Annotated in this window: 53 protein-coding genes and 1 pseudogene (1 of these 54 running past the window's edge); 37 read left to right on the top strand and 17 right to left on the bottom strand. The window is 39.3% G+C overall.

Going from position 1 to position 57,671, the window contains the following annotated elements; translation table 11 throughout:
• Positions 1–217, top strand: partial view of a Tex family protein gene (locus H4J69_RS11090; protein ID WP_182214524.1) — the end only. Its footprint begins 2,132 nt before the window's first position; the window shows 217 of its 2,349 coding nt (coding positions 2,133–2,349); its start codon lies beyond the left edge, outside the window; its stop codon occupies positions 215–217.
• Between the two features lie 933 nt (positions 218–1,150).
• Here H4J69_RS11090 and H4J69_RS11085 read toward each other — a convergent pair.
• Entirely contained in the window at positions 1,151–2,197 is a 1,047-nt protein-coding gene (locus H4J69_RS11085; RefSeq protein ID WP_070375439.1) for a DcaP family trimeric outer membrane transporter, read from the bottom strand.
• A gap of 300 nt (positions 2,198–2,497) precedes the next feature.
• Here H4J69_RS11085 and H4J69_RS11080 point away from each other — a divergent pair, with 300 nt between their 5' ends.
• From H4J69_RS11080 to H4J69_RS11065, 4 genes are all read left to right on the top strand, one after another.
• Positions 2,498–4,786: a DPP IV N-terminal domain-containing protein gene (locus H4J69_RS11080; RefSeq protein ID WP_182230343.1), complete on the top strand. Its 2,289-nt coding sequence runs from the start codon at positions 2,498–2,500 to the stop codon at positions 4,784–4,786.
• Positions 4,787–4,961: 175 nt separating this feature from the next.
• Positions 4,962–5,276: a TraR/DksA C4-type zinc finger protein gene (locus H4J69_RS11075; protein ID WP_182214528.1), complete on the top strand. Its 315-nt coding sequence runs from the start codon at positions 4,962–4,964 to the stop codon at positions 5,274–5,276.
• Positions 5,277–5,286: 10 nt separating this feature from the next.
• Positions 5,287–5,538 (top strand): YdcH family protein, encoded by a 252-nt coding sequence (locus tag H4J69_RS11070; RefSeq protein WP_070375436.1) that lies wholly within the window; start codon positions 5,287–5,289, stop codon positions 5,536–5,538.
• 209 nt (positions 5,539–5,747) lie between these two features.
• A complete protein-coding gene (locus tag H4J69_RS11065) occupies positions 5,748–6,047 on the top strand; it encodes a hypothetical protein (RefSeq protein WP_070375435.1) in 300 nt (99 codons plus the stop codon).
• 143 nt (positions 6,048–6,190) lie between these two features.
• Here the strand turns inward: H4J69_RS11065 and H4J69_RS11060 are convergent, their stop codons facing one another.
• Complete coding sequence (locus tag H4J69_RS11060) at positions 6,191–6,895, bottom strand: exonuclease domain-containing protein (RefSeq protein WP_182214529.1); 705 nt, start codon at positions 6,893–6,895, stop codon at positions 6,191–6,193.
• 8 nt (positions 6,896–6,903) lie between these two features.
• Positions 6,904–8,781 carry a putative nucleotidyltransferase substrate binding domain-containing protein gene (locus H4J69_RS11055; protein ID WP_182214531.1) on the bottom strand — a complete coding sequence of 626 codons (1,878 nt, stop codon included), beginning with the start codon at positions 8,779–8,781 and terminating at the stop codon, positions 6,904–6,906.
• A gap of 314 nt (positions 8,782–9,095) precedes the next feature.
• On the opposite strand from H4J69_RS11055, the gene H4J69_RS11050 reads away from it, so the two are divergent.
• The 4 genes from H4J69_RS11050 to H4J69_RS11035 all read left to right on the top strand — a co-directional run bounded on the left by H4J69_RS11050 (position 9,096) and on the right by H4J69_RS11035 (position 12,647).
• Positions 9,096–9,347: a DUF4212 domain-containing protein gene (locus H4J69_RS11050; protein ID WP_070375432.1), complete on the top strand. Its 252-nt coding sequence runs from the start codon at positions 9,096–9,098 to the stop codon at positions 9,345–9,347.
• Complete coding sequence (locus H4J69_RS11045) at positions 9,347–11,086, top strand: sodium:solute symporter family protein (protein WP_070375431.1); 1,740 nt, start codon at positions 9,347–9,349, stop codon at positions 11,084–11,086. The genes H4J69_RS11050 and H4J69_RS11045 overlap by 1 nt, the downstream gene beginning before the upstream one ends.
• 299 nt (positions 11,087–11,385) lie before the next feature.
• Entirely contained in the window at positions 11,386–11,826 is a 441-nt protein-coding gene (locus H4J69_RS11040) for a hypothetical protein (protein WP_182221346.1), read from the top strand.
• Positions 11,827–12,224: 398 nt separating this feature from the next.
• Positions 12,225–12,647 carry a VOC family protein gene (locus H4J69_RS11035; protein ID WP_182230342.1) on the top strand — a complete coding sequence of 141 codons (423 nt, stop codon included), beginning with the start codon at positions 12,225–12,227 and terminating at the stop codon, positions 12,645–12,647.
• 92 nt (positions 12,648–12,739) lie between these two features.
• Here H4J69_RS11035 and H4J69_RS11030 read toward each other — a convergent pair whose 3' ends face one another.
• From H4J69_RS11030 to H4J69_RS11020, 3 genes are read right to left on the bottom strand one after another with little or no spacing between them, the layout of a single operon-like run.
• Positions 12,740–15,844 carry an efflux RND transporter permease subunit gene (locus H4J69_RS11030; protein ID WP_182230359.1) on the bottom strand — a complete coding sequence of 1,035 codons (3,105 nt, stop codon included), beginning with the start codon at positions 15,842–15,844 and terminating at the stop codon, positions 12,740–12,742.
• Between the two features lie 9 nt (positions 15,845–15,853).
• Complete coding sequence (locus tag H4J69_RS11025) at positions 15,854–16,951, bottom strand: efflux RND transporter periplasmic adaptor subunit (RefSeq protein WP_182244385.1); 1,098 nt, start codon at positions 16,949–16,951, stop codon at positions 15,854–15,856.
• Positions 16,952–16,979: 28 nt separating this feature from the next.
• On the bottom strand, positions 16,980–17,702 hold the full coding sequence (locus H4J69_RS11020; RefSeq protein ID WP_182221348.1) for a TetR/AcrR family transcriptional regulator: 723 nt from the start codon (positions 17,700–17,702) through the stop codon (positions 16,980–16,982).
• 184 nt (positions 17,703–17,886) lie between these two features.
• Between H4J69_RS11020 and H4J69_RS11015 the strand changes: the two genes are divergently transcribed.
• The gene (locus H4J69_RS11015; RefSeq protein ID WP_182244384.1) at positions 17,887–21,324 is read left to right on the top strand and encodes a PAS-domain containing protein; all 3,438 of its coding nucleotides are present in this window, start codon (positions 17,887–17,889) and stop codon (positions 21,322–21,324) included.
• A gap of 139 nt (positions 21,325–21,463) precedes the next feature.
• Here the strand turns inward: H4J69_RS11015 and H4J69_RS11010 are convergent, their stop codons facing one another.
• The 4 genes from H4J69_RS11010 to coaBC form a co-directional block, all read right to left on the bottom strand.
• Positions 21,464–22,123, bottom strand: a complete 660-nt coding sequence (locus H4J69_RS11010; RefSeq protein WP_404842394.1) for a response regulator — start codon at positions 22,121–22,123, stop codon at positions 21,464–21,466.
• Positions 22,124–22,286: 163 nt separating this feature from the next.
• Complete coding sequence (locus H4J69_RS11005; protein ID WP_182244383.1) at positions 22,287–23,759, bottom strand: aminoacyl-histidine dipeptidase; 1,473 nt, start codon at positions 23,757–23,759, stop codon at positions 22,287–22,289.
• Positions 23,760–23,854: 95 nt separating this feature from the next.
• Positions 23,855–24,439 (bottom strand): nucleoid occlusion factor SlmA, encoded by a 585-nt coding sequence (gene slmA / locus H4J69_RS11000; RefSeq protein WP_070375422.1) that lies wholly within the window; start codon positions 24,437–24,439, stop codon positions 23,855–23,857.
• Positions 24,440–24,450: 11 nt separating this feature from the next.
• Positions 24,451–25,671 carry a bifunctional phosphopantothenoylcysteine decarboxylase/phosphopantothenate--cysteine ligase CoaBC gene (gene coaBC, locus H4J69_RS10995; protein WP_182230337.1) on the bottom strand — a complete coding sequence of 407 codons (1,221 nt, stop codon included), beginning with the start codon at positions 25,669–25,671 and terminating at the stop codon, positions 24,451–24,453.
• An 81-nt stretch (positions 25,672–25,752) separates the two neighbouring features.
• On the opposite strand from coaBC, the gene radC reads away from it, so the two are divergent.
• The 9 genes from radC (at position 25,753) to mutM (ending at position 30,910) form a co-directional block, all read left to right on the top strand.
• Complete coding sequence (radC, locus tag H4J69_RS10990; protein WP_070375420.1) at positions 25,753–26,427, top strand: DNA repair protein RadC; 675 nt, start codon at positions 25,753–25,755, stop codon at positions 26,425–26,427.
• 26 nt (positions 26,428–26,453) lie between these two features.
• A complete protein-coding gene (locus H4J69_RS10985; RefSeq protein WP_182242136.1) occupies positions 26,454–26,780 on the top strand; it encodes a PilZ domain-containing protein in 327 nt (108 codons plus the stop codon).
• Between the two features lie 80 nt (positions 26,781–26,860).
• Positions 26,861–27,529, top strand: coding sequence for an AAA family ATPase (locus H4J69_RS10980; RefSeq protein WP_070375418.1), 669 nt, complete (start codon positions 26,861–26,863; stop codon positions 27,527–27,529).
• The gene (locus H4J69_RS10975; RefSeq protein WP_070375417.1) at positions 27,516–27,896 is read left to right on the top strand and encodes a hypothetical protein; all 381 of its coding nucleotides are present in this window, start codon (positions 27,516–27,518) and stop codon (positions 27,894–27,896) included. The genes H4J69_RS10980 and H4J69_RS10975 overlap by 14 nt, the downstream gene beginning before the upstream one ends.
• A 233-nt stretch (positions 27,897–28,129) precedes the next feature.
• On the top strand, positions 28,130–28,366 hold the full coding sequence (gene rpmB, locus H4J69_RS10970; RefSeq protein WP_070375416.1) for a 50S ribosomal protein L28: 237 nt from the start codon (positions 28,130–28,132) through the stop codon (positions 28,364–28,366).
• Positions 28,367–28,390: 24 nt separating this feature from the next.
• Entirely contained in the window at positions 28,391–28,546 is a 156-nt protein-coding gene (gene rpmG, locus H4J69_RS10965; protein WP_070375415.1) for a 50S ribosomal protein L33, read from the top strand.
• A gap of 96 nt (positions 28,547–28,642) precedes the next feature.
• Entirely contained in the window at positions 28,643–29,128 is a 486-nt protein-coding gene (locus H4J69_RS10960; protein ID WP_182214549.1) for a hypothetical protein, read from the top strand.
• Positions 29,129–29,160: 32 nt separating this feature from the next.
• Entirely contained in the window at positions 29,161–30,066 is a 906-nt protein-coding gene (locus H4J69_RS10955) for a RimK family alpha-L-glutamate ligase (protein WP_259367745.1), read from the top strand.
• Between the two features lie 28 nt (positions 30,067–30,094).
• Positions 30,095–30,910, top strand: coding sequence for a bifunctional DNA-formamidopyrimidine glycosylase/DNA-(apurinic or apyrimidinic site) lyase (gene mutM / locus H4J69_RS10950; protein WP_070375413.1), 816 nt, complete (start codon positions 30,095–30,097; stop codon positions 30,908–30,910).
• Here the strand turns inward: mutM and coaD are convergent.
• A complete protein-coding gene (coaD, locus tag H4J69_RS10945; protein WP_070375412.1) occupies positions 30,907–31,380 on the bottom strand; it encodes a pantetheine-phosphate adenylyltransferase in 474 nt (157 codons plus the stop codon). The two genes, mutM and coaD, sit on opposite strands and share 4 nt — an antisense overlap.
• A 144-nt stretch (positions 31,381–31,524) precedes the next feature.
• Here coaD and H4J69_RS10940 point away from each other — a divergent pair, with 144 nt between their 5' ends.
• Entirely contained in the window at positions 31,525–32,205 is a 681-nt protein-coding gene (locus tag H4J69_RS10940) for a TetR/AcrR family transcriptional regulator (protein ID WP_231907340.1), read from the top strand.
• A gap of 70 nt (positions 32,206–32,275) precedes the next feature.
• Here H4J69_RS10940 and H4J69_RS10935 read toward each other — a convergent pair whose 3' ends face one another.
• Positions 32,276–33,049, bottom strand: coding sequence for a 3-deoxy-D-manno-octulosonic acid kinase (locus H4J69_RS10935; protein ID WP_220465224.1), 774 nt, complete (start codon positions 33,047–33,049; stop codon positions 32,276–32,278).
• Positions 33,050–33,101: 52 nt separating this feature from the next.
• On the opposite strand from H4J69_RS10935, the gene H4J69_RS10930 reads away from it, so the two are divergent.
• The 5 genes from H4J69_RS10930 (at position 33,102) to H4J69_RS10910 (ending at position 38,595) form a co-directional block, all read left to right on the top strand.
• Complete coding sequence (locus H4J69_RS10930) at positions 33,102–34,175, top strand: glycosyltransferase family 9 protein (protein WP_182244382.1); 1,074 nt, start codon at positions 33,102–33,104, stop codon at positions 34,173–34,175.
• 232 nt (positions 34,176–34,407) lie between these two features.
• Positions 34,408–36,501 (top strand): TonB-dependent siderophore receptor, encoded by a 2,094-nt coding sequence (locus H4J69_RS10925; protein WP_182244381.1) that lies wholly within the window; start codon positions 34,408–34,410, stop codon positions 36,499–36,501.
• Positions 36,502–36,573: 72 nt separating this feature from the next.
• Positions 36,574–37,164, top strand: coding sequence for a PepSY-associated TM helix domain-containing protein (locus H4J69_RS10920; RefSeq protein WP_182244380.1), 591 nt, complete (start codon positions 36,574–36,576; stop codon positions 37,162–37,164).
• A 53-nt stretch (positions 37,165–37,217) separates the two neighbouring features.
• A complete protein-coding gene (locus tag H4J69_RS10915; protein WP_182214554.1) occupies positions 37,218–37,736 on the top strand; it encodes a DUF2271 domain-containing protein in 519 nt (172 codons plus the stop codon).
• Positions 37,737–37,788: 52 nt separating this feature from the next.
• Entirely contained in the window at positions 37,789–38,595 is an 807-nt protein-coding gene (locus tag H4J69_RS10910) for a DUF4198 domain-containing protein (protein ID WP_182230333.1), read from the top strand.
• Between the two features lies 1 nt (position 38,596).
• Here the strand turns inward: H4J69_RS10910 and waaA are convergent, their stop codons facing one another.
• Positions 38,597–39,889 carry a lipid IV(A) 3-deoxy-D-manno-octulosonic acid transferase gene (waaA, locus tag H4J69_RS10905; protein ID WP_182244379.1) on the bottom strand — a complete coding sequence of 431 codons (1,293 nt, stop codon included), beginning with the start codon at positions 39,887–39,889 and terminating at the stop codon, positions 38,597–38,599.
• 173 nt (positions 39,890–40,062) lie between these two features.
• Between waaA and H4J69_RS10900 the strand changes: the two genes are divergently transcribed.
• On the top strand, positions 40,063–40,845 hold the full coding sequence (locus H4J69_RS10900; protein ID WP_182244378.1) for a serine aminopeptidase domain-containing protein: 783 nt from the start codon (positions 40,063–40,065) through the stop codon (positions 40,843–40,845).
• 14 nt (positions 40,846–40,859) lie between these two features.
• Here the strand turns inward: H4J69_RS10900 and H4J69_RS10895 are convergent, their stop codons facing one another.
• Positions 40,860–41,291, bottom strand: coding sequence for an Lrp/AsnC family transcriptional regulator (locus H4J69_RS10895; protein WP_404842490.1), 432 nt, complete (start codon positions 41,289–41,291; stop codon positions 40,860–40,862).
• A 175-nt stretch (positions 41,292–41,466) separates the two neighbouring features.
• Here H4J69_RS10895 and H4J69_RS10890 point away from each other — a divergent pair, with 175 nt between their 5' ends.
• The 8 genes from H4J69_RS10890 to recG all read left to right on the top strand — a co-directional run bounded on the left by H4J69_RS10890 (position 41,467) and on the right by recG (position 50,687).
• Positions 41,467–42,678 (top strand): glycine C-acetyltransferase, encoded by a 1,212-nt coding sequence (locus tag H4J69_RS10890; RefSeq protein WP_182214561.1) that lies wholly within the window; start codon positions 41,467–41,469, stop codon positions 42,676–42,678.
• 22 nt (positions 42,679–42,700) lie between these two features.
• Positions 42,701–43,729, top strand: a complete 1,029-nt coding sequence (gene tdh / locus H4J69_RS10885) for an L-threonine 3-dehydrogenase (RefSeq protein WP_070375404.1) — start codon at positions 42,701–42,703, stop codon at positions 43,727–43,729.
• A 175-nt stretch (positions 43,730–43,904) separates the two neighbouring features.
• Positions 43,905–44,531: a guanylate kinase gene (gene gmk / locus H4J69_RS10880; RefSeq protein WP_182175052.1), complete on the top strand. Its 627-nt coding sequence runs from the start codon at positions 43,905–43,907 to the stop codon at positions 44,529–44,531.
• Between the two features lie 105 nt (positions 44,532–44,636).
• Entirely contained in the window at positions 44,637–44,921 is a 285-nt protein-coding gene (gene rpoZ, locus H4J69_RS10875) for a DNA-directed RNA polymerase subunit omega (protein WP_070375402.1), read from the top strand.
• A gap of 170 nt (positions 44,922–45,091) precedes the next feature.
• Positions 45,092–47,209, top strand: a complete 2,118-nt coding sequence (spoT, locus tag H4J69_RS10870; RefSeq protein ID WP_070375401.1) for a bifunctional GTP diphosphokinase/guanosine-3',5'-bis pyrophosphate 3'-pyrophosphohydrolase — start codon at positions 45,092–45,094, stop codon at positions 47,207–47,209.
• A 38-nt stretch (positions 47,210–47,247) separates the two neighbouring features.
• Positions 47,248–47,637, top strand: coding sequence for a RidA family protein (locus H4J69_RS10865; protein ID WP_070375400.1), 390 nt, complete (start codon positions 47,248–47,250; stop codon positions 47,635–47,637).
• A gap of 165 nt (positions 47,638–47,802) precedes the next feature.
• Positions 47,803–48,510 carry a tRNA (guanosine(18)-2'-O)-methyltransferase TrmH gene (gene trmH / locus H4J69_RS10860; RefSeq protein WP_182221356.1) on the top strand — a complete coding sequence of 236 codons (708 nt, stop codon included), beginning with the start codon at positions 47,803–47,805 and terminating at the stop codon, positions 48,508–48,510.
• Positions 48,511–48,596: 86 nt separating this feature from the next.
• Complete coding sequence (recG, locus tag H4J69_RS10855; protein ID WP_182214574.1) at positions 48,597–50,687, top strand: ATP-dependent DNA helicase RecG; 2,091 nt, start codon at positions 48,597–48,599, stop codon at positions 50,685–50,687.
• A gap of 49 nt (positions 50,688–50,736) precedes the next feature.
• Here the strand turns inward: recG and H4J69_RS10850 are convergent, their stop codons facing one another.
• Positions 50,737–53,358: an immune inhibitor A domain-containing protein gene (locus tag H4J69_RS10850; RefSeq protein ID WP_182244377.1), complete on the bottom strand. Its 2,622-nt coding sequence runs from the start codon at positions 53,356–53,358 to the stop codon at positions 50,737–50,739.
• Positions 53,359–53,379: 21 nt separating this feature from the next.
• Positions 53,380–53,655 (bottom strand): hypothetical protein, encoded by a 276-nt coding sequence (locus H4J69_RS10845; protein ID WP_182244376.1) that lies wholly within the window; start codon positions 53,653–53,655, stop codon positions 53,380–53,382.
• A gap of 173 nt (positions 53,656–53,828) precedes the next feature.
• Between H4J69_RS10845 and ubiE the strand changes: the two genes are divergently transcribed.
• Genes ubiE through ubiB form a run of 3 tightly spaced genes read left to right on the top strand, consistent with a single transcriptional unit; the run spans position 53,829 to position 56,842 of the window.
• Entirely contained in the window at positions 53,829–54,620 is a 792-nt protein-coding gene (gene ubiE, locus H4J69_RS10840; RefSeq protein WP_070375394.1) for a bifunctional demethylmenaquinone methyltransferase/2-methoxy-6-polyprenyl-1,4-benzoquinol methylase UbiE, read from the top strand.
• A gap of 2 nt (positions 54,621–54,622) precedes the next feature.
• Complete coding sequence (locus H4J69_RS10835; RefSeq protein WP_182244375.1) at positions 54,623–55,261, top strand: SCP2 domain-containing protein; 639 nt, start codon at positions 54,623–54,625, stop codon at positions 55,259–55,261.
• Positions 55,262–55,276: 15 nt separating this feature from the next.
• Positions 55,277–56,842 (top strand): ubiquinone biosynthesis regulatory protein kinase UbiB, encoded by a 1,566-nt coding sequence (gene ubiB, locus H4J69_RS10830; protein ID WP_182244374.1) that lies wholly within the window; start codon positions 55,277–55,279, stop codon positions 56,840–56,842.
• 554 nt (positions 56,843–57,396) lie between these two features.
• Here ubiB and H4J69_RS10825 read toward each other — a convergent pair.
• Positions 57,397–57,671: pseudogene (locus tag H4J69_RS10825) on the bottom strand (transposase); the annotation flags it as partial.

The raw sequence follows: 57,671 nt of genomic DNA, 5'->3' as shown, positions 1-57,671 counted from the left end.
AAAACGCATTAGCTTATCTATGCGTTTAGATGAAACAGTGACCACCAAGCCAGAACAAAACCAACAGACGAATAAGCCTCAGCCTCGTTCACAAAATACCACACCCAAAACGGCTAAGCCAAACCCGCAACGTAATACAAAGCCACCCGCTAAAAAGAGTGAAAATGCCGCTATGGGTAACGCTTTTGCTGATGCCTTTGCTAAGTTTAAAAAGTAGTAGAGGGGTGATGTTGGTACTGAAGTTATCAGTATCAACGACTAGATCCTGAAATAAATTCAGGATGACGGTTTTTTATTTTAAAGACTTGGTTATGTTCAATTTATGCTAAAGACCTCGTCATACTGAATTTATTCTAAAGACTGCTTCATGCTGAATTTATGCTAAAGACTTCGTCATGCTGAACTTATGCTAAAGACCTCGTCATACTGAACTTGTTTCAGTATCTGTGCTTTTTGCTATATTGATAACACTAGATCCTGAAATAAATTCAGGATGACGGTTTTTTATTTTAAAGACTTGGTTATGTTCAATTTATGCTAAAGGCTTCGTCGTGCTGAATTTATGCTAAATACTTCGTCATGCTGAACTTGTTTCAGTATCTGTGCTTCTTTCCATATTCATAACACTAGATCCTGAAATAAATTCAGGATGACGGTCTTTTATTCTAAATAATTGGTTGTGTTGAATTTATGCTAAAGACCTCGTCATGCTGAATTTATTCTAAAGACTGCTTCATGTTGAGTTTATGCTAAAGACTCCGTCATGCTGAACTTGTTTCAGTATCTGTGCTTCTTTCCATATTCATAACACTAGATCCTGAAATAAATTCAGGATGACGGTTTTTTATTTTAAAGACTTGGTTATGTTAAATTTATGCTAAAGACTCCGTCATGCTGAACTTGTTTCAGTATCTGTGCTTCTTGCCATATTCATAACACTAGATCCTGAAATAAATTCAGGATGACGGTTTTTGGGACGGTTGTTTTTGTATTAGGATGACATATGCGTTCTTTGGCATCCATGCCACCTCGCTATACCGTACATCCTGTACATAAAAAAGGGGAAGCAAAAGCTTCCCCAAAAAACCTCAGAATAGGAGGTCAACTAACGCAAAACGTGTGAATTCTTTGCTTTTATGTAACGGTATACTTATAAAACGTATTTTGCTGAAAATTGTAAGTAGTCAGAATCAACATTTTTATCTGCCATTTCAAAATTACCCACTTCAACACCGAAGGATAATTGCTGAGTAACATTTTTAAATAAATTTACACCCCAATGTGTACGGTCATAATCTGCAACTTCTGTAGTGGTGTTACCATAAAAGGCCGTGCTTCGTAAATCTTCGGTCCAGAAATGGCGGTATGCAACGCTGATTGAGGTTGTTTCTTCAACTTCTTCGCCAATTAAATCTTTTGATGCGGTTACGCCAATATAGCGACCTACTTCACCACCATGAAATTGAAAACGAAAGTCATCTTTGCCAAAAGTATTAATGCGACCTGAAATACCATAACCTAGTGCTGATTCTTCATTACCACCAACGGTTTGTAATCGTTTGGCTACTGCGGCAATAGCGACATTACCCCAATCGCCTTTAAAATTATAACGAGCAATAACATCAGGCATAGAATCATTGCCACTGACACCACCATATGATTCTGGATTTTCAACAGAGACCTGAAAGTTACCCATAGTGTAACGAACTTGTCCTTGACGAATAAAAGCTGCTGATAACAATGGACCACCAAAATCAGCGGCTTCTGCAAGTGCACTGGTGTTAACAAAAGTTGACCAAGTGTCACCAATTAATAGATCTTTATATTTAATAAATGCATGACGAATACGTGGGTTTGACGAATTTGAGATAATTTCATTACCCCCTCCTCTAACAGCGTCTCCATAGAAATCCATTTCAATAAAACCGGTTAAATCACCATGCTTATATTTAGTATTAATGCGTGATTCATTTACCGCAATACCAAAATTAGAAATACTATTGTCTAGTGCCGTGCCACTACCATACCAATAATCAGTTGCTGCAACAGTACCATCGATGTAACGTGCGTCGGCTTTGATATAGCCACCAAAAGTAATACTATCGTCGTTGTCTAATTTAATTTCGTAAGCCGCATTTGCTGTGCCAGCCAGTGCGAATAATCCTGTTGCTAATAGAAGCTTTTTCTTGTTAAACATTTTGCTATCCCCGTTTGTTGTGTATTAGCCTCAGAAAAACTGCAGATACGATCTTTTGGCTACTTTTTATCGTTTTATTTTTATTTTATGGATATAACTTAAAACGTTAATCGCTATTTAGAAATTAGACATAAGTCTAAAGGGGATGTTTTTTGCCTGTTAATAACGATTCTTTCATCTTATAAAATTGTATATTTAACGATAATTACACTTGAAGCGGTTAGGAAATGTTAGGCTGATCATAGCTTTGCTTGTATTATCCTCGAGTGAATAACTAATAATGAAAAAAGGTAAATTTAGATGAGAAAATCTCTTATTCTTGCCAGTGGCGTTGCAATTATTTCTGCACTGACACCAACCCTGTTGTCGGCAAAACAACTAAGCGTTGACGACTATAAAAAAGCTGAACAACAATTATCAAGCTATACCAGTAAGTTAGTAACAGGTACTGTTGACTACCCGTTATGGTCAAGCAATGACACTTTGGTATACCGCAGCCATACTGAAGACGGCGATAAATTTTTTAAAGTTGATATTAATAGCCAGAAAAAATCTCTCGCATTCGATCATAAAAAATTAGCAGAATCACTTGCTCGCATTACTGATAGCGAAGTAAATCACGATAAGTTCCCTTTCACTCAAGTAGAGTTTATATCTGCAAACAACATCAAATTTTCAGTAAAGGCAAAGAGTTACCAATGTGATTTAACTCATTATTTATGCCAGCTTGATGAACTAAGCCAAAAAAGTGCGGAAAACTTATCACCTGATGGTAAACGTGCCGTCTTTATTCGCGATCATAATCTATGGTTACGTGATTTAATAACAGATAAAGAAAGCCAACTCACCACTGACGGTATTAAAGACTTTGGCTATGCAACCAATAATGCTGGCTGGGTTCGTCGTGATTCTCCCGTAGTGACTTGGGCGCCTGACTCAAAAAAATTAACCACCTTTAAGCATGATGGCCGCAACGTAGGTGACATGGGCATAGTGTCAACCGCAGTTGGCCATCCAACAATTGACGTTTGGAAGTATCCTTTACCGGGTGATGAACATATATTTGCTATTCATCGTGTCGTTATCGACGTTGAAAGTAAAAAGGTCACGCCACTTGATATGGCACCCGATGCTCACCGTTCAACAATCACTGACCATGTCGCTGGACGTAAAGGCGAACTATTAGACATAGATTGGGCTGACGATAGTAAAACATTTGCCTTTGTTTCTTCTACGCGCGATCACAAAACTGCCACGTTGAAAATTGCTGATGCTAAAACCGGTAAAGTTAAGCTTGTTATGTCAGAAACACAAAAAAGCTTTTTTGAATCAGGTGTCGATGGCATTAGTTGGCAGTATTTAGAAAAAAGTAATGAGGCTATTTGGTTTTCTCAGCGCAGTAACTGGGGACATTTATACCTAATAGATTTAGCAACGGGGAAAGTTAAACAACAAATTACCCAAGGTGACTGGACGGTTATCGAATTACTCCATGTTGATCAACAAACGGGTAAGCTTATTTTCACTGGCGCAGGCAAAGAAGGCAGTGACCCTTATTACCATTATCTTTACAGCGTTAACAAAGATGGCTCTGAGTTAACCTTATTAACACCTGAGAAAAAGCACCATCGCATTACGTTAAACAAAGCCGGCACACACTTTTTAGACCGCGCGGCAACACCAACAACCGCTGAAATAAGCCGAGTACGTGCCGTTAGTAATAACAAAGAATTGACCATAGAAACCATGGATATTAGCCAATTAAAAGCGTCTGGCTGGCAAGCACCGGTTGAATTTATTGTTAAAGACAGAAACGGTGAAAATGATATTTATGGTTTAATGTACAAGCCAACAAATTTTGACGCCAGCCAATCTTACCCTGTAGTTAATTATTTATATCCAGGTCCACAAGTAGGTAGTATTCGTGGCCGTCATTTTCGTAGCTCTCGTGGCGATAACCAAGCAATTGCTGAGTTAGGTTTTATTGTTATAGAAATTGATGCTTTGGGTACACCGGGTCGCTCAAAAGCTTTCCATGAATTTTATTATGGCAACATGGGCGACAGTGGTATTCCTGATCAAGTTTCTGCCATTGAACAGTTAGCTAAGCGTCATAATTGGATTGATGTAACACGCGTTGGTATTTGGGGTCATTCTGGCGGTGGTTTCGCATCAACTCGCGCGTTATTAACTTTTCCAAATTTCTACAAAGTAGCTGTATCACAGGCAGGTAATCATGATAACCGTAACTATGCTGATGAATGGGGCGAAAAATACCATGGTCTTGAAGTTATAGATGAAGAAGGCATTAGCAATTACGACAGCCAAGCAAACCAGTTATCGGTTGACAGTTTGCAAGGTAAATTATTGATCGCTCACGGTACAACCGATACCAATGTACCACCTTACAATACTTTGATTGTCGTTGAAGCTTTGATTAAGGCTAACAAAGATTTTGATATGTTGATGTTACCTAATCGCGGCCACGGTTTTGCGCGTGAACCTTACATGATGCGCAAACGTTGGGATTATTTTGTTGAACATTTAATGGGAGCAACGCCACCCAAAGAGTTTCAGTTTTCTAAATAAAACAGCTTTATAACCCAATAAAAAAGACGCTTACTGCGTCTTTTTTATTGGCATTACATTATTTTTATCAGCCCTAGCTTGCCAATTATTCGCTTACACTTGCGCTAGATCAAAACAATTAGCCAACGTTGCCATAAAATAAAGTCATAGCCCTTATCATTTAAAGGAAAATGACATGACTCATCAAGAAATATTAACCTCCTTAACAGAGAAAAAAGCTCAGCTAGAGCATCGCATAAGTGCTATTGAAGCTGATTTACATCAAGGTCGCTCACAGGACTTTGCTGAACAAGCGACCGAAACCGAAAATGATGAAGTGCTAGATGAAATTCATCACCAAGCAAAAGCTGAACTAAAGTATGTTATTGCCGCATTAAATCGTCTAAAAAATAAAAAATATGGCTTTTGTTCAAGCTGTAACACCCTAATAAACATCGAAAGATTACACGCTTTACCTTACACAACAACTTGTATTAATTGCGCAACATAAGGGATAAAAAATGATAATAGAAAAACATGATTTACACCACGAGTTTCCAGAATTTGCTGATGAAATACGCAGCCTAAAAATGAATGATGCTCATTTTGCTCGCTTATTCAAAAAATATCACGAGCTCGATCAAGAAGTACATCACATTGAACAAGGGGCTGAAAATACTTCGGATGAATATCTCGATCAACAAAAAAAGCAGCGTTTACATTTAAAAGATGAATTATTTACCATCATCAAAAAAGCGAAATTAACCACCTAAAATTTTATCGTCAAGTAAGAGCATGAAACTAAGGTTAGCTATAGGTTCAAGGCAAGATGATAACGTTAACACTACTGCAATCGTTTAATTACTAACGAATAACACTAGACAAAGTTTCAAATCTATTTATTGTAGAAGGGGCCATAGGTGTTTTGATTAATCGTGATAAACACCAATAGGCCCTTAATAACAATAAAATAGGTGGTTACATGGCTAGACTAAAACAAGCAAAAGTAGCATTACAAGAAGCGTACGATACCTTTAATCAAGCAGTTGAAAAACCACTCCCCGCATTAGCACTATCAAATACCGACTCTATCCAGAATTTACTTAACATCGTTATCCGCAGAGAATCACTTTCTGTCGCCAAAAAATGTAGCTTCCCTAACAAGCTCTCTGCTGATTTAAGAAAAAAATTAGCAGACGTTTTATTACTAATTGATAAAGTAGATATTGAAATAATCAAGGCCAATGCTAAGTCTACATCAACCTCCGTTGATAAAGCCTAAACGGTCACCATAAGCCATTTCAAATAAGAGCGGTAGTAAGTTGTCAGGGGTATTGTTCAAAAGTAATATTCAACTTGAAAATATTACGCTTGCCTTCAACAGATTTACTTGCCATTAGTTTTTATGGGTTCATTGAGCCGAAATTACAATAATAAATCGTGCAATTTAAGTGAGTTGTTATCAGACATTTCACTGACTTGTACCATCAACAGTTCTGCCGTAGCTATAGCGTCATTTAAAGCGTTATGGGCAAAATGATTTGGCAAGCCATGAGCGTGGCGCAAAGTTGACAATCTTAATTCTGAGGGGTCGTAAGCGACATCCTTTTTATCAAGTTGACGCTTTGCTATCATTAGGGTATCTATCATCGGAAAAGGTGGCGCTACGCCATAAAGTTCCAAACAAGCTTGTTGCAAGAATTGTCTTTCAATACGAGCAAAATGTACCAACATTACTTTTCCAGCCAAAGCTTTGAGTAAGGCTTCAACCACCTCTTTTAATGGCGCGCCTTGTTCTTTTTGCTGATCAGTTATTTGATGAATAATAACGTTATCTGCGCTAAGATCATCCTTCGTTTTGATGATTTGATGGTAGCTGTCTTTTAATGATATTTGCTGCTGTTTTATGCCAATAAAGCCAACACTTAGTAACTTATCGTTAATGGCATGAAGGCCAGTGGTTTCAAAATCAACCGACAAAATTTCAATATCATTTAATGGCGTATCAGGTTCAGGAAAACTAACAGCAAGAAAGTCTTTTAAGGCTCCTTCTGGCGCTCGTGCCCAAGCACGTTTTCGTTGAGCTTCATAACCGAGTAACCAATAAAACAAGGGTTGATTGCTGAGCATATTTAACCTTAGTACGTTGACTGTCTGCTATCTTGTAATGCTTTAATGACTTTAAAAGCATCCTTTAAATGTTCACGTTCGAGCTTAGACAATTTTTTCGGTGACAAGTAATTATTTGGCTCTTTACCTGCTTGAAGTAAATTGGCTTGGTGCTCTAAACGCAATATGCCTAAAAATTCATAAGCATCAATTAAGTTAGCCGCCGACTCTTTAGAAATAGAAGGGCTTCCAGCTGCTTTTCTAAGGCGCTCTATAGTGTTCACTGATGCGATCCCTTCGGCTAGCGCATAAATTCTTGCCAGATCAACAATCGGCGCTATACCATTGTGCTTAATATCTAGACTCGATTTATGCTCGCCATCAGAAATTAACACAAAATCCCGAAAAAACCCCAGTGGTGGCCTCAGCATCAAAGCATTTCTAGACAGGTGTGCGAGAAATAAGCTATTACCTTTGGTTTTTGCCAGCAGCTTGCTACGTACTTCGTTAAGTAAAGAATCGTCGCCATGTACTGTAGCAAAATCAAAGAAGACACTACCATTAAGTAACGCCTGTGGGCTTGGAGTATTCACCCATTGCTCAAAATATTGATGCCACATTTTTTGTGGTTGTCGCCATTTAGGGTTTGAAGCCATGATATCGCCAGGACACAAGATAAAACCGCAGGCAGCAAGACCATCACAAACAAACGAGGCGAGGTTTTCAAACCAAGCTTCATGCTCAGGTTGTACCTGATCAGAAATAATTAAAGCATTGTCTTGGTCAGAATGGGCAAGCTGCTCTTGTCTTGCTTGAGAACCACAAGCTACCCATGCATAGGGAACTGGCGCTTTACCATTGATTTTTTCTGACATTTCAATAATTCGAATCGTAAATGCCATCGTTATCGCGCTAATACTTTTACCAATATGATCAGCGCTGGTGCCGAGTTTAGCCATACGAATTTGTAATTTTGGTATTAATTTACTGATACGGATCAAATCGTTAATGGTCGCCGCTTTACGAATAATACTGGTGATATTGACGGCATTGTGGCCTTCATTATTCATTAAGTCCGTGATAGTTACCATCGCCACTAGTTCGCCATACTCTCCAGAATCACTAAAGCCAGTAATAGGGAGGTGGTGAATACGCTTGCTAGTCATCAACATAAGCGCATCATAAGCGCTACTTTGCTCGGGTAACGTTGCCATATCTGTGGTCATAATCTCGCTGACTGGCAGGGTAAAACTTAACCCTTCAGCGACACAACGTCGACGAATATCTTTATCGGTGACTATACCAACGGGTGCACCGACACCACTTTCTTTATCATCGATTACGACTAGGCAAGAAATATCTTTTTCAGTCATTTTTAGCGCCGCTTCTTGTATGCTTTGATGACTGTTAATGGTTAATACTGGTTGATGATAAAATTGACTAATGGGGTTATTAATCAGTGAAGAATTAATAATCGCGTCTTCATTAACCTTACTCATTTTTCCTTTTAAACGTTCTGCAGCAGTTTGCATGAAAAAAGCGTCTATTTGTGGGTAGTCTGCAACTAAAGACAGCAAAGTTTGATAATCAAGACTGTACAGTAAAGTGTCTTCTTCAGTATTTACCTCCACTTCATTGCGTTGTGCGGGTCGACAAAAAACACTGCAAATTTCACCTTCGGTATATTTTCCCACTAACTGGCCATTATGGTCGGTATAAACCAAAGCACCTTTGCGTAAGATGTAAAGACGCGCCTCCTCGATACCATTAGGTGGCAACGGTTGTTTGGCCCTTACGTAGCAAATATTTATTTCTTTGACTAATTGTAACGTCACCGATTCGGGTAGGGTATCGAATGGCGGAATCGCTTGAAGGAAAGCACTAATTTCGGCGAGTTCATGATCCATATTCTTTCAGCCTTTAACAAAACATACTTAGTAGATAGCTATTTTTAGTGTATTTAGCCCGCTTACGTCAACCCTAAAGTATAAAATCTAGACTAAAGTGTAATACCTCAATTCGAAAAACCTTGTTAGTGTCAATAATAGTTAAATTTCACTATGAATTTTGATTTTGGTTTTATCGCGATCCGAATTAATAGTAAACGTAACTACTGCCTTAATTGGTAAAACAGGTGATAAATCAAGCGTAAAAAAATAATAAACGCTTCACATAATAACTGGGCTAAAACCCAGATAAGTTAAGTTGCTAGGAGAGGATAATGGAAGAGAAACAGACATATTGGTCAGAAAATCTGCGCCTAATATTTATAAGTCTTGTTATCTGGTTCGTCGTTTCATTTGGGTTCGGTTTGCTATTAGTAGAACCTTTAAATGAAATACGTATCGGTGGCTACAAACTAGGTTTCTGGTTTGCACAGCAAGGTTCAATTTACACTTTTGTCGGTTTAGTTTTTTGGTACACCAAAAAAATGAACGATCTTGATAAAAAATATAACGTCGAGGAATCATAATGGATGAGTTAAAACTCTATACATACATTGCTGTGTTCGGTTCTTTCGCCGTTTACTTTGGTATTGCTTGGTGGGCTCGTGCCGGTTCAACTAGTGACTTTTACGTTGCTGGTGGTGGTGTTACCCCATTACAAAATGGTATGGCAATTGGTGCCGATTGGATGAGTGCCGCGTCATTTATTTCAATGGCAGGGATGATTTCTTTCCTTGGCTATGGTGGCTCAGTTTTCTTAATGGGTTGGACTGGTGGTTATGTACTACTGGCCATGCTACTTGCTCCTTACTTACGTAAGCACGGCAAGTTCACTGTACCTGAATTTATTTTTGACCGTTATTACTCAAAAACAGCACGTGTTGTTGCCGTTGTTTGTTTAATCATAGCGTCATTAACTTACATCATTGGTCAAATGAAAGGTGTGGGTGTTGCTTTCTCTCGCTTCCTAGAAGTTGATTACGATTTAGGTCTTTACATCGGTATGTTCGTTGTTTGGGTTTATGCCGTATTGGGTGGTATGAAAGGTATTACTTACACGCAAATTGCTCAGTACATAGTATTGATTTTTGCTTATACCATTCCTGCAGTCTTTATTTCACTACAGTTAACGGGTAACCCTATTCCACAGTTAGGCTTAGGCTCAACGTTGGCTGACGGTAGCGGTGTTTATTTACTTGATAAATTAGACTTAGTTGTTACTGAATTAGGCTTTAAAGAGTACACCACTGACAACATGGGCGGCTCAGTAAATATGTTCGCATATACTCTATCTCTGATGATAGGTACTGCCGGTTTACCTCACGTTATTATGCGCTTCTTTACCGTTCCTTCAGTTAAAGCTGCACGTCAATCTGCAGGTTACGCATTAGTCTTTATCGCCTTGTTATACACAGTTGCTCCGGCAGTTGGCGCAATGGCTCGTTTAAACCTAATGAACACTATTGAACCCGTAGCCGGTCAGAACCTTGAGTATGCTGAACGTCCACAATGGTTTAAAGATTGGGAAAAAACTGGTCTTTTACAATACGAAGACAAGAATGGCGATGGTAAAATACAATATACTGCTGATAAAGCGACCAATGAAATGGTTAAAGTTGACCGTGACATTATGGTACTTGCTAACCCAGCAATCGCAAACTTACCAAACTGGGTTATTGCTTTAGTTGCCGCCGGTGGTTTAGCTGCTGCGTTATCTACTGCCGCTGGTTTGTTATTAGCGATATCCTCCTCTATCTCCCACGATTTATTGAAAGGTATTTTAACACCTGACATGTCAGAGAAAGATGAGTTACTCGCAGGTCGAATTGTGATGACAATATCAGTGATGGTTGCTGGTTGGCTTGGTTTAAATCCGCCTGGCTTTGCCGCAGGAACGGTGGCGCTAGCCTTTGGTTTAGCCGCATCGTCAATATTCCCTGCACTAATGATGGGTATATTTGCTAAGAAGATGAGTGGTCCAGCAGCAGTTTGGGGCATGTGTTCGGGTATCGGTGTAACTATGTTATACGTGTTCCAACACAAAGGTTTTATGTTTATCCCAGGCACTTCTTTCCTAGGTGACATGGGTCCTAACTGGTTCTTTGGTATTTCTCCTAATGCCTTTGGTGCAGTCGGCGCTGCTGTTAACTTTGCAGTTGCTTTCGCTGTATTAAGAGTAACAGGTCCAGCACCCGCTCATATCCAACAAATGGTTGAAAACTTCCGTACACCGCACGGTGGTGTTTCAGCAGCACATGATCACTAATTAGTCTTACGACAACTTTTTGATTAATAATACTAAAGCCCTATTTAACTTGTATAAATAGGGCTTTATATTTACTTATTACGATATAATGAGTAAATTCTTCTGCTTAAGCAGACATAATACTTAACACCGAACGGGCTAAATGGCCGTTATGATTAAAACTAAACTGACTCAGTGGGCGGCAGAACTAAAACCTAACTAGCTAAGTCGGCGTCATCCTAAATTCATTTCAAGATCTCAAGTTAAACAACTGAAATAAATTCAGCATGACGAAGTAACATATACTCATAGGAAGCTTTATGAACAAACACACTAAAACAGCTATTATCGTTGCCCCTATCCTGACCATTTTAGGCTTTGCCTTAGCTGATTTATGGGAAGAGAATAGTGCTAGTCAAGCGCGCGCTTTTGAATTAGTTCCCTTTGGACATTGTGACGTTAGTCAGCAAAAATGTATTTTAAAATCAGGAGAATTTGAAGTAAATGTTATGGATGATAAGGGTATAACGACCGTTAATTCTACTTTTCCTATCGACACCGCGACTTTATTTCTCGTCGATAAAGAAAACCAAGCAACGTCCTTTCGACTCGGCATGAAAGACTCGCCTTATTACTGGAAGCGCGAAACACCACTTGGTCGTTTGGTTGCAGATAAAGGCCAAAGCTACAAATTACGTTTAATCCTTGAAATTAAGGGCGGTAAATATTTTTCTGAGTTTTATACGCAAACACTTAACTAAGACCACCGATAACCCCACAAGTAGCAGGTCGTTAATTTATCGTTGTCATGGTATTTATGACAACGATTCATTGATAAAAACAACCACTGATAACATGACTAACACCAAGCCAACTCATTATCTGAACAATCATTCGCCACGACATCTTATTACACCCCCAAATTAATCACGCTAAGCCACCATAGGAAGATTATTTTTTGATAAAAAGGTAACCTCGATACTTTTACACTCCAGCGCTTAGCAAGGTTGTCTATGATTAAATTCACTTCTTCAGTGTTCACCCTGTCCATTAGGACTTAATTGGCATAATATAATTTCAAGCTTATTAGAAATAACCTTTTACTTCAGCTTAAGCTGAGTTTTCATCGTTTTTTCACTGTTAGTAAACAAGGATACTTATGCTACACATTGAACACTTAAATTTAGTCGTTAACGACATTCCACAAACATTGACATTTTACCAAGCAGCCTTTCCTCATTGGAAAATAAGAGCTGAGGGCATTTCACAATGGTCTGGCGTAGATCGCAATTGGGTACACTTTGGTGACGACTATCAATACCTTACTTTCAACAATAACGGTATTGGAGAAAATCGAGATTTATTGGGACATCAAGTAGGTTTAGCCCATTTTGCTTTTGTGACTGATAATTTAACAGCAATAAAAAATAGACTAGTAAAGGCGGGCTTTGATGTGCATAAAGAAGGCGTTGAGCATACACACCGAGCTAATTTATATTTTCTTGACCCCAATGGCTTTGAAGTAGAGTTTGTCCAGTACTTTAGTGATATTCCTCAACAACGAAACAGTGGCGACGAGTGATCCCCTTAAAGTATTAACTGCGTTTGTTGCCTAAAAAAAGGGCGTTACTTGATAAAGTAACGCCCTTTTTTACTAAGCAACAACAGCCGTGACTAAGCTTCGCTTTTAGCGATAGCCATCTCGGGTCTATTTTCGACTGAAGCCTGTCGACGCTCGGCGAATAACAAATAGAAACTCGGTAAAACAAACAGCGTGAATAGTGTGCCAATAAACATACCCGCCACTAAAATAATACCGATACTGTTTCGCGCTTCTGCTCCAGCTCCCGTCACCAATACTAAAGGAAAATGTCCTAAAATAGTTGCCGCGGTCGTCATTAATATTGGTCGCAAACGTGTCGTTGCCGCCTCTGTAACCGCCGCTAATTTATCGGCGCCAGCTATTTGAGCATGATTCGCAAATTCGACAATAAGAATACCATTTTTAGCGATTAAACCAATTAAGGTGATCAAACCAATTTGTGAATAAATATTAATGGTGGTTAACTCAATATAAGGTAAAAGTAATGCTCCCGACAACGCTAAGGGTACACAACCTAAAAGCACCACAAGCGGGTCTCTAAAGCTATTAAATTGTACCGCTAAAACTAAAAATACAATCAATAATGAAACACCTAATACCATCACTAGGGTACTGCCTTCTTTGCGAAGCTGACGTGATTCTCCAGCATAGTCAATACTGTAACCTGTAGGTAGCATATTTCTCGCCGCATTTTCTAGTGTTGACAGCGCTTGTTCTTTATTAACGCCTGGCGCAACGCCACCATAAACTTTAAATGAAGCCTGCTGAGCAAAAGTTGATAGTTCACGCGGTACGGTTTTCCATGTTAAATCAGCAACAGCCGAAACGGGGATTAATTCTCCCGAAGGTATCTTAATATTTAACGCTAAGATCTCTTCAGTTTTACCCCGAATATTATTATCAACCATTGGAATAACACGATATGCCTTACCGTTAGCATCGAAACGGTTAACGAAGTTACTCGACAATAGAATGCCCATTTGTTGACTAATATCAGCAACATTAAGCCCCAAATCAGCAATTTTTTCGCGATCTAGTTGTAACTCAACTTGGGGTAAATCTATTTTTAAATCACTGTCTGCAAAAAGAAAATCACCGCTGGCAAACGCTGCTCCCACTAATTGATCAGCATAGTTTTTCATTTCAGCGTAGGATGCCGAAGATTTAACCACCATTTCAATTTCAAATTGTCCCGCGGTTGGCAATGAACCGGGTAATATAGGTAACATATTCAAACCGGGTATTTGCGCCAATTTGCCATACATTTCTGGAATAAGTTCTTGTGTAGAGTAATTACGATCGTCAGCACCGACCAACTCTAAGCCGCCAAAGCCACCAGAAGTAAAGAGTAATTGCCAAACTTTCAAACCACCTTCAATCTCTTGTAAGGTCTCCACCACAGGTCCCATTTGAGCAACGTTGTACGCTAATGAAGAGTCAGGTGGTGACATAACGACAAACATAACACTCGCTTGATCTTCAACAGGCGCTAGCTCTTTCTTTGATTGCAAATAAAAAGGCACTGAAAGCAAAGAAACCACAGCCGCAATTAAAAAAACCTGCCCTTGCCACTTAAAAATACGTTGCAGTAATTTGCCATAAGCCTGTTGAATATTATCAAAGAGTTTATTCACTTTTCGTGTTAACCACCCCTCTTCCCCACCTTTAGGCAAGATATGTGCGCTCATCACCGATGATAAAGTAATCGCGACAATCCCTGAAATAATGACCGCAATAGCCAAGGTAAAAGCAAATTCTTTAAATAAAACCCCGGTTAACCCTGATAAAAATCCAATAGGAGCATAGACCGCAGCTAACGTTAAGGTCATCGAAATAATGGGAACAAGTAGTTGACGTGAACTTTCTAAAGCAGCGTCAAATTTTGAATAACCTTTACGCATTAAACGGGCAACGTTTTCCACCACCACAATCGCATCATCAACCACCAAACCTACCGATAATACAATCGCTAACACGGTTAATAAGTTAAGCGAGAAACCCATAAATGACATCGCTGCTACCGCGCCAAGTATAGATATAGGTATAGTAATAAGTGGTACCATCGCACTTCTAAATGACCCCATTAATAAGACAACGACCAAGCCGACTAAAATAACAGTTTCCATTAAAGTAATGAAAATTTCACTTAACGCATCACGCATATAAAGTGTACCGTCGAAGGCAAAATCTATCGACATACCTAAAGGTAATGTTTTATTCAATTCGGCAATTTTACTATAAAGACTATCGCCAATATCAATTTCATTAGCGCCAGGTAAGGGCCAAATTGAGATATAAACCGTGTCACTATCATTTAGCCTTGCCGTAACGCTGGCATCTTCTGCCGCTATTTCAACACGAGCAATATCAATTAAATGAATGGTAGCACCGTCGATATTTGCCACCACTAATTGCTCAAACTCAGTCACTGACGTTAATTGACTGTTAGCAACAATATCAATGCGCTGTCGGCTATTTTCAGCATAGCCCATAGTTGCAATACTGTTATTGGTTGCTAATGCTTGGTAAACCTCTGTCGAACTTAAGTTAAACACTGCAAGCGCTTGGGTATTCAACCAGATGCGCATTGCTGGCGTTCTTGCCCCTTCAATACCAACACGTTGCACACCTTCTATGGCGTTTAAAACCGGATTAACTTGTCGGGTTAAGTAATCAGTGACTTTTGATAAGTCATTACCATTAGCATTAACATTCAGATAGAAGACAGCAAAAGGACGATCTGCACGACTCACTGAGACTATGGGGTCTTGCGCACCTGTGGGTAATTCATAGCGAATTTGGCTTAAACGTGCGGTTAACTCCGCTAATGCTAAGGTACTATTTTCATTTAAGTTGAGCCACGCGGTAACTTTACTGCTGCCTGAAGTCGTTTTAGACTCAACATACTCAACACCAGGCACCGTTGCGGCAGCTCGCTCTATCGGTTCAGTAACAAAACCTTGCACCACTTCAGCTGAAGCGCCAATGTAATACGTGTCAATAACTAACGAAGCACTCTCTATCTTTGGAAACTGCAACACGGGGATCTTACTGATTGACCAAAGTCCCGCTAAACAAATAATAATAGACAAAACTAACGCGACAACAGGACGGCGAACAAAAATATCCATTACCGATGCTTTACTGTGTGAAATTGGATTTGAAGTTTTTTTCATCATAACTCGCTATTTCTTATCAGCAGTGCTCGCTGACAAAGACTCAGCGAGGTAAACTTTCATTTGTGGGAATAATTTAAATGCACCTTTTGTAGCAATTAATTGTCCTTCATTGAGGCCTGACAACACCATTACTCGGTCATCATTGCGATCACCCAAAGTCACTTTAACTTTTTTAGCCCGATAAGCACCTTCACCCTCTGCTTCAAGTATAAAAACATAACTTCCTAGTGGATCTCGTGTTATGGCGATATCAGGTACTGATATTAGCGAAGCCTCGGCGGCAATGGGTGAATAAACACTGACTAAGGTATTAGGCTTCAATGCTAATAATGAAGACTTTATTTGTGCGCGATACTTCAAGCTACGTGAAGTCCGTTTTAATTGTGGATCAATGGCAATAATCATCGCTTCATATGACTTAAGCTGATTCATCGGTTGAACGTTAACAACAGATCCCACCCCGAGCTCTTGATAAACTTGTGGTAAGTAGAAATCAATCCAGGTAAATTCGTTAATACCAATCAAGGTCAATACTTGACTGTTTTTATCTAAATATTGTCCTATTTCAAGATTGTGAATGGCCACTTTTGCATCAAAAGGTGCGCTCAGTTTTTTCTTGGCGATCATCGTTTCTAATAAGGCTACATCAGACTTAGCCAATGCAACTTCAGCTTCAGCTTGATCAACAAGTTCTGCACTAATTTCATTGTTTTTCTTTAAGACAAGATAGCGACTATAGGTCTTTTTCGCTAAGGTAAGCTGTGCTTGAGCGGCAATTAACTTCGAGTCTTCATCTCGATGGTCAATTTCAATAAGTACCTGATCTTTTTTCACCAGGCGTCCTGACTGTGCATTTAACAAGGTAATTTGCCCAGCGAATTCATTATTTAATGATAATGATTTAAAGGCTTGCACTTCACCACTGACTTTAAGCATTTCTTGATAATCGACACGAACCGCTTCAGTCGAATTAACCGTTGCTGAAGGCTCAGGCATATTGACTCCCTGCGATGCTTGGGCTTGTAATGATGACTTATAAAAATACAAGCTACTGACCACTGCAGCTAAAATTAGAATAATCAGAATCCATTGACGGATTTTCATAGTATTTCCTTTATTATTTCTCATGTTGTTATCTAAGTTCTGACGTAGTTAGCTGTAGAGCTACTTTTTCAATATCGTCTTTACTGACTTTTTGTCGCCAATCAAAGGTGTTGATAAAGCGTTGTAAATTAAGAATGTGCACATTGTCTGTTGATAAAGAAGTGATACCCTCTTGAGCTTCACTATCTTGTTTGCTGTTTCTATTGTGATGTAATCTTACCGTTTGAAAATAACCTACATTTAAAGACCATGCGCCAATACTTATCTGCTCCATGTCATTAACGCCCGACTGAAGTTCATTAGTATCGACTGCCGTTTGCAACAATACTTTAAATGAATCCTCGCAGACACGACTACAATTAATCATATAATCAAGCCAGCGTTGCGAGCATCGCTTTATAATAGAGCGTGTATTAACAATACTTTCTAGTTGATCATCAAAACTAAACATTTGTACTTTAGAAAAATCGAGTAAGCTTAAAGCAATAATTCGTTCTGGCGTAGTTAGTGGCAGTGCAAGCACTTGACTTACAACCCGATACCTTTCTTGATACATTTTTGTTGCTAAGACAATCAGCAAGTCTTCTTTACATTGCACAAATTTATAGACCGACCCCATAGATAGGCCAGCAGACTTGGCGATTGATGACATTGAAAAATCTAATAAGTTACTTTTTTCTATTGCGGTAACCGCGGCAAACAGAATTAACTTCTCTTGTTCTTCAAGGCTAAATTTTGGTGCGGGTGCCATAGCAACCTCTTTAACTTATTCGTTCGAATGATATTCGAACGCGATTATATAGCAATGTTGTTGAAATGCAATGTCATGAAGTTAATGGCTAAAAAAACTTCGCTTAATTACCCACCAAGTTTTGTATAAATTAGCTTAAATGCTTGGTATTGTAGAAGTATAAAAATAAAAATTGAGATTTATTATGTTTCCTAATTGGCAATTGTCGGTATTGAGTATTGGTTATATTGGCCTGCTTTTTCTTATTGCCTATTTAGGAAACAAATACCGCCATAAAATTGTTCGTAAAAGTCAGGGTATTATTTATGCGCTAACACTAGGGGTTTACTGTACCTCGTGGAGCTTTTTAGGCACTACGGGCCAGGCCTCAACGAACTTTCTTTCTCATATTCCTATCTATTTAGGACCCATTTTATTATTTGTTTTTGCTTGGCCTTTTATCCAACGTATTGTGCGTGTTAGCTTAAAGTTAAACTTAACTTCTCTCGCTGATTTACTCGCCTCACGTTATGGCAAGTCACACAAGCTAGCGATTATGGTGACCATCGTCGCTTTAATCGGCACCATGCCCTATATCGCTCTACAATTAAAAGCTATTGTCTATTCTTTTCAACAACTTCAAGCTGAACAAACGTTAGTGACTTGGCGCTTTGGACTTATTTCAAGCTTAGTACTTGCTGGCTTCACCGTAATATTTGGTATTCGTCACATCGATGTTACCGAGCGCCACCCAGGTGTAATGCTTGCCATTGCTTTTGAATCGTTAGTCAAACTTTTTGCCTTTCTTGCTGTAGGTATCTTTGTGACTTTTTTTGTCTTCGACTCGCCCATGGACATTTGGTACAAGTCAGGAGCAAGTTTACAGCTAGAGCAGCAACTTAACTTTCCTAATATGATGTCGATGTTAGCGATGTTAGTTATTGTTATGGCGGCATTTTTATCCTTACCTCGACAATTTCAAGTCATGGTCGTTGAACTTAAAGACCCAAAAGATACTAAACTCAGTCGAAAAATATTTCCGCTTTATTTATTAGTTTTTGCGGTTTTCGCTGCGCCGCTGGGTATCGCGGGCCAAATGCTCTTGGGTGATAGTGTCCCTTCAGATGCTTATGTTTTATTTTTACCTTGGCATCAACAACAAACCTGGTTAACACTGTTTGCTTTTCTAGGTGCTATTTCTGCTGCCAGCTCTATGGTGATTATTTCTTCGATTGCACTGAGTACGATGTTGAGCAATGAAATAGTTTTCCCTTATATTTTTCGTGCTAGCAAAGCTAAAAACACCGATTTTGATGAATTTAGAATTCGCTTGCTTAACATTCGTAAAGCACTCGTTTTTTTAGTTATTTTACTGGGCTACGGGGTGTTTTTGATGACTTCACCCGATACGCTAAGCTCGTTAGGTGAAATTGCTTTTGGAGCTTTTGCACAATTGACCCCAGCACTTGTTGCGGCATTTTACTGGCGAAGAGCAAGCTTAACTGGAGTATATGCGGGTATTTTAATTGGTTTTTCAATGTGGTTATTACTTAATTTTATTCCACAATTTGGCTTATACGAGCAGCCTTTTACCGGCGGCTTATTATCGGCTAATACCACCGTTAGCCTACTTAGCTTAACGGTTAATATGTTTGTAATGTGGGCATTATCACAAGTCAGTCGCCAAAGTGTGCAAGAGCGGGTACAGGCATCGCTATTTTTAGAGTGGCAAGCACCTAAACTACTCAATTCACAGAAAAAACGTCATATTGATGAACGTGATTTAGAAGTGCTTGTCTCGCGCTTTGTTGGCGAGGGAAAAGCAAAAATTAGTTTTAAACACTTTAAGCAAGGTGTCGTGAAAAAAGAGGTTACTCATCAAGATTATAATCAACAGTTATTACTGCATACTGAAAACACACTGGCAAGTGTTATGGGGGCATCTTCAGCACGTTTAGTCTTATCTTCGGCTTTAGATGGACGCGATATTGCCCTAGACGAAATTGCAGTATTAGTTGAAGATGCTTCGAGCCAGCAGCGTAAATTCAGTCAAAATTTATTACAAAGCGCTATAGAAAACGCCAGTGATGGTATTTCTATTGTCGATAATGAGCTAAAACTAGTCGCTTGGAACAATAAATATATTGATTTATTTTCTTACCCTAAAGAGTTAATTTACAAAGGCTGCCCGATAAAGCACCTTATTCGTTACAACGCCACGCGAGGTCTTTGCGGCGAAGGTGAAATTAGTCGGCAAGTTGAAAAACGTTTAGAGTATTTACGAAACGGAAGCCCTCACAGCTCTGAACGTGAAAACCCTGACGGCCAAGTGATCAGAATTCAAGGTAACCCTTTACCCGGTGGTGGCTTTGTCATGTTGTTTTCTGACGTTACCGCCTATAAAAATGCTGAAAGAGTATTAAAAGATACCAATGTTGATTTAGAAGCCATTATTACCGAACGTACTAAAAAATTAGAAAAAACCAATGAAGATTTAGATGCTGCTCGTGAGAAGGCTGAACAAGCACATATTAAAAAAAGCCTCTATCTGAAAGCCTGCAGCCATGATTTAATGCAGCCATTGGAAGCTGCAAGATTATTTACCTCAGCCTTGAGTAGCCAAGGCAGTTTAAGCGAAAGCCAATTAAGACAAGTCAAAAACATCGATCATTCTTTAAAAGTTGCTAACGACTTACTGGCCGACTTAGCTGAAATAGCACGTATTGAAAGCGGTAATATCACCACCCACCTCACCACATTTTCAGTGAATGATTTATTTAAAGATTTGGCGCAAGAATTCTCAGCGACGGCGGCTGAATATCAAGTTGAATTTAAAGTGGTCTCTTGTAAAGCTTGGATTACTTCAGACCGTAATTTATTACGCCGTATTTTACAGAACTTAATTGGCAATGCCTTTCGCTACGCCAGTCCGGGGAAAATTTTATTAGGATCGCGAACTGTTGGTCAGCAAGTTATTCTGCAAGTATTGGACAACGGTCCAGGCATTCCGCTTGAAAAACAAAAAATTGTTTTCGAGCAATTTACTCAACTAGAAAACAATCCAAGTCATGCCAGCAGAGGTTTAGGATTGGGTCTGAATATTACCCAAAGCTTTGCACAATTATTAGGACACCCGCTGTCGTTAACATCAAAAGAGCAGCAAGGGTGTAAGTTCTCACTCGCTATCACCAAAGCACATCGACAATTTAATATTAAAATTGAGCAGCCAGTCACTAAAATAGGTCTAAAAGACGTCACGGTAATGTGTATTGATAACGACCCTGATGTACTTAATGGCATGACAGAACTGCTCAGTGCTTGGCAGTGTAACGTGTTATCGGCTGAGTCTTTTGAGCAGGCAATGGCAATATTTGCACAGCATCAAAATGAAGTTGAAATTTTATTAGTCGACTACCAGCTTAATAACAATCAAGACGGCTTAACCCTTATCAAAGCGCTACGTGCAAGCAGTAATCATTATATTCCGGCAATATTAATTACAGCGACTACCGATAGTGACATTGAAGAAAAAACCCATAAAGCCGATGTTGGCTTTATGAGAAAACTGGTTAAGCCAGCAGCGCTGCGCGCAATGATGAGTGCACTGCTAGCGAAGAAGTTACAAGATAATTATTCTGAGTAATCGTTATCACCAACGGTTGTTGATGATTGATTTTACAAACCGCTGTGAGTGATTAATTAGAGGGTTGGGCGCTAACAAGCAATTGGCAAGCAATAGCCCATTGCTATTACTGGTAATTGTTAATAGTTAATAGTTGCGGTTAGTGATTAATATTTGGCTCAGCAACATTCAGTGGCGCAATAGCAATAACGGCTTGCGTTCTGTTACGAACATTGAGTTTACGAAAGATAGCAGTAGCATGCGCCTTAATAGTCGCTTCTGAGACATTAAGGTCGTAAGCAATTTGTTTGTTTAATAAGCCTTGGGCAAACATCATTAAAATGCGGTATTGCTGCTGAGTTAAACTCGCCACACGTTCGGCAATATTACTTTCTCCATCACCTTTACTCGCTTGAGCAAAGCTTTCTGGCACCCATACTTCTCCCGCTAAGATTTGTTGAATCGCGTAAATAATAGTTTCAACGGGCGTCGATTTAGGTACAAAACCCGCTGCGCCATATTCCATCGCTTTACGAATAGTATCGTTATCTTCATGAGCCGAGATCATCACTACCGGTATTTGCGGAAAATGATTACGCACATGAATTAAAGTGTTAAAACCATGAGCGCCAGGAATATTTAAGTCTAACAAAACTAAATCACTGTCGGTATTATTAGCGAGTTGTTGTTCAAGTTGCTCGATTGTCTGTGCTTCTAACCACTGAGTTTTATTAAACTTAACATCGAGCGCAGCTAATAACGCTTGTCTAAATAAAGGGTGATCGTCAGCAACTATTATTTTTTCTGGCTGGAACATAATTTAATCCTTAAAACTTTCTTCTTCAAGTATACGGTTTTACCAGAAAAAGTTTATTAGACCTTAGCCTAACAACGCTTGTTTTGATTTAAATCACATTATGTTGAAATTATGCACCTTACTTGATTAAAAGTAAGGCAACATCTTCAGCATAACAACAGAAAAACTAAGCTTTTGCTGGAATATTCTTCAATACTTCAACCAGTAACTGCCAATAAAGCCCAACGGCTTCGACATTCACTTTTTCATCAGGTGAATGAGGAAATTTAATGGTGGGGCCAAACGAAACCATATCCCAGTTTGGATAAGCGTTTTTAAATAAACCACATTCTAAACCGGCATGGATAACCATAATCTCAGGCACTTTATTAAAAAGTGACTGGTAAGTATCACGGACAGTTTTCATAATTCTTGAATCTGTATTAGGCTTCCAGCCGGGATAAGCACCAGAAAACTCAACCTTTGCTCCTGCTAATGTAAAGACTGATTTCACCATAGACTCGGCCAGTAATCGGCCATCGTCATGTAAACTACGAATAAGAGACATAGCTACAAAATTACGCCCTTTACAGCGAACAACCCCTAAGTTAAGCGATGTTTCTACAATACCTTCAATATCGTCACTCATGCGAATAACACCATTGGGGCAAGCGTTAAGGGCGTTTAAAATTAACGACTGTGTTTTAAGACTCCAACACTGGTCGAAAACCTCTGGTGAAATAAGTAACATATCAATATCGGTTTCAATACTGCCTAATGTTGCGCGTAACCTGTCTAAATAATCGTCCAGGCTAAGTTTAAAAGCGCTCACATCTTTTGCTGCAATAACAAAACTGGCATCAGCTTCACGAGGAATAGCGTTACGCAAGCTCCCGCCATTTAAATCAACTAAACGCAAATCAAAATTTTGGCTTGCGTCGAGTAAAAATCGCACTAAAAGTTTATTTGCATTGGCACGACCCGTATCAATGTCTACCCCAGAATGTCCACCTTTTAAACCTGAAAGAGATAAGGTAAATGAAGTAAAATCTTGGGTAACATCTTCAAAAATCAATTTAAAGGTAGCTTCGGCGTCAATACCACCGGCGCACCCCATATAGATTTCACCTTCTTGTTCAGAATCGGTATTAATTAGAATATCACCCTCTAACCAGCCTGCCTCCAAGCCAAAAGCGCCGGTCATGCCAGCTTCTTCATCTATGGTTACTAAAACTTCTAAAGGACCATGAGCGATATCATCGCTTGCCAAAACGGCTAAAGCTGAGCATAAGCCAATACCATTATCAGCGCCTAAGGTGGTGCCTTCTGCTGTAACCCATTGTCCATCGGCTTCTTCAACCGTATAAGGTTTGATAGCATCGGTTAAAAAATCATGAACGGTATCAGCATTTTTTTGTGGAACCATGTCCATATGCGCTTGTAGAATGACGCCTTGGCAGTTTTCCATACCCGCTGTAGCTGGCTTCTTAATAAAGATATTACCAACGGCGTCTTCTTTTACCGATAAACCTTGCTCTTTTGCCCAAGCTTGGATCCAAGCTGATATTTTTTGCTCATGCTTTGAAGGGTGTGGAATACTGCATATTTTTTCAAATAACTGCCATAAATGCATGGGATGAAGCTGTGATAAATTACTCACATTTTTTCCTTAATTTTATTTTAATACTTATTAGTTTATCAACTTACTGAAATCTGTATTGCTAAGGGTTATGTCGTCGCATTTTTACCCGAAACTTACTTACCCGCCATTAAAAATTGCCATTGATCGTTAAAATCTTCGCTAGGCTTCTTGGTAAAACCTGAACGAACATATTGGCTAATTTTTCCTTCAACATAAGCGCCTAAGATATTTGCTAATGCTTGCTCTGAAATGCTAAAGCTCTTACCTTCACGTAATTTTCGCTCACGTAAGACTTGTTTAAATTGCGTTTCTAATTTTTCAAAATACTGATTAACACGTGTTCGTAATCTTTCATTTTCGCCCATTAACGCATCACCAGCCAAGATACGACACATGCCAGGATTACGCTCTGAAAAAACCAACAATACATGCAAAATATGATGACAACGCACCAAAGCTTCTTTGTGATCACTGAGGATTAAATTCACCCGTGAAAACGTTGATTCTTCAATAAAATCAATTAAACCTTCGAACATACGCGCTTTAGAAGGAAAATGGCGATAAAGCGCAGCTTCTGATACACCCACTTCAGCAGCAAGTTTGGCGGTCGTTATTCTCTGGCCAGGACAAGTTTCTAGCATTTTTGCTAAACACTCTAAAATTTGTTGTTTGCGATTAGGTTTTTGCGCTACGGTCATAAATCGTTCTCTTATTTTTTTTCAACATAATGTTGCGAAATTAGTTGTACTAATTGCTCGGCAAGTATTTTTTTTGATGCTAACGGTAGTTCCGTTTTATTTTTATTGGAGAAAACCGTTAAGGCATTATCATCACTATTAAAGCCTTGCCCTGACAGCGCAACATTGTTGGCAGCAATCATATCAAGATTTTTTCTTTTTAATTTATCAAGCGCATAATGTGCGACATCTTGTGTTTCAGCCGCAAAACCGACGGTAAAAGGTTTTACGGATAAAGCAGCAACATCGGCAACAATATCAGGATTTTTCACTAAAATAAGTTGCATTTCATCAGCTGACTTTTTAATTTTTTGCGTTGCTACATCACTGACTCGATAATCAGCAACCGCTGCACAGGCAACAAAAACATCGGCTTTTTTGGCAAGTTCAAGCGCTTGCTGGTGCATTTGCAATGCACTTTCCACCGCTATTTTTTTACAACCATGGGGAACGGCAATACTGACAGGACCCGATATTATTTGGACTTCTGCGCCCGCTAATTGTGCTGCTTGTGCTATGGCATAACCCATTTTTCCTGAGCTATGATTCGAAATATAGCGCACTGGGTCTATAGCTTCACGCGTTGGTCCTGCTGTGATCACCCAACGTTGGCCCGATAAATCTACCTGAGCAATCTTCGACGCTGGTTGAAAAAATTGACAGACATGGCTGACTAAAGGGTCAACATCTAACATTCGCCCTAAACCAACATCACCACAAGCTTGTGCTCCTGAGCCAGGACCAAATACGGCAACTTTTCGTGAAATAAGTTTAGCAATATTTTCTTGAGTAATTGCCGCATGCCACATTTGTTGATTCATCGCTGGAGCGATAGCAATTGGCGCACTTGTTGCCAAACATAATGTAGTTAATAAATCATTCGCCATACCGCAGGTAATACGAGCAATTGCGTCGGCAGTCGCTGGTGCAATTAGGATAAAGTCTGCCCATTTTGCTAATTCTATATGCCCCATAGCTAATTCTGCTTGGCTATCAAGCAAACTGTCTGAAACGCCATTGGCAGAAACGGCCTGTAATGTTAGTGGAGTGATAAAAGCTTTTGCCGCTGTTGTCATCACTACACGAACATCTGCGCCATTATCTTTTAAACGACGCACTAATTCTGGCGTTTTATAGGCAGCGATACCGCCAGTAATACCCAGAACTATTTTTTTACCCTGTAAAATTTGCATAAACTGCTAGTCTTAATAACGATAAGTGGCGATAAGATACCATTAATTTGCCCATTTACAAATTTGCTTTGCAAGGATGCGGTGATGTTAAAAGATTGGTTAGAAAATGAAAAACCCAGGGAAAAGCTACTACACAAAGGACCTAGCAGTTTAAGTGATGCGGAATTATTGGCTATATTTTTACGCACGGGAGTAAAGGGATGCCATGTAGTTGAGCTAGCTCAGCAGCTTTTAAAAAGTTTTGGCAGCATTGCCGCCATCTATCGCGCAACTGAGCAGGAGTTTTGTCAACATCATGGCTTAGGCGTGGCGAAATATGTACAGTTACAAGCTTGTTTGGAGATGTCAAAGCGCTATCTTAGCGAGCAATTGCAAAAAGGTACTGCGTTAACCTCTTCACAGGTGACACGAGATTACTTGATCAGTGAATTACGTGGTGAAAGCAGAGAAGTCTTTGCGGTAATGTTTCTCGACAGCCAGCATCAAGTGTTAACCTTTGAACGATTATTTTTTGGCACCATTAACGCGGCAGCTGTCTACCCGAGAATAGTGGTTGAGCAGGCGTTAAAACAAAAAGCCGTCGCGGTAATTTTAGCGCATAATCATCCTTCGGGTATTGCCGAAGCGAGCATTGCGGATAAACAAATTACCAAAAGACTAGAACAGGCACTAAGCTTAATTGATATACAAGTACTCGATCACATTATTGTTGCCGGTAATCAGTGTTACTCGTTTGCTGAACACGGTGAATTATAAATAATAAATAACAGAAGGAGCTTTAGATGAATGAACCTAAACCCAATCAGAGCAGCGACGACGAGCGACGACAATCTTTTCGCTTAGATATGGAAAAAGAGTTAGTTGATATACGTTGGGTAAATGACCAGCAACAAACCGTGCAACGAAAAATTACTTGTTTGGACTTTTCGCGTGGCGGCTTAAAGCTCGATTGCGACCATGTCATTCCACTACAAACTAAAGTGACCGTCGTTTTTAAGGTAGCCAACCCCAATAGCCAAAATTTATATGGCACAGTGATCCGCTGTATTAAGCAACCGAATGGTTATTTTGAATTAGCACTACGCTTAGAAAATGAAAATGCAAAATAAAATAGTTGCACTATAATTAATTCTCGACGCGAATGTTACAACAGCAAATGTTACAACAAGAGGTAAGGACATTTTATATTATGATGATTTTAGTAGGTGGCGAAAAAGGGGGTAGTGGTAAAAGCTGTTTAGCACAGAATTTAGCCGTTTATTTTGCCCGAGATAAAAAAGCTATCGTGTTGATGGTTGACTGTGATCCACAAAGAACAACCTCTGACTGGATACAAGCAAGAAATTCTGATCCGTCGTTACCCGCGATAAACTGTATTCAATTATACGGTAAAATTCGTAACGATTTACTCAGTTTAGTACAGCATTATGATTATGTAATTGTTGACTGTGGTGGCCAAGATAACTTAGCGCTTCGTGCTGCAATGTCGGTTGCTGACCATGTTATTATTCCGCTGCGCCCTAAACGTCGAGATCTAAAAACCGTGCCGCACATGGAAGATATGCTCAGTACCTGTAAAATGGTTAACCCAAAAATGCTCGCCTCTTTTGTTATCACCCAATGCCCATCGTTGCCCAACCAAGGTAAACGAATATTAGAAGCAAAAGATGTTTGCCGCTCATATGGTATTAACGTATTAAACGCGGTAACCTTTAGTCGTAATGTTTATGATGACAGCGAAGAACAAGGCTCTTCAGTACTCGAAATAGAACCTCAGGGTAAAGCAGCAATAGAAATGACTGCTATAGCTGAAGAATTATTAGCAATGAAACCGGACAACTCACATGAGTTTAACTGACCTAAAGAAAACCACACAAGGAAATAAAAAGAAAAGGGAATTTACTGTTGACGAATTTATTGCTGACGCAGAAAATTACGCGTTAGGGCACCCTGAAATTGTTAATAGCGACAACACAAAAAATGTCTCTATTGAACAAGCCATTCTTGCTGCAAAACAGCAATTGGCAAGTAAGAATATGAAAGGAAATAAGCCCTTTCGTCATGCCACTTTCACTCTCAGTGAACAAGCGATTATCCAATTACAAGATCTCGCCAAAGAAACTAAATTAGCCAAATCACATATTATTCGTATTTTAATTAACGAACTTTGTGACGAAGAACAGCATAATAAACTGAAAAAATTGCTCGACTCAGGCATAAATTAACAACAATTTGATATTTATCTGTGCAATTATCACTCAAACCTTGCATTATACTGCCACAAAAAACAGATAAACCATTGTAAAGTAATACAATATTAAGTTAATATAGTTTTTTCTTATTAAAGGTGGCTTTCATTTTTCAGTTTCACTATAATATGCCACCTTTTTCAGGATCCCGAGGCGACGGTCTTGGGGAATAATAGTTCGACCTGGAATTAATTTTTGGAGTACTCAGAATGTCTAAAGTTTGCCAAGTAACAGGCAAAGTGCCAATGGTTGGAAACAACCGTTCACATGCAAGAAACGCGACTCGTCGTCGTTTTTTACCAAACCTTCAATCTCACCGTTTTTGGGTGGAGAGTGAAAATCGTTTCGTTAAATTACGTTTAACTCCGAAAGGAATGCGTATTATCGATAAGAAAGGTATTGATGTAGTATTAACTGACATCCGTGCCCGTGGCGGAAAAGTTTAACAACTACTTTTAGAGGAAATTATTATGCGCGATAAAATTCGTTTAGTTTCTAGTGCCGGTACTGGTCATTTTTATACTACTGATAAGAATAAAAAGACTATGCCTGAAAAGATGGAGATCAAGAAATTTGATCCACGCATCCGTCAGCACGTAATGTACAAAGAAGCTAAAATTAAGTAATTTAATTCAAGTTTTTAAAAACCCAGCAATTGCTGGGTTTTTTATTGCCTAAAATTTAGTATCATCACTATTATCGTATTTAATAATGAGTCTTTTATGAAGCTCTCTCGTACTGGTTGGAACAACGTTATCATTTTTTCAGTGATGATTTTTATTCTGGTGATTAACGTGACCAATAAAAAATTATATTCATCAACTGACCAACAAGATAATAAACAACAGACCTTATTTGCCAAACATGCTGTTATTCTATCGCTAGCGGTTAACCAGCAAGTGGCGATAGAACGCATCGGACGCACTTGGCGAGCAACACCAGCAAAAATATCAGGACAAGCATTAGAGCAAATGATGCTCACATGGCATGAGATAACAGGTGACATAGTTACTGTTCCACCCGAGCTTGACCACCAAATGGCGTTAGTTGTTACGGTTGAATTAGCCGGTGAAGCGCAAGCTCAATTACTTAATTTGTTTATTACTGATAATGAATTGCTGGTCTTTAATCCTCAGCAAAAAAGATGGTTAGCTTTTCCGTTGGCAATATTTTCACAGCTCATTCCCAATGAAATATTAGCCAGTTAACTTCCCCTTTCACTAAAACTATAAAGAAGACCATGTCGATGACTCATCATAAAATACAAGACTGCGCGATACTGACCATGGACAACCTTGAAAATTTTGAGGCTTACGACCATTTACTTGCACAGCCACTACTCGCGTTAGGTTGGCAAATTCATATGGTGTCATGGCATGATAAAAGTGTTAATTGGAACGACTATGCTGCCGTTATTATTCGTTCGCCATGGGATTACCAAGACGATGCGGCTGAATTTTTAAAGGTGTTAACTGATATTGAGCAATCTAGTGCTCACCTTGAAAATAGTTTACTAACAGTTGAGTGGAATATTGATAAAAAATATTTACGTGAATTAGTTAGCCTTGATGTAAATATTGTTAAAACATTGTGGCGGAAAAATTTAACGCCGCAACAGCTAGATCAATATTTTACTGAATTAAATGTTGATCAATTAGTCATTAAGCCTCGTATAAGTGCAAATGCTGATAATACTTTTTGGCTAACAAAAGAAAATCATCAAACATTTTATCCGCAACTTGCCCAAGCGTTTTCAGCCAGTGAGTTTTTAGTTCAGCCCTTTATGAAAAATGTTATTGATGAAGGTGAGTTTTCACTGTTTTATTTTAATGGCCACTACAGTCACGCCATTTTAAAAACACCAAAAGACGATGATTTTCGCGTTCAAGAAGAACATGGCGGTCGTTTAAGGTCAATAACACCCGAAGCAAGCTTAACAAAGCATGCAGAGCAGGCCCTTAAAGCGATAAAAACGCAAATAGGCATGCCACTATACGCTCGCGTTGATTTTGTACGCTGTGAGCAGGGTTTTGCCCTTATGGAAGCTGAGCTAATTGAGCCTTCATTATATTTTAATATGGATGAACAATCAGCAACACGCTTTGCCGATGCTTTTGTTCATCGCATGCAAGCATTAACACTGTAATTTACCATAAACCCGATATAGAGCTACTATGCCCGAATTACCTGAAGTAGAAGTTTGCCGACAAGGCATTAGTCCCCATATTTTAAAGCAAACCGTTTCGCAAGTCGTTGTACGTAATGCAAAATTACGTTGGCCTATTCCTGAAACAGTACAAAGTATGATTGGTCATAGTGTTCATGCTGTTGAACGCCGCTCAAAATATTTATTAATTAAGTTTTCACATGGCACCTTAGTTTTGCATTTAGGCATGTCAGGAACCATTAGAGTTATTGAAGCCGATACACCTATCGCAAAGCATGACCATTTTGATTTAGTCTTCGCACACGGCAAAGCGTTACGTTTGAATGACCCTCGACGTTTTGGCGCGGTATTATGGTTTAAAGACAATATTGACGAGCGAGGTTTATTAAGTAAATTAGGACCCGAGCCATTGAGTGATGACTTCACTTACGGTTATTTATTTACTAAGGCACAGAATCGCAAAGTACCAATAAAAACCTTTTTAATGTCAAACCCTGTTGTGGTCGGTGTCGGTAATATTTACGCAAATGAAGCATTGTTTAAAGCCGGTATTTTACCAACGGCCTTAGCCGGAACAATTTCTGCAGCACGTTTTGATCAGCTTACCGATATTATCAAACAAGTATTAACTGCAGCCATTGCCCAAGGCGGCACAACCTTAAAAGATTTTACTCAAGCAGATGGTCGCCCAGGATATTTTGCACAAGAATTATTAGTTTACGGTCGAGCAGGCAAGCAATGTAATAGCTGCCAAACGATTCTTGAAGAAGTTAGACAATCGAATCGCAGCTCGGTGTTCTGTCCGAACTGCCAAACTGATTAAGTATCGTCGAGTGCGGCTTTTACAATAGGATGAACAAATTGACTCACATCACCATTATGCAAGGATACTTCTTTTACTAAGGTTGACGAGATAAAAGAATTTCCTTCTGATGGTGTCAAAAATACACTTTCGAGTTCAGGGGCTAAACGTCTATTCATATTGGCTAATTGAAATTCATAATCAAAATCAGACACAGCGCGCAAGCCGCGGATCAGTACTTTGGCTTGATTTTTTTTAGCAAAATCGACTAGCAAGCCACTAAAACCAACCACGGTGATATTAGGCAGATGTCGACTCACTTCTTCAATCATAGCAACACGCTGCGCTAAATCAAAACGAGGCTTTTTACTTGGGCTGGCAGCAACACCAACAATAACTTCAGAAAACAAAGCACTCGCACGTTCAATTAAATCTGTGTGGCCGTTAGTGACCGGATCAAAGGTTCCTGGGTAAATCGCTTTTATCGTCATTAGTTGTATCTTCTTTATAAACTTAAAAACATTGTAAAGGCTATTTTTAGTGAATGGAAACTTACAAAGACGAATTTGTTAAAGTATTTACTCGAAAAGCCTTTCCGTCAGTTCAATTTTGATAGTATGATGGAAAATAATACAATGATAAAAACAGAAGTAACTGACATGAAAACCCGTGATAAAATTATTCAAGCCAGCATTGAGCTTTTCAATGAACAAGGCGAGCGCAACGTAACAACCAATCATATTGCAGCGCATTTAAGCATTAGTCCGGGTAACCTCTATTATCATTTTCGCAATAAAGAAGACATTATTCTTTCCATCTACGAAGAATATGCACGTAACCTATTACTAGATACAGTCCCTTTTGTAACGCCCGAAGTAAAGCCCCTCGATACCATCATTTTATATATGGATGCTGTTTTTCAAGCACTGATGAAGTTTAGATTTTTCTACAGTAACCTGCCGGTATTGTTAGCAAAAAACCCTTTATTACATGAAAAATATGTTGATGTACAATCATCAATAGCTACCCGTGTCAGTGAGATGCTGTTGTCATTACGTAGTACTCATATGATGAAGTTTGCTGATGAAGACTTACCTGATATTGTCAGTATCTTGCGTTTAGTGAACACCTTCTGGTTAAGCTTTTATCAAACCCAAAATAAAAACATTGAAATTACTGATGCTGTTTTTTATGAAGGCGTCTTAAAAATATTAGTGATTATTCAACCTTATATCACTGAATCTGCAATGCCTGAGTTTTTAGAAGCGCGTACCATGTACCGTAAACGTTGTATGGAAGTCGCTGAAATCGCTTAATCACCAACCGCCTGATCAGTTGAAAATCAAAATATTATTCAATTAAATTTTGCATTTTTAATGCCGTTAATCACTCATTTGACTGCAGGTATCCTGCTAATAGAAGTTGCCAGTCTGATTTTTGCCAATTAAAGTTTGGCAATTTTGCTTTTTCTTTTTCAAAAGAACGTAATAATCTTGCCATATTAGCTTGCTGCCATGATTGAGCAACCGCTCGTTGTTCGCCGCGATCAAAATCAATCAACCAAACATTGTTCTCTTCATCGAGCAGAATATTGTGACTATTTAAATCATGATGATAAATGCCAGCATCATGAAAACGACGGATCACCTTGCCCACTTCTCGCCAAATGTGCTCGACTAAGGGTGCTTTTGATAAAACCGCGACTAAATCTTGAGCATGTTCAATTCGAGAAGATAACAAATCAGCTTGATAAAAAAGCCCCTGCTTAATCACTCGAAAAGCAACCGGCTTTGGCGCTGGCAGTGCTAACCCCTGTAGCGTATTCAATAAATGGTATTCTTGGGCGGCTCGAGTACTATTTTGTCCCGTAAAAAAATATTTATCATTAATTATTTTGCCAATTAAACCACCACGAAAATAATGACGTAACACCCACTGTTGTTTTTCCATGGTGTTTACTTCTGGAGAGTCGTACTGAACAAACCAAGTAGTACCACGCCCTTGGGCACTGCCGGTAATGGCATTATTTTCATGCCAAAAATCACTATTAAGCATTTCAGGAGAAAAGTCATCGATTGCATTGGCGTTATAGCAACAATAAATATTAGCTTGTTGGTAAATTTTTTCTTGGTAAGGTTTTACAATTGCTGACTGTTTCAAGATAATAGACTCAATTCAAATACTTTATATGCTCTATTGTGGTGATTCCTTTATGCTGGGTCAATTAACAGCGCCAAAAAATTTATGTTTATTACGCTTATCTGCTATCGGAGACGTTTGTCACGCCGTAGCTATGGTGCAACAAATTCAACGTTTTTATCCTCAAACAAAAATTACTTGGGTGATAGGCAAAGTAGAGGCGAACTTATTACAAGGATTGCCACAGGTAAAATTTGTCATATTTGATAAGAAAGCAGGCTTAAAAGGCTATCGGGATTTACGTGCTGAGTTAGCCGATCAAAAATTTGATGTGCTATTACATATGCAAGTAGCCTTGCGTGCCAGTTTAGCGAGTTGCTGTATTAAAGCAAAAATAAAAATAGGTTTCGACCGTAAACGAGCTAAAGAAGGCCAGTGGCTTTTCACTAATCATCAGATAGCGCCACAACATCAACCACATGTACTTGATGGTTTTATTGGTTTTGCAGAAGCTATCGGTGTTCCCAGCGAAAGTCCTAGCTGGCAAATGCCAATTGGTGACGAAAACGAACTTTGGGCAAGTGAGCGGCTATCGTTAGCATCTGATAAACCTATTGCGGTTATTTCGCCCGCGGCAAGTAAAGCTGAGAGAAATTGGCATGCCGAAGGTTATGCAAAAATAGCCGATTATTTAACAGCGTTAGGTTTTCAAGTGGTTATTTGTGGCGGACCGACCACATTAGAAACATTACTAGCCACTGAGATTATCAGTTTAAGCCAATGCAACCTTGTTAACCTTGTTGGCCAAACCAATTTGAAACAGCTACTTGGTGTGCTTAAAATAGCTCATTTGGTGATAGCTCCTGATACTGGGCCAGCGCACATGGCAGTCACTGTTGGCACACCCGTTATTGGCTTGTACGCGCACAGTAATCCTTGCCGTACCGGGCCATATTTATATCAAAACTATGTAGTAAGTTGCTACCAACATACTGCCCAAGAACAATATAGACAACCTATTGAACAGCTACCTTGGGGGATTCGCGCCAAAGGTAGTGATTTAATGAATGGTATTACTTTCAGCCAAGTTAAAGAAAAACTGCACCTACTTCTTGATGAACACTACCCTGAGTTTCTCCTTAAATAATAGTGACGGTTAAACTGCCTCACATCAACTATAAATTCAAAACAAGGTCTTGCATTATTTTAGCGAGACCAGGGATCCTTGCGCCACATTTAACTTAACAAGCAACAACAACCGAATAACAGTTATCGGGAAAAAGACAATAAAGTAAATTTATTTGTTGCAAATGATAATCACTATCATTAGTATTCGCACCAAGTAAATTTATCTCTCAATTTTTCTCTTAGGAATAACAATGAAGTATTCACCTGTCTGCTTAGCAATTTTCGTTGGCTTAACGCCTTTTTCATCAAGTGCCAATGAAAGCGCTACAAATAATAGCTCTGTTGAAGTTATTGAAGTTAAAGGTAGTTATTTTAATAACTATAAAGTTGACCAAGCACATGGCGCAATGCGGACCAATGTTTCTTTATTAGAAACTTCTCAGTCGGTCACCGTTATTCCCAACTCGGTAATAGCAGAACAACTAGCGACAACATTAGGCGAAGTATTAACCAATGACGCAAGTTTAACTGCCGGCTCTAAACAACGTAATCGTGAAGTATTCAATCTACGCGGCTTTGAACTAAGTTCTTCCAATGGCTACCTTAGAGATGGCCACCAGCATTGGTCACACTACCAACAACCTATCGAAATCTTAGAAAATATCGAAGTGATTAAAGGTCCTTCAAGTATTTTATATGGTCAATCAGGGCCTGGTGGATTAGTGAATATGGTGACAAAAAAGCCAACAGCTAAAACATTATTTACGCTAGGTGTTGATGTTGACCAAGAAGGTTCAAGCCGATTATCGTTAGATGCTGGTGGCTCGTTAACTGATGATGAGTCATTACGTTACAGAGGTGTACTGGTTAAACAAGATGCTAAATATCAGCATGAGTACCAAAACAATGAACAACGTCAGCGCGATCGTTTTCTAGGTGCGTTAGTCATTGACTATGATATTTCAGACGATGCCATGGTACGCCTTCATTATGACCGAACGGACGATGAAGCAGGGTTAGATACAGGTTCTTGGTTAGATGAAAAAGGCGATGTTATTGGTCATGATAAAACCATTCGTGATATGTCTTGGGCATTTACTGACATTACCGTTGAAAACATCGGTGTTGATATCAACTATGCATTAAATAATCAGTGGCAACTTGCACTCGGCTACAATGAACAAAGCTTTAAACGCCAACGATTTGAATCGTCTCCTAAAAAACCCACAACTTTTTTAGAGGGTGATAGCTATACCTCTAATCCCTACGACCGTTTTGATGACTGGCAGTTTAAAACTGCTTTTATCGATTTTACTGGAGAATTTACCCTCGCCGGTCTCGATCATCAATTATTAATTGGCGCTAATTCTTTAGACTATTACTACGGACAACGTAAAGTAAATGGCGAGTCAATTAACTACTCTAGCGACCAAGAAGAGCCAGCACGACCTGATATCAGCTACACAACTGACGATTCACTTTACACCAGTGCCTATGATTACTATGGCATTTATTTACAAGACTTAATCACCTTAAATGATCAATGGCAAATATCGGTCGGAGGACGTTACGACAAGCAAAGTAAAGAAGGCGCGAACAATGAGTCGTTCTTGCCTAAAGCTGGGCTTTTATTTCATCCTGATGCCCAAACCACTTTCTACGCGAGTTATTCAGAAGGGTTTGAACCCCAGAGCAGCGAAACACTCGAAAACGATCGAGATATTAATCACGGCATGAAGCTCGAGGCCATGACATCTAAACAACTTGAAATCGGCTCTAAGTGGCAATTATTTGATGAACGTTTATTAGTAACGACCGCTATTTTTGATATTACCAAAACAGGCAAGTTAATCACTGAAACAATCAACGGCGATCCTAATTTTGATACGCAAACTGAACAGGCAGGTGAGCAGCGTCACAAAGGTTTCGAAGTTGCTGCACAAGGCGCAATAAACGATAAGCTCTTTGTTATGGCATCGTTAATGAACTTAGCCGCAAAATACGACAAAGATGAAAATTATCAAGGAAAAACCCCTGTTGATGCTCCCGAGTGGTCAGCATCAATTTGGTCTCGTTATGAATTAACGGACCAACTTGCTCTTAATGCGGGTGCATTTTATCAAGGTGAACGTTTTGCCGATAGCGATAACACTATATCCAAAGATGCTTATACCCGTATCGATGTTGGAGCAACCTATAAGACCACAATAAGTGGCCAAGGTGTTGATTTCCGCTTCAACATACAAAACTTGCTCGATACTGATTACCTTGCTGGTGGTGGTATATCTAGCGTTACCGCAGGCGACGGAATTAGCTACCGATTAGCCGCACAGATATCATTCTAAATTGACTAAAAATAATGGGTAACAAATAGTTATTTGTTACCCATTAATAAATTAAAGACCCTGACACCTGCTATGCAAATAAATAAAAGTACCTTAAGTTTTTCTCGTCTGATTCATGTCTATGTGTCGATGGCATTGTTGAGCTTACTGCTCTTTTTTTCAGTAACCGGCATTACCCTCAATCATCCCGAATGGTTTCGTGACAGCAAAGCTGACATTGTAGAAAGAGCATTAATGATTGATTTGTCTATGATTAAAAATCCGCCGTTAACACCACTACAAATTGTTAATGTTTCGACAGCTATTGAGCAAAAATTGTCGGTATCGTTAAACAACACGATCCTCGAAAGTAGCCAGGACGAATTATTTTTCAGTATAAAACGGGCAGGAAAAAATACCGCTATTACCCTCGATTTAGTCAGTGGAGAGTTGTTTTTTGAAGAAACTGACTACGGTTGGTGGGCGCTAATGAACGATTTACATAAGGGAAGAAATACCAGTGTTTTTTGGGGGTGGATTATTGATATAACCAGTTTACTTTGCATCCTATTTGCCCTAAGTGGCTTTATTTTAGCCATGCCACAAAGACGATTTAATCGTACCTTAACGGTAAGTTTAACCGTGACTGTCGCCATGATTTCTACCGCTATCTGGTGGATTTAAATCAATTAGCATGAACAACGCTCTCTACTTGAGTGAGCACAAAAGGAATTTATATGAAGATAAACAAAATCGGGTTATCACTTATTTTATTAAGCTTGATAAATTTTAATGCCGTTGCCAATCCGAGCAACTCAGCGCCAGCACAATTAGAGCTTGAACTGACTTTAAAGCAGCAACTCGGCGAGTATCATCCGCCCTATGTTGCGAGCTGGATTGAAAACTCACAAGGAAAACCAGTACGTACCTTATTACTTTGGCGAGAAAAAACGAAATGGTTAAAGGACATTCGACGATGGTGGCGTAAGGTCGGTAAAAAAGATGCTGACTTTGTTGATGGTATAACTTCTGCGACTCGCGCAGCAGGCAAATATCCTCTGACTTTCTTGGCCGAAGATGATCAGAAAAAGTCACTAATAAAAGGACAATATACTTTATTTATTGAAGTAGTCAGAGAAAACGGTGGACGAGCCATTTTGCGCCAACCATTTGTATTAAATAACATAAAATCAACATTTACTTTAGCGGCAAGCCATGAAACTGATGAAATAAAATTCACTGTGCTACCGAAATAAACGTATTCATCCCCTTAACTCAAAAACGTAAACACTAGACTTGGAATATAAAATGACTTTAAAAAAAATAATCGCGTTCACCTTAACCTGTGCCATTAGTACACAAGCTTTCGCTCATTCTCGCTGGGTTTTACCAAGCCACTTTAATTTGTCTGCTGAACAAGGCGAATGGATAATGGTTGATATAACTGCATCAAATGAAACCTTTAATGTTGATAAAGCTATGGGGGCAGATTTAGTGAGAATTATTACCCCTAATGGCAAGCCATCAAGAGCGTCGTCAAGCTATAAAGGCCATAGAAAAAGTGTCATTGATTACTTCTTAAAAGATCCTGGGACCTATAAAATCACCAATAACAGTGAGGCTAGCTTTATCACCTCTTATACTATCGACGGCGAGCATAAAAGACTATCAGCTAATAAGACAGAACTAGCCGGCAAATTACCAACCGAAGCTACAGCGATCAAAACCACTTATCGTTATGCAAGAATAGAGAGTTATGTCACTTTAAATGCACCGAGTGATAACTTTAAAACCGAAGGTAAATTATTAGAATTGCTACCGGTTACTCATCCATCAGATATTGCTGAAAATGAAAAAGTGACTTTCAAATTTTTATTTAATGGTAAGGCACAAAAAGATGTTGCCGTAGAAATTACCGCCGACGGCGCACGTTACCGCAATAACCCGCAAACGTTAACTTTGCTCTCAAATGAAAAAGGTGAAATTACCTTCACACCGAACGCTGCAGGTCGATATTTATTAGTTGCTGAGCACAAAGAAGACACACCAAACTCTCCTTTGGCGGACCAGCAAATGGGCAGTGTATTTTTAACATTTGAAGCACAACTTAATTAAACTAAAGTAACGTCAATAATTGTTTTACACTTCGGGCACTAGCTCCTTGGTTTTGTGTTACCACGCGGTAAGCATTTTCTCCCAATGTTTGCTGCGTTTTTTCTGATAACAAAATATCAGCAATGATTTTACTTAGTTCATCAGTCATCTTCGCACTGTCTTGGTCAGTGAGCTGAACAATGCCTTTTTCAGCAACGAGTTGCTGCATAACCTCAACAAAATTACTCATATTAGGGCCAACGACAATCGGTTTTTTAAATAGCGCAGGTTCAAGGGGATTATGCCCACCGATATCCGAAAAACTGCCCCCCATAGTTACAACGCTAGCTAAAGCACACGTCGGTAACAGCTCCCCTAAACTATCGAGTAACCAAACTTGTTTATCACGAGTTACTTTTTCTTGAGTGCTGCGACGGGCAATATTATAACCTTGCGCTACACATAATGATGCGACATCATTAAAGCGCTCTGGATGGCGCGGTACAATAATGAGTAGTAATTGTGGCAAGCTTTTTAGTAATTCAGCAAACGCATTTAACGCAAGACTTTCATCCCCTTTATGAGTGCTAGCAACAACCCAGATTAATCGTTCGGTTACCACAAATTCAGCCAGCTCTTGCCGCTTATCTTTTATTGTTTGATTAACACTGATGTCAAACTTCACATTTCCAGAAACCTTGCAGCGAGCAGCATCGGCACCTAAGGCTAAAAAGTGCTCATAGTTCACTTGGCTTTGACATAACACTTTATCAAAACGGTTAATTGTCGGTGTGATTAACCAAGCTAGCTTGCGATAATTGTTCATCGATTTTTGTGATAAGCGGCCATTAATCAATAACAATTTTATTCCTTGATCTGCACTTTGCGCGATTAAGTTTGGCCACAACTCAGTTTCCATAAAAACCATCGCCTGTGGTTTCAATTTATTTAAAAATGCTGCCACACAAAAGGTACTATCTAGGGGTAAATAACAATGTTGAACACGTTCCCCAAACAATTTTTTAACTTGCTCTGAACCCGTTGGAGTAAAAGTAGTGACAGTGACAACACGATGAGGTTTTGTTTCTAGCAGTTGGCTGATAAAACTCTTTAGAGCAATAACTTCACCGACACTCGCCGCATGAACGATAATGCCACCCGCTTTAAATTCTCGAGGTAAAAAACCCAAACGTTCGCTGATTCGTTGTCGATAAGCTTTTTGTTTTACTGAGCGAAACTGAAGTAACAACCAAACGATCGGGAGTAAGCAAAGAAAAACAAGTCGATATAACATTAAAGATAATTGATAACGCACAGAAAAAACTCTTTAGTTGTTGATAAACGCAGTATAGCGACTTAAGCAAACAATAAAAATACCCAAAGCCGATGGAGTTTGTTATCGTCGTGATATTAAAGGAACTAAAATAGTAGTGCAGGAAAATGAGCAAATTTCATTTCATCAAGAACATATTCAACCATGGGTTCGCCATGGTCAGCATTATACTACTAGCGCCTTTATTATCCGCACAAGAATATGAAGAACCAACATATAATCAAGTAGATGTTAGCCAAGTAAATAAAAAAGATACGCCGCAAAAAGTAAAGTTTCTCGCTGACGACGATTTTGTCTTATCGGCTAATTATTATCTCGGAGACGCGCTTGGTGGCGGTGTATTATTACTCCATGACTGCTCCCACAGTAGCGAAAGCTATAATGTACTGGGTGAATTACTAGCCGAGCAAGGTATTAATGCACTAGCCATTGACTTTAGAGGCTATGGCGCAAGCGAATCTGAAGATTTTTCTCACCAAACGATAAAATACCAAGTAAAAGATATTGTTAGCTACCAAGCTGAAGTTGCCATGCTGACCTCGTATTGGGAAAAAGATGTTCTGGCGGCTTATAATTATTTGCGCAGTAAAATTGGCGAGCAACAACCTATCTCACTGGTTGCCAGCGGTTGCTCAGTCAATGAAGCGGTACGCTTAGCAGAAAAAATTCGCATTAATAGCTTTGTTATACTTTCGCCGATTATGGATCATATGGAAAAAGAGCATTATAAAAACTTAATTGATATTCCTGCTTATTTCGTCAGTTCAGCGCATCATGCCGATAGTTTTTTAACCGCCCAAGAGCTATTTTCATGGAATGGCGACCGTCACTCTACCAGCCAAATTTTTCAAGGCGTTGACCAAGGGCATAACTTATTACGCCGCAATAAGTACCTAGCAATCAACCTGACTTCATGGCTAAACACCACTTTGAACTGATCAGTAAATACGCTTTATTTTTCAAAAACAGTATCTAGGATAATAGAAGAGTTTGTCCGTTCGACCCCTTCTAGCGAACAAACTATATTAAGAATTTCATTTAACTTTTTTAATGTTTGTGCCTGAATGGTCGCTAACAAATCATATTGACCGCTAATAGAGTAGATATGACTAATATTGTGTATTTTTCTTAACGCGATACAAATATTTCGCCTAAGATTAGGATTTACTTTTAGTGATACATTTGCCGAAATTAACTGATTACTATATTCACTACCTAAAACAATACTGTAGGCTTTTATTACACCACTATTTTCTAACTTAGTTAGACGATTTTGTATCGCTGTGCGAGATACGCCAGTCGCTCTAGCAATGTCAGAAACACTTGCTCGGGCGTTGCATCGTAAAATAGCGAGTAGCTCTTCATCTTTTTCTGTAATCATCATTTATACCCGTCAACCATTAATAAAACCAATTAGACACTAACAATAGTCATTTTGATAGTGTCACATGTCAATTTAACTAATCAAATAACCATAAAATTAACTAGTGTCACTTTTTTCAATCTTCGTCTAGGATAATAATACTATTATTATCCAAACCTATTAATAAGGAATTGTTGTGAACGACTCTTCAAACAACGCAAGTTTTTATGCACATTTAAATGATCAAATTGAGCAAGTTAAAGAAGACGGTTTATATAAAGCCGAACGTGTTATTACCACAGCACAACAACCGAACATTGCAGTAGCTAGTGGTGAAGCGGTAGTCAACTTTTGTGCTAACAATTACTTAGGTTTGGCTAATCATCCTGAGCTTATCGCCGCAGCAAAAGCAGGCTTAGACGAGCATGGTTTTGGTATGGCATCGGTACGCTTTATTTGTGGTACCCAAGATATTCACAAAACACTAGAAGCAAAATTAAGTCACTTTTTAGGCATGGAAGATACTATCCTTTATTCTTCATGTTTTGATGCTAATGCCGGATTATTTGAAACCTTATTGGGCGCCGAAGATGCGATTATCAGTGACTCATTAAACCATGCTTCAATTATTGATGGTGTGCGTTTATGTAAAGCAAAACGTTACCGTTACGCTAACAATGACGCCAGCGATTTAGAACAACAACTCATTGCAGCTGATGCCGCTGGTGCACGTTTTAAATTAATTGCTACCGATGGCGTATTTTCGATGGACGGCGTTATCGCTAACTTAAAAGCAGTGTGTGATTTAGCTGATAAATATAATGCTTTAGTGATGGTTGATGACTCGCACGCTGTCGGGTTTGTCGGTGAAGAAGGCCGAGGTAGCCACGAATATTGTGATGTAATGGGCCGTGTTGATATTATAACCGGCACACTAGGTAAAGCTATGGGTGGCGCTTCAGGTGGTTACACCTCAGGTAAAAAAGAAACGATTGAATGGTTACGTCAACGTTCACGTCCTTACTTATTTTCTAATTCGTTAGCACCCGCTATTGTTAATGCGTCAATTACTGTGATTGATTTATTAGCCGAGGGTGGCAAATTACGTAAAACATTAAAAGATAATGCCCGTTACTTTCGCACGAATATGGAAGCTGCTGGTTTTACCTGTGCGGGCGCTGATCACGCGATTATCCCAGTGATGTTAGGCGACGCAAAAGTAGCTAGTGAAATGGCGAGCCGCTTATTAGCGGAAGGTATCTACGTGATTGGCTTTTCATTCCCAGTAGTCCCTAAAGGGCAAGCACGTATTCGAACTCAAATCTCAGCCGCTCATACCCAAGAGCAACTTGATAAAGCCATTTCTGCCTTTATTCGTATTGGCAAAGCAATGAACATTATTGGTTAAGGCTAGGATTAAAGGAAATATCATGAAAGCATTAGCAAAGTTAAAAGCCGAACCCGGCATTTGGATGACTGAGAGTGAAAAACCACAACTTGGTCATAATGATTTATTAATTAAAATTAAAAAAACCGCTATTTGTGGCACCGACATTCATATTTACAACTGGGACGAATGGGCACAAAAAACCATTCCCGTTCCTATGGTAGTCGGGCATGAGTATGCGGGCGAAGTGGTCGGTATTGGTCAAGAAGTCAAAGGCTTTGCTTTAGGTGACCGGGTGTCTGGCGAAGGGCATATTACCTGTGGTCATTGCCGAAATTGTCGCGGTGGTCGTACACATTTATGCCGAAATACTGTCGGTGTCGGTGTTAACCGAGAAGGCTCATTTGCTGAATATTTAGTGATCCCTGCTTATAATGCGTTTAAATTACCCGATGAAATATCTGACGATTTAGCTGCGATATTCGACCCTTTTGGCAATGCTGTTCATACGGCTTTGTCTTTTGATTTGGTCGGTGAAGATGTACTTATTACTGGCGCAGGTCCTATTGGCATTATGGCAGCAGCCGTCGCTAAACATGTAGGTGCGCGCCATGTTGTTATTACTGACATTAATGAATATCGCTTAGATTTGGCCCGAAAAATGGGCGCCACTCGAGCGGTTAATGTCAGTAAAGAAAGTTTAACTGATGTGATGACCGAACTAGGGATGACTGAAGGCTTTGACGTTGGCATGGAAATGTCGGGCGTACCTATGGCCTTTAAAGCTATGTTAGAAAACATGAATAACGGCGGCAAAATCGCTATGCTCGGTATTCCTGGTCAAGATATGGCCATTGATTGGAGCCAAGTTATTTTTAAAGGCTTAACAATTAAAGGTATTTACGGTCGTGAAATGTTTGAGACTTGGTACAAAATGGCGAGCTTAATTCAGTCAGGTTTAGACTTATCACCGATTATTACTCATCATTTTGATATTGATGATTTTCAAAAAGGCTTTGATACCATGCGTTCAGGCCTTTCTGGTAAAGTTATCTTAAACTGGGAAAGTTAAACCTTTTGGTTTAATCAACTGACCTGTTAATGAAAATATAAAGCCAGCTAAAAAGCTGGCTTTTTTATTAACAATGCTGCTCTTGCTATCGGTAAGCAAGTTTAGAGATGAAATACCCCATCAATTCGTTATAATAAACATTATTTATTTTTCACCTCTTTTATAAGGCAATATTGTGACAACTCCCGGTAATTTATTTATTCTTTCCGCACCTAGCGGTGCAGGAAAATCTAGTTTAATTAAAGCCTTATTATCTCAAGAGTCGGCAAGACCGATGCAAGTGTCAGTTTCTCACACCACACGAGCACCTCGTCCGGGTGAAAATAACGCTGAACATTACCATTTTATTAATGTTGAGCAATTTCAAAAGCAGATTAAACAAAATGAGTTTTATGAGTATGCTGAAGTTTTTGGTAACTATTATGGCACCTCAGCATCGGCGATAGATAAACAACTTGCACAAGGTATTGATGTTTTTCTTGATATCGACTGGCAAGGCGCCAAGCAAGTACGGATAAAACAACCCAGTGTCACCACAATTTTTATTAGTCCGCCTTCAAAAGCAGAACTTGAAAACCGTTTAAAAAAACGCGGACAAGATAGCGATGCCACCATTAAATCTCGTATGGCACAAGCAAAAGCAGAATGCTCGCACTACACTGAGTTTGACTACATTATTGTTAATAACGACTTTACTCAGGCGCTAAGCGACTTAACCACCATCGTTAATAACCAACGCCTAAAATGTCAGCAACAAGCGATAACGCATCAGTTGATGTTCGATGAATTATTAAAAGACTAATATTTCTACTGTATTTTCACCTAGTATAGGTATATACCTTGCTTAATCGCCTGTAGCTCAGTAAACTACGGCACTATTTTATAAATTTTAAGTTGGAGTGACCAAATGGCTCGCGTAACTGTTGAAGGTGCTGTAGAAAAAGTAGGCAATCGTTTTGACTTGGTGTTAATCGCATCACGTCGTGCTCGTCAAATTGCCACAGGTGGTAAAGATCCTTTAGTTGACCCTGAAAATGACAAGCCTACCGTTATAGCTTTACGTGAAATTGAAGCCGGTTTAATCACTACTGAAGTAATGAACAATAGCGACCGTCATGAACAAGTTCAGCAAGACTCTGCAGAACTTGCTGCTGTTGCAGCCATTGTTGGTGGCGCTCAGCCACAGCTATAAAATCTTTTGTCGCCTTATAGCGACGAGATATAAACTAAACGCGTAATCATTGTTAATGATACGCGTTTTTTATTGTCAGTATTTAACGAATAACGTATTGTGTTATGCTGACTCAAAGCTTTGACTGGCGGTAATAAGACCGTTCAGCTTAATCATCAAGGATTCAATGCGTGTACCTTTTTGAACCATTAAAAGAACTTGTTTCAAGCTATCTTTCTAAAGTACAAATTGACTTATTAAAGCAAGCTTACCTTGTTGCGCGTGAAGCGCATGAAGGACAAATGCGTTCAAGCGGTGAGCCTTATATTACTCATCCGGTAGCCGTTGCTTTAAACCTAGCAAAAATGCACCTTGACCATGAAACCTTAATGGCGGCATTACTCCATGATGTTATTGAGGATACTCCGGTAACTAAAGACGAATTAGCCGAATTATTTGGCTATACCGTTGCTGAGTTAGTTGAGGGTGTCAGTAAGCTTGATAAATTAAAGTTTGATAACAAAGAAGAGATGCAAGCGGAAAACTTCCGTAAAATGATACTTGCCATGGTGCAAGACATACGCGTAATTCTGATTAAACTTGCCGACCGCACACACAACATGCGCACGCTCGAATCTTTACGTCCAGATAAACGTCGACGTATTGCCCGTGAAACATTAGAAATTTACGCCCCCATTGCTAACCGTTTGGGTATTCACGATATTAAAAGTGAATTAGAAGTTTTAGGTTTTGAAGCCCTTTACCCGATGCGCGCACGTGCGTTAAAGTCAGCGGTAAAAAAAGCCCGTGGTAATCGCAAAGAAATTATTAATAACATTCAAGAAGAAATTGCGGCTCGTCTTAAAGAAAGTGGGATTGAAGCGCAAGTTATTGGCCGAGAAAAGCACCTTTATTCTATCTATCGTAAAATGCTCAATAAAGAATTAATGTTCAATGAAGTCATGGACATTTACGCTTTTCGTGTCATCGTAGAGAATAAGATCGATAATTGTTACCGAACACTTGGCGCTGTGCATAACTTATTCAAACCAATTGAAAGCCGCTTTAAAGATTATATCGCTATTCCCAAAACAAATGGTTATCAATCGCTGCATACTTCACTGATTGGTCCACATGGCATCCCTGTTGAAATTCAAATTCGTACACAAGATATGGATCAAATGGCAGACAAAGGGGTAGCCGCTCACTGGTTGTACAAACAAGACGGCGACAAGAGTGGCACCACAGCTCAAATGAAAGCTCGTCGTTGGATGCAAAGTTTATTAGAATTACAACAAAGTGCTGGTAGTTCATTTGAATTTATTGAGAACGTAAAGTCAGACTTATTTCCTGAAGAAATTTATGTATTTACCCCAGACGGACGTATTATTGAATTGCCGATGGGCGCAACTGCTGTCGATTTTGCTTATGCTGTTCACACTGATGTTGGTAATTCATGTGTCGGGGTTAAGGTCGATCGTAAACCTTATCCACTAAGTCGAGCTATTGATTCAGGGCAAACCATTGAAGTTATAACTTCTTCTGCCGCTCGACCGAATGCCACTTGGTTAAACTTTGTTGTTACTGCTAAAGCACGCTTACAAATTCGTACTTATTTACGTTCACAAGAGCAAACAGAATCTTATGGTTTAGGACGACGTTTATTAAGTCATGCCTTAGGTAAAGTCCATATCGAAGACATTGACCAAGCAAAAATTGATCAGGTTGTTAAGGAGACCGGTAATACCAGTCTTGATGGCCTACTCGTCAATATTGGCTTAGGTAATGCGTTAAGCATAGGTATTGCTAGACGATTAACCGATGAATTTACTATAGATAGTGCAGAAAGTGGCTTCGCCGATCCAAACAGTAAAACCAAAATGCCAATCAAAGGCAGCGAAGGTATGTTGGTCAGTTACGGAAAATGTTGCCGTCCTATTCCAGGAGACGCTATATTAGCTTACTTGAGTCCTGGTAAAGGTTTAATGGTGCATCAACAAGGTTGTCGTAACATTAAAAACCATGAACAAGGTAGCTTATTTCCAGTAAAATGGGACAGTGATATTAACCGAGACTTCATTGCAAAATTACGTATTGAAATAATGAATCATCAAGGTGCACTCGCCGCATTGACCAATGTTATTGCTAAGTGTGAATCCAATGTTCATGCGCTAAATTCTGGTGAAAAAGACTCGGGACTATATGCGATTGACATGGAGATAACCTGTCGTGACCGCGTTCATTTAGCCGATATTATTCGAAAAATAAAAGTGATGATTGATGTTCAGCGTGTTGTGCGCAATAAGTAGTCAATCGTCTTTAACAAAATTACCATGTAGGAATTACTATGAAAACAATTATCAGTACAGATAACGCACCCAGTGCAATCGGCACATACAGCCAAGCGGTAAAAGTTAATAATACCGTTTACCTTTCAGGTCAGATCCCTCTTATTCCAGAGACGATGACTGTTGTTTCTGAAGACTTTACCGAGCAAACTAATCAGGTATTTAAGAACTTAGTTGCGGTATGTGAAGCCGCAGGCGGTAATATTAACGATATGGTGAAGGTAAACATTTTCATGATGGATCTCGCCAACTTTGCAACAGTAAACGAAGTAATGAGCCAATATTTTCAACAACCCTACCCAGCACGCGCTGCGGTACAAGTTTCTCGTTTACCCAAAGACGTATTAATTGAAATAGATGGCGTGATGGAATTACCTAACGTCGGCTAATTTTCGCTGTTAACTGTAAAGTATATTTTCCCTCCTTAAATTTAATGGTTGCACCTAACCGTTAGATTTAAGAGCAAATCGTCAAAAATATGTAAGCAATCTCGTATAAAAAATTTGTTTAGCGATTTTTAGATGATGAACCATAAAGTGTAGATGTGAAGTGTAATGACTCCTGAAAGATTAAAAAGAATAAACGCGATGCTCGATAAACGCCAACCAGATTTAACTGTTTGTATGGAAGGTGTTCATAAGTCACATAACCTTGCCGCAGTTGTTCGCACCGCCGATGCTGTTGGCGTTAGTGATGTACATGCCATCTGGAAAAGTGATGAAATGGAAGTACGTGGCGGCAGTGCTGCGGGAAGTCAAAACTGGATTGATGTGCACAACTACACGACAACTAAAGATGCTATTGATGAATTAAAAAAGCAAGGCATGCAAATTTTAGTGACCAACCTTTCTGATAGCGCTGTAGATTTTCGTGAGATAGATTACACCAAACCAACGGCTATTATTTTAGGCCAAGAAAAGTTTGGTGCTTCAGATATTGCACTTGCAATGGCCGATCAAGATATTGTTATTCCTATGGTTGGCATGGTGCAATCGTTAAACGTTTCTGTCGCCTCTTCTGTGGTTTTGTATGAAGCGCAACGTCAGCGTCAATTAGCTGGAATGTATGACACCGCTCGAATTGATGATAATCGCCGTCAGCGTTTCTTATTTGAAGGTGGACATCCTATATTTGCCGAGGCATGCAAACGTAAGGGATTACCTTATCCTGTGATTGATGAAGAGGGACAAATCATTGCCTCTGAATCATGGTGGGAACAGATGCAAATGACTCAAGCGGCTTGGAAAGCATTAGATAATTAATCGACAGCATTGCTGAAATTTTATAGCTAAGCCCTTAAATATGCCGTTTAGGTGATTTGACTATATGATAAAAGGACAATAACTTAGTGTCAAAAGGGCTAGCCAAACTCGCACAAATAGCCATCACCAGCTTAAAAGGTGTTGGTCCAAGCATGGCAGAAAAACTTGAAAAAGTTGGCTTGCGCTCACTACAAGATTTACTTTTTCATTTACCCAATCGTTATGAAGACCGGACTCGTGTTACCGCAATACGAGACTGTTTCCCTGGCGTTTTCACTAATATTATTGGTGAAATCACCGGTAGCCAAATCATTAATGGCAAGGGACGTATGTTACTGGTTACCGTTCAAGATGCTTCAGGAACCGTAAACTTACGTTTTTTTCGCTTTAGCGCTGCACAAAAAAATAGCTTAGCATTAGGGCTGAACATTCGCTGTTATGGTGAAATTAAACGTGGCGCTCGTGGTTTTGAAATAATTCATCCTGAGTATAAATCCCTTGATGAAGACCAAGCTTTAACCGAGGTAGAAGAAACACTAACCCCTGTTTACCCAACGACTGAAGGCTTACGACAAATAACTTTACGTAACTTAACCGAGCAAGCGTTAATTAGATTAGAACGAGGCCAAGTTGAAGAGTTATTACCTGAGGAGTTTAATTTGCAAAATTATTCTCTTGCGCAAGCTTTGGCGCTTATTCATCGTCCGCCCCCTGAAACGTCAGTAATACAGTTGGAAGAGGGTAAGCATCCAGCACAGTTACGATTAATAAAAGAAGAATTATTGGCGCATAATTTAAGTATGCTGAAATTACGCCAGTCTAGTGATGCTCATCGTTCAATATCTTTAATCGATGATAAAGTACTCAGTGATAAGTTTTTAGCCTCATTACCTTTTTCACCCACCAATGCTCAAGTAAGAGTGGTACAAGAAATTCGTCAGGACCTGATGAAAACTCAGCCAATGATGCGCTTAGTACAAGGTGATGTGGGTTCAGGAAAAACCTTAGTTGCGGCACTTGCGGCACTCACTGCTATCAGTAAAGGCTTTCAGGTTGCCTTAATGGCGCCAACAGAAATATTAGCAGAACAACATGCCCTTAATTTTAAAAACTGGTTTGAACCGCTTGATATCAGCGTCGGCTGGCTAGCTGGAAAAACGAAGGCAAAAGCAAGACGTAGCGCACTAGAGCATATCGAAAATGGTAGTATGCAGATGATTGTCGGTACCCATGCTTTATTTCAAGATAAAGTTATCTTTCATAATTTAACACTGATTATTATTGATGAACAACATCGCTTTGGTGTACATCAGCGTTTATCACTGCGCGAGAAAGGCGCTTTTGAGGGTAATTATCCGCATCAATTGATTATGACAGCAACTCCGATCCCTCGCACGTTAGCCATGACTGCCTATGCCGATTTAGACACCTCTATTATTGATGAACTTCCCCCAGGAAGAACCCCGATAAATACCATCGCCTTACCTGACACACGCCGTGAAGATGTAGTTGAACGCATTCGAAAAGGCTGTGTAGAAGACAATCGACAAGCTTATTGGGTGTGTACATTAATTGAAGAGTCTGAAGTATTACAATGCCAAGCAGCAGAAGATACGGCGGTGTATTTACAAGAGCAACTAACAGAATTAAAAATTGGTTTGATACACGGAAGAATGAAAGCCGCTGAAAAACAGTCAGTAATGGAAACGTTTAAAAAAGGCGAACTAGACTTATTGGTGGCGACAACCGTTATTGAGGTCGGTGTTGATGTCCCCAATTCCAGCTTAATGGTCATTGAAAACCCTGAACGGTTAGGCTTGGCGCAACTCCATCAGCTACGTGGTCGTGTAGGAAGAGGGACAGTCGCTTCACATTGTGTCTTAATGTATAAAAGCCCACTCTCTAAAACCGCAACCAAACGCTTAGCGGTATTACGTGAAAGTAATGACGGCTTTGTTATCGCACAAAAAGACTTAGAAATACGAGGTCCAGGTGAATTTTTAGGTACCAAGCAAACGGGTCTCGCCGATCTAAAAATAGCAGACTTGCTCAGAGATGCGCATTTAATTCCAGAAGTACAGCAACATGCTTATCTTATTTGGAAAAAACACCCACAAAATGCCCAAGCGATTATTCAGCGTTGGATGGGCGATCGCGAATACTTTACCAATGCTTAAGCTGCTTTATATAGAAATAAAACAACTAAGCAAAAACGAAAAGCCTAAATTACTTTCTTATTATTCTCAATAAACACAAACTCAAAAATAAACCAAAGCTTATTGCTCCTCCACCTGAGGTTTTCACTTTTGCTGGTGCTGTAACAACAACAGCAGGTGCTTTACTAACCGTGATGCTCTTGGTCGTTTTAACGCTAAGGCCTGTGCTATCCATTACCGTTAATTCAACACTATAGGTACCAGCCTGAGAAAAAGTGTGATTAGGGTTTTGTATGTTGCTGGTACTATTATCATCAAAATCCCAAGCATAACTATATTGTGAATCGCCCCCTACTGGCATTGAAGTAAAAGTCACCACTAAATCATTCGCTGAATGAGAAAATGAAACGCTTAAATCGGACGCTTCCGAAGAGCTTGAAAGTGTTACGGTTGCCGAAGTACTATCAGAGCTTTGCAAGTCGACCTTCATGCTAAAGTCGAGTTTGGGTAGGATAACACCAGACTCAGGTTGACTTGGCGAAGAGTAATCATTGGAATCGCTAAAGAAACTCTTTGCAACATTATGCACATCACCGTTAAAAGGTTGTTGGTCGTATAAACTAAATGCCGCGTCGTGTATCTGATATGCCGAATTTCTGTTACTGCCATTAGACGCCTTTACTAAGTTTTGATCCGCATCAACCACACCGATAAATAACTGGCCAGCATGCTCGTCTACCTTATTATCAGCAATATTTTCATTACGATACCAAAGCAAAACGCCCGCATCATAGCCGATATTTTTTAAGCGACTATCAACACTGGTATGACTGCGTAATTGAACATAATAGTAATGGGGTAAACCGGCAATTTTATCAGCTAAACGGCTAAAGCCCGCAAGTGTAGCTTGATTTTCTACTTCGCCATCGATAGCAAAGATCTCACTCGCACCATTGAATACTTTGATTTCATCTGCGACAAAGCCATAACCCCCTTCCGCTTGATCGGTAACATAATTAATTTTAATGACAACACTTTGTCCAGCAAAGCTAGCAAGATCAAAGGTTAAATCAGTCCATTTTAAATCACCTTCTGCATTGGCAATATCCGCTGAATTTCCGCTGATATATTCACCTATGCTGGGGTAATATGGATTGCTATTTTGGCTGTGATTTCCCTTAATCACGGTGTCGTTTACTAATACCTGCAGGTAATCATAGTCTTGTTCTATTTCCCAGCGCGCTTTCATCGACAATGTCGGGGTACCTGCTGGCAGGTCGACTGAGAACGACATACTGTTTTCCAACATATCACCCTTATTAGAATAAAATTGATATTCTCCCGCGTAAGCTGCTGGAAAATCTAATACAGAGGGCGGTAAGTTCACCTTAATCTGGTTAACCGCAGTATGATCAACGGTACTAACCAAGGAGATACTCTCATTGTTTAATGTCGCAAAATCAACTTGCCGTTGAGTTATCCAGTTGCCTTGATAACGCTCCTGTAGATAATCACGGGCCAAAGGACTAAAAGCAGATGGGCGAGTTCCTGCTGGAGAGCCCAGCCAAGTACCAGAAGCCATAACTGACCATTCTGAAACGGGCGCCCCAATATCACTACTATCGATATCATATTCGTCAAGTAAACCTAAATCATGACCAAATTCATGGACAACAACGCCCGGAGCCGCATCAATCGGATTAATGGTATAACCAAACGCTTTTATCTCAGAGCCAGGAATAGTGGCTGGTTGATCACCCGCATCATTGAGCACAAAACTTCGATGTGACCAAATAGCATCTTCGGCTAAATTACCACCACCGGCTTCCTCACCGATACTCGCATGGAAAAGCATAATATGATCAATAATACCGTCAGGTTCATTAACATTTCCGTCTCCGTCAAAATCAAATAAATCAGTTTTGTCGTAAGGGGATAAATCTAAACCATTAGCAACAAGTTGTGTAACTGCTTCAACAACAAGCGCCTTAACATTTTGATCATTTTCGGTTTCTTCGTCGTTACTACCATAATAACTGGCATTATTCTCTGCAGTCACCCAGCCCTTAACTTGGCCGGTAAAAAAGAATTTCTGACCAGACTCATGTTGATAATATTGATAAGCCGATTCAATATTTTGTCCTGATGGACCATCAAATCCACTCGTAGAAAATAAGAGCTCATTATAATGAGCAGGCGAATAATTCGCATAAAACATATCGGTATCATTCGCTGACAAACCATTATCGTTATGCTTTAAATCATTAAAATCGATCAGTATCGCTAAAATATTAACCGTGGTTTCAACGTCAGTATCCGCTGTTTCTTGTAATAAATAATGGGCTATTTGCGTTTTTTTCAATTGACTATTGAAGCCCATCTTTTCACGGCGTTCTCCACTACTAAAACGTTCAGCGGCTACCACTTTTTTTGATAAGGCCTGAGGCAAAACTTTAGGTTGAAATGACTTTTTTATCAGATAGTTAGACAGTGCTTGTTTTTTTTGTTGGTCAGTGGCGTTTATTGACAATTCGCCTCTTTTTTCTAACCAATAGAGAATACGCTCTTTGTTAATAACACCAGCATCTGCTGGTGCACTTTTTGAAAAACGTTTTATATCATCAATATTTTCTGCTCGTAAAGGCAGCTGACTTATCAAGACCAACAAAGCTAATAGATAGGGTATCTTCATGAGTTTTCCTTGTGTAACTTGTTATTTAGCACAGTTTTTCAAAGCCGCGTTTTTCTTACGAATATAGTTATTAACTGCATGCTCTATTTCTTCATTAGATAATGAGCCATCAATTTTACCATTGGCAATTAACCGCTCTTTTAACTTTTGCGTGTTCTTAAGTGGTGGTATCGTTGACTGACGACAAACAATTTTTTTTATAATAACTTGTTCGCTGCTATTTTTAGCGGTTAGTGGTGCTGATGTTTGCTGACACCCCAGTAATAAAGTCATCACGACCCCTAAATAAAATTTCATAACATCGCCGTATATAACAATAATAATAACCATAATACAGCATATTAATTAGTGGATAAAGTTTAACCAGCACAGTCCATTTAATAAAAAACCCCACCACTTGATTTCAAGTGTTAATAATTGCGAAAAAATACGGTAAACTGTCAGTAATTTTAGTGATAAGTGAATGTTAGATGGCCGCTCAACAAGATAATCATCAAGAAAATGGATCAAATTCTTCAAGTGACAACACCACACATTTTGGCTTTCAAACGGTAGATAAAAACGAGAAAGAGTCAAAGGTTGCCAGTGTATTTCACTCTGTCGCCGCGCAATATGATGTGATGAATGACCTAATGTCTTTTGGTATTCATCGCCTTTGGAAACGCTTCACCATAGATGCTAGTGGCGTACGTCCTGGTAACAAAGTACTAGATTTAGCCGGTGGTACTGGCGATTTAACCGCAAAATTTTCACAGCTAGTTGGTCGTGAAGGTAAGGTTATTCTTGCTGATATTAATAGCTCTATGCTCAATGTTGGTCGAGATAAGTTACGTGACAAAGGTTTAGTACAAAATATTGAATACGTACAAGCCAATGCACAATACTTACCCTTTGAAGACAATACCTTTGATATTGTCACCATAGCTTTTGGTTTACGTAACGTTACGGACAAAGATATGGCGCTAAGGTCTATTTACCGCGTATTAAAACCCGGTGGTCGTTTATTGGTGCTAGAGTTTTCAAAACCAGAACATCAGTTAATCAGTAAGGCTTACGACTTTTATTCTTTTAATATTCTTCCTAAAATGGGCGAATTAGTGGCTAAAGATGGTGATAGCTATCAATATTTAGCCGAGTCTATTCGCATGCACCCTGATCAAGAAACATTAAAAGAAATGATGGATTCGGCGGGTTTTGAACAGACAAGTTTCAAAAACCTTACCGGTGGTGTTGTTGCTCTGCACAAAGGGTATAAATTTTAATCGTGACAAACTTCAGTAGTCAGTTAATGTTTCAACAAACGCTTTGTTCAACCGTAGAGTTTGCCTTTAATCAGGCACTCGCAATCAGTGTTAAGGGTGCCAGTGTTTTGCAGACCTTAGAACAAAAAACATTGACCATTTTATTATCTGAGTTAGGTTTTCCACTAAGTTTCTCTGTTAATAACAACAAAGTGTTAGTGACTGGCCTAACTGAACGTAGCGACTGTACAATAAATACGAGTATAAAAACCTTACGTGAACTAAAGAAAGAGCAACAAATTACAGAGTTAATCAAGCAAGAGAAACTTGATGTTCAAGGTGACATTAAAGTTGCTCAACAGTTTGCTAATATTGCCCAATCATTAGATATCGATTGGCAAAGCGAAATTGCTCAACATATTGGTGATATTCCTACTTATAAGTTGTCGCAGTTAAGTAAGCGCTGGGCGAAAAAAATTAATTTTGCCACACAACAGATACAAGCCGACGCCAGCGAATGGCTAGTGCATGAAAAACGCTTAGTGGTTACAGCCAGTCAACTCGGTAATTTTAGTGAACAGGTTACTGAAATAACTAAGCAAACAAATACAGTAGCGGAACGTATTCAGCGACTTGCTGAAAAAATAACTCCCTTAACTTAATTCTCAAGGAACATTGTGAGCAGTTTACGACTTTATCGCATCATTAAAACATTTCTTCAATTTGGTCTTGATGAACTGATCCCAAGCCATATGATACCTTGGTATGCAAAATTCATTCGCTTTACATTATTCTGGTTACGTAATAAACACCAAGATAAGCCTTCAGCCTTGCGACTTCGCCTAGCGATTGAATCTTTAGGTCCGGTGTTTGTAAAGTTTGGCCAGATGTTGTCAACCCGTCGTGACTTACTTCCTGAAGATTTTGCCAACGAACTGGCATTGCTGCAAGATCAAGTACCTGCTTTTGATGGTGAATTAGCCAAAGCTATTGTTTTAGAAGCCATAGGTGAAGAAACATTTAATCAGCATTTTAGTGATTTTAATAGTAAACCTCTTGCTTCGGCGTCAATTGCCCAAGTGCATACAGCCACCTTGCTGCAAGACGGACAACCTTTTGAAGTAGTCCTTAAAGTTTTACGTCCCAACATTACTGAGACAATTTTAGCTGACGTAAAAGTCATGTCGCTATTTGCGGGTGTTGTCGCTAAATTTTTACCTGATGGTAAACGACTACGCCCAAAAGAGGTCGTTAATGAATACCGAAAAACGATTGTTGACGAACTAGATCTCAACCGTGAAGCCGCGAATGCAACCTTATTAAAGCACAATTTTTCCCAGGGTAATGCCAGCGATAGCGTATTATATGTACCCAAGGTTTATAGTGATTTTAGCCATGAAAACGTAATGGTTATGGAACGTATTTATGGTATTGGCGTTGGAGAGATAGCGACACTTCAAGGGCTTGGTGTAGACATGAAATTACTTGCTGAACGTGGGGTTGAAGTGTTTTTTACCCAAGTATTTCGTGACAGCTTTTTTCATGCTGATATGCATCCAGGCAATGTTTTTGTCGATGCAACAAACCCTGCTGATCCAACATGGATAGCGATAGATTGTGGTATCTGTGGTACGTTAAACCGTGAAGATAAACGCTACTTGGCCGAAAATTTTGTCGCGTTTTTTAATAGAGATTATCGGAAAGTTGCCGAGCTTCATGTCGACTCTGGCTGGGTACCAAGCGAGACCAGTGTTGATGAGTTTGAATTTGCTATTCGCACTGTTTGCGAACCGATATTCAACAAACCCTTATCAGAAATATCTTTTGGGCAAGTGCTGGTAAGCCTTTTTAACACCGCCAGACGATTCAATATGGAAGTACAACCACAACTGGTTTTATTACAGAAAACCTTACTCTATATCGAAGGCTTAGGCCGACAACTATACCCACAACTCGACTTATGGCAAACCGCTAAACCTTTCTTAGAGAATTGGGTAAAACAGCAAATGGGTGTTAAAGCCGTATTTAAAAAGATAAAAGAGAATCTGCCTTTTTGGAATGAAAAACTGCCTGAAATGCCAGACTTGCTTTATGATTATTTAAAAACGACCCAAGTAACCCGTCAAAAGCAAATGCACTTATTCACTGAATTAAAAGCGCAGCAACACAAAAATCATAAAGTTATTATTGGTACTTTGCTTTTTAGTACCTTATGTATTTGTGCAGCCATTATATTTCACTAATACCTGCTTCAACTGTCTGAGTAGATATCAGTAATGAGGTTATCTAACATTAATCTAAGCTGAGATAATTACTTCAGGAGATATCCGTTTGAGGACTAAATCTAAGTTGACGTTATCGGCTTGAGACGAAATAAATTTTTTGAGACGACAAAGCATTATTATTTTGTGCCTGTTTGAGGTCATAACTACTAGTGTTCTAAAGGACGCTAACCGACATTAACGATCACTCTGCGCACATTCCTGACGTTACCTACTGATTATTCTTTAAGTCAACTGATAGCCAAAGCGGACATTATTTTTTTGTTGAATCATGGTTATATCCATAAAATTATTATGCCACCCATAAATTATTATGCCAGCCATGATAATGCTACACAATAATAATGCTCTGAAACACGGCTATCCATTGGCCAACAACAAGGCATGTACTTCATCTTGTAAGCCTTTGTATATCGACTTTTATATGTTTTGATTAAATGAATGAATTTCAGGCAAGCTTTACTTCTCCCCCAAGGTAGCTGTATTTTTCTTGCTGTTTTTGCATGTAGTTAAGTTTACGCGCTATTCAAACAAGCTTGGGCATTTGTTTTACCGTGTGCTCGCTTTAACCCCACGTGCTCAGTAAATTCAGACAAATGCTCTGCGGTGCCGACCGCGCCCGTGAATATACCTTCAAAGTTTGTGGTGAGTTTGAGCCAACTTTTATCGCTGATGTGAAGTCTTGACAGTATATTTGCGGTTTTGTTATCGATAGCGCCTCGTTTGTCTGCTCTTATTACGCGACCTGTTTCATCTACAAGGGTTAAATAGTCCTTCAAGCTAAAGCGGA

This window comes from Colwellia sp. BRX10-9 (assembly GCF_014077405.1).
Taxonomy (GTDB): domain Bacteria; phylum Pseudomonadota; class Gammaproteobacteria; order Enterobacterales; family Alteromonadaceae; genus Colwellia_A.
The sequence above is the reverse complement of the archived record's forward strand: the minus strand, read 5'-3'. Positions and strand labels throughout refer to the sequence as shown.

What these genes read in the sequence shown, in the direction of transcription:
- H4J69_RS11085 (WP_070375439.1), bottom strand. Translation starts at nt 2,197, where the DNA reads ATGTTTAACAAGAAAAAGCTTCTATTAGCAACAGGATTATTCGCACTG.
- H4J69_RS11080 (WP_182230343.1), top strand. Translation starts at nt 2,498, where the DNA reads ATGAGAAAATCTCTTATTCTTGCCAGTGGCGTTGCAATTATTTCTGCA.
- H4J69_RS11075 (WP_182214528.1), top strand. Translation starts at nt 4,962, where the DNA reads ATGACTCATCAAGAAATATTAACCTCCTTAACAGAGAAAAAAGCTCAG.
- H4J69_RS11070 (WP_070375436.1), top strand. Translation starts at nt 5,287, where the DNA reads ATGATAATAGAAAAACATGATTTACACCACGAGTTTCCAGAATTTGCT.
- H4J69_RS11065 (WP_070375435.1), top strand. Translation starts at nt 5,748, where the DNA reads ATGGCTAGACTAAAACAAGCAAAAGTAGCATTACAAGAAGCGTACGAT.
- H4J69_RS11060 (WP_182214529.1), bottom strand. Translation starts at nt 6,895, where the DNA reads ATGCTCAGCAATCAACCCTTGTTTTATTGGTTACTCGGTTATGAAGCT.
- H4J69_RS11055 (WP_182214531.1), bottom strand. Translation starts at nt 8,781, where the DNA reads ATGGATCATGAACTCGCCGAAATTAGTGCTTTCCTTCAAGCGATTCCG.
- H4J69_RS11050 (WP_070375432.1), top strand. Translation starts at nt 9,096, where the DNA reads ATGGAAGAGAAACAGACATATTGGTCAGAAAATCTGCGCCTAATATTT.
- H4J69_RS11045 (WP_070375431.1), top strand. Translation starts at nt 9,347, where the DNA reads ATGGATGAGTTAAAACTCTATACATACATTGCTGTGTTCGGTTCTTTC.
- H4J69_RS11040 (WP_182221346.1), top strand. Translation starts at nt 11,386, where the DNA reads ATGAACAAACACACTAAAACAGCTATTATCGTTGCCCCTATCCTGACC.
- H4J69_RS11035 (WP_182230342.1), top strand. Translation starts at nt 12,225, where the DNA reads ATGCTACACATTGAACACTTAAATTTAGTCGTTAACGACATTCCACAA.
- H4J69_RS11030 (WP_182230359.1), bottom strand. Translation starts at nt 15,844, where the DNA reads ATGAAAAAAACTTCAAATCCAATTTCACACAGTAAAGCATCGGTAATG.
- H4J69_RS11025 (WP_182244385.1), bottom strand. Translation starts at nt 16,951, where the DNA reads ATGAAAATCCGTCAATGGATTCTGATTATTCTAATTTTAGCTGCAGTG.
- H4J69_RS11020 (WP_182221348.1), bottom strand. Translation starts at nt 17,702, where the DNA reads ATGGCACCCGCACCAAAATTTAGCCTTGAAGAACAAGAGAAGTTAATT.
- H4J69_RS11015 (WP_182244384.1), top strand. Translation starts at nt 17,887, where the DNA reads ATGTTTCCTAATTGGCAATTGTCGGTATTGAGTATTGGTTATATTGGC.
- slmA (WP_070375422.1), bottom strand. Translation starts at nt 24,439, where the DNA reads ATGACCGTAGCGCAAAAACCTAATCGCAAACAACAAATTTTAGAGTGT.
- coaBC (WP_182230337.1), bottom strand. Translation starts at nt 25,671, where the DNA reads ATGCAAATTTTACAGGGTAAAAAAATAGTTCTGGGTATTACTGGCGGT.
- H4J69_RS10985 (WP_182242136.1), top strand. Translation starts at nt 26,454, where the DNA reads ATGAATGAACCTAAACCCAATCAGAGCAGCGACGACGAGCGACGACAA.
- H4J69_RS10980 (WP_070375418.1), top strand. Translation starts at nt 26,861, where the DNA reads ATGATGATTTTAGTAGGTGGCGAAAAAGGGGGTAGTGGTAAAAGCTGT.
- H4J69_RS10975 (WP_070375417.1), top strand. Translation starts at nt 27,516, where the DNA reads ATGAGTTTAACTGACCTAAAGAAAACCACACAAGGAAATAAAAAGAAA.
- rpmB (WP_070375416.1), top strand. Translation starts at nt 28,130, where the DNA reads ATGTCTAAAGTTTGCCAAGTAACAGGCAAAGTGCCAATGGTTGGAAAC.
- rpmG (WP_070375415.1), top strand. Translation starts at nt 28,391, where the DNA reads ATGCGCGATAAAATTCGTTTAGTTTCTAGTGCCGGTACTGGTCATTTT.
- H4J69_RS10960 (WP_182214549.1), top strand. Translation starts at nt 28,643, where the DNA reads ATGAAGCTCTCTCGTACTGGTTGGAACAACGTTATCATTTTTTCAGTG.
- H4J69_RS10955 (WP_259367745.1), top strand. Translation starts at nt 29,161, where the DNA reads ATGTCGATGACTCATCATAAAATACAAGACTGCGCGATACTGACCATG.
- mutM (WP_070375413.1), top strand. Translation starts at nt 30,095, where the DNA reads ATGCCCGAATTACCTGAAGTAGAAGTTTGCCGACAAGGCATTAGTCCC.
- coaD (WP_070375412.1), bottom strand. Translation starts at nt 31,380, where the DNA reads ATGACGATAAAAGCGATTTACCCAGGAACCTTTGATCCGGTCACTAAC.
- H4J69_RS10940 (WP_231907340.1), top strand. Translation starts at nt 31,525, where the DNA reads ATGATAAAAACAGAAGTAACTGACATGAAAACCCGTGATAAAATTATT.
- H4J69_RS10930 (WP_182244382.1), top strand. Translation starts at nt 33,102, where the DNA reads ATGCTGGGTCAATTAACAGCGCCAAAAAATTTATGTTTATTACGCTTA.
- H4J69_RS10925 (WP_182244381.1), top strand. Translation starts at nt 34,408, where the DNA reads ATGAAGTATTCACCTGTCTGCTTAGCAATTTTCGTTGGCTTAACGCCT.
- H4J69_RS10920 (WP_182244380.1), top strand. Translation starts at nt 36,574, where the DNA reads ATGCAAATAAATAAAAGTACCTTAAGTTTTTCTCGTCTGATTCATGTC.
- H4J69_RS10915 (WP_182214554.1), top strand. Translation starts at nt 37,218, where the DNA reads ATGAAGATAAACAAAATCGGGTTATCACTTATTTTATTAAGCTTGATA.
- H4J69_RS10910 (WP_182230333.1), top strand. Translation starts at nt 37,789, where the DNA reads ATGACTTTAAAAAAAATAATCGCGTTCACCTTAACCTGTGCCATTAGT.
- H4J69_RS10900 (WP_182244378.1), top strand. Translation starts at nt 40,063, where the DNA reads ATGGTCAGCATTATACTACTAGCGCCTTTATTATCCGCACAAGAATAT.
- H4J69_RS10895 (WP_404842490.1), bottom strand. Translation starts at nt 41,291, where the DNA reads ATGATGATTACAGAAAAAGATGAAGAGCTACTCGCTATTTTACGATGC.
- tdh (WP_070375404.1), top strand. Translation starts at nt 42,701, where the DNA reads ATGAAAGCATTAGCAAAGTTAAAAGCCGAACCCGGCATTTGGATGACT.
- rpoZ (WP_070375402.1), top strand. Translation starts at nt 44,637, where the DNA reads ATGGCTCGCGTAACTGTTGAAGGTGCTGTAGAAAAAGTAGGCAATCGT.
- H4J69_RS10865 (WP_070375400.1), top strand. Translation starts at nt 47,248, where the DNA reads ATGAAAACAATTATCAGTACAGATAACGCACCCAGTGCAATCGGCACA.
- trmH (WP_182221356.1), top strand. Translation starts at nt 47,803, where the DNA reads ATGACTCCTGAAAGATTAAAAAGAATAAACGCGATGCTCGATAAACGC.
- H4J69_RS10850 (WP_182244377.1), bottom strand. Translation starts at nt 53,358, where the DNA reads ATGAAGATACCCTATCTATTAGCTTTGTTGGTCTTGATAAGTCAGCTG.
- H4J69_RS10845 (WP_182244376.1), bottom strand. Translation starts at nt 53,655, where the DNA reads ATGAAATTTTATTTAGGGGTCGTGATGACTTTATTACTGGGGTGTCAG.
- ubiE (WP_070375394.1), top strand. Translation starts at nt 53,829, where the DNA reads ATGGCCGCTCAACAAGATAATCATCAAGAAAATGGATCAAATTCTTCA.